Here is a 56,713-nt window from a genome sequence, read left to right as displayed (position 1 = left end):
GAGGACCTCTTCTACCTGGAGAGCCGCTCCATCGACTCGCGCACGGCGCGGAACATGCTCGTCGAGGGCTTCTTCGTGCCCGTCTTAGAGGAGATCGCGGTCGACGAGTTCCGCGAGGACGTCGAGGAGCTCGTCATCGAGCGGCTCCAGTAGCGCGGTCGATCGCGGCGGTCCGGTCCGTTTTTTCCGCCAGGTGATCACGCCGTTTCGTACCCCTCCTCGTCGGCGACGCGGTTCACGGACGAGACGACGGCCTCGCCGATCGTCTCGATCGCGTCGTCGCCGACCGTGAGCGGCGGCGCGAGCATGAGGTGATCGCCGGCCTGCCCGTCGACGCTCCCGCCGCCGGGATACGTGTACACGCCGTTCTCGAGGGCGTCCTCGTAGATCCGGTCGGCGACCGCCGCGCCGGGATCGAACGGTGCCTTCGTCTCCCGGTCGGCGACGAACTCGACGCCGACCTGGAGGCCCACCCGTCGGACCTCGCCGACGATCGGGCTCTCGGCGAGCGGTTCCAGGGTCGACTCGAGCCGCCCCCCGCGCCGGCGAACCGCCGCGAACAGGTCCTCGGTGTAGCGGTCGAGGACGCGGTCGGCCACCGCCGTGGATATCGGATTCCCGCCGTAGGTGTGGCCGTGCTGGAAGGAGTGGTCGTGTTCCTCGAGCGTCTCGACGACTCGGTCGGCGACCATCGTCGCGCTTATCGGGGCGTAGCCGGCGGAGAGTCCCTTCCCGAGCGCCATGAGGTCCGGGGTGACTCCGAGCCCCTCACAGGCGAACGGCTCCCCGGTTCGACCGAACCCGACCATCACCTCGTCGGCGATGAAGAGGAGACCGTACTCCGAACAGATCCGCCGTATCTCGCGGTAGTAGGCGGGGTGTGGACGCGTCGCGGGGATGCTCGACCCGCCGACGGGCTCGGCGATGAACGCCGCGACCGTCTCGGGGCCGCGCCGTCGGACGAGCCGTTCGAGCTCTCGAGCGGCCGCGATCGCCTGCTCCTCGGGGGACCCCTCGTGGTCCCAGCGGTACGGGTAGGCGGGGCCGATCTTCGGCCAGTCACGAAGCGAGGGGACGTACGTCGTTCGGCGACCGGTGTTGCCCGAGGCGGCGAGCGCGCCGAGCGTCGAGCCGTGGTACGACGCCCACCGACCGATCACCGCCTCCCGGGTCGGCTCGCCGCGGGCGACGTGGTAGTCGCGGGCGAGCTTGATCGCCGACTCGACCGCCTCGCTGCCGGAATCGACGAAGAAGGCGGCGTTCAGCGAGCCCGGCGTCATCGACGCGAGCTTTTCACCCACCGACTCGACCGACGGGGTCGTGAAGTGCGACGTGGAGACGTAGCCGACCCGCTCGGCCTGTTCGGCCATGGCGTCGGCGACGCCCGGCGGCGAGTGACCGAGGTTGACCACCGCCGCGCCCGCGGCCGCGTCGAGTATCTCCTCGCCCTCGGCGGTCACGAGCGTCGAGTCGTACGCGTCGACGATCTCGGGATGGCCCGGATCCCGGCCCGCGCCCCACTTGTAGAACACGCCCATGGGAAGCCCCCTCGCGGGTCGGCGTGATAAATCGATCCCCGGAGAACCCGATCCCCGAGGGAACCGCTTAAGTCGGGCAGGCCCCGACGTGACACGTATGCGAACGGGCGTATCGAACGGCGACGGGTCGAGCGGTCACGGGTGGTCGAGGTGAGCGTCAGCCAGCGGATCACCTCCGACGACCAGCTCGCCAGGCTGTTACAGATCGGGATCGTGTTGGAGGAGGTCGTCGAGGCGCGCGCTCACCACCACTACGAGAGCCTCGACGCGGAGCTCGACGAGGAGGTCGAGACGCTGCTCTCGGACGCCGCCGAGGAGTCCGCCGAACACCGCTCGCGGCTGGAGGGGCTCATCGAGGGGCTCGGCGTCGACAGCGTCCCGTTCGACGAGATCGAGTCGCTCGTCGACGCGCGGTACGGGCGGACGCAGCCGAACGACTTCGACGGCGTGTTGTACGACCAGCTGTGTAACGAGGAGACCGCCTACAAGTTCTACGACGACCTCATCGAGGCGATAGAGGGGTCGGACGCCGAGTTCTCGCTGGACCGCGCCGAACTGCTCGACACCCTGGAGTCGATCCGCGAGGAGGAAGCCGAGGGGGTAAGCGAGGTCACGGAGGTCATGGAACGACGATGAGCCGGCGGACCGAACCGACAAGCGAGAGGGCCGAACCGACGGGCCGACCGATGGGGACGACGACCACCGACGGAGGCGAACCGTGAACACCGCAGACCAGTACCTCAAGACGATCTACGTCGTACAGAAACAGGAGGACGGCCCCGCCTCGACGGGGTCGATCGCCGACGCGCTCGGCGTCAGCCCGGCGAGCGCCAACGAGATGATCGGCAAGCTCGAGGAGCGCGGGCTCGCCGAACACGAGAAGTACAAGGGGGTTCGACTCACCGACGACGGGATCGTGAAGGCGCGGGACGCCCTCCAGACCTACTGTATCATCGAACGCTTCCTCGCGAACGTGCTCGCCGTCGAGGAGTTCCGCGAGGAGGCCCACGAGCTGGAGGCGGTGATCGACGACACCGTCGCCGACCGGCTGGACACGATCATCGACCGGCAGCCCGAGTGTCCGGACTGTTTCGACCCCGAGACGGACGCCTGCGCGTGTCTGGAGGTCGCGGCGGTGCCGGCGGAGCCGGAGCAGTAGGACGGCGAGAAGGGGAGGCGTTTCGGTTTTATACGCCCGTCGAGTACCGGAGAATGCCCGCGATGCCGCCGAAGGCGTCGAGCAGCTGTTCGCCCTTCTCGAAGTCGGTGGAGATGAACTTGGTGTCCGTGCCGCGCTGTTCGGCGATCGCCATCAGGTGTTCGATGGCGTCCTCGCGCTCCTCGACCGCGGCGTCCTCGCCGCACTCGGAACACTCGTGATCGGGGGTGGAGTGTCGCGAATCGACCACCTCGAACTCCTCGTGGCCGTTCGGACACTCGTAGACGATCACGTCCGACCGGAGGTCCTCGGAGATGAGCAGCCGGTCGACGGAACCCATGATCAGGTTGCGTCGGGTCTGCTCGAAGCCGTAGGTCGCCTCCTCGCCGGTGTGGAGGTTCTCGAAGAACTCCTCCATGTGGCGTTTGTCCTCGACGATCTCTTGATCGGAGAGCGCCTCGCTGGCGGCGTCGACGAGGTCCTTCAGCCCGGACTCGTCGGTGTAGGCCACGTCGAACTTGCCGAGCACCTTGTCCTGTAGCTCGTGGTGGAGGTAGTCGCCGTCGAGGAACTCGTCCTTCGTCGGCGAGGGGCCGCCGACGAGGATGCCGTCGAGCTCGTGGCGCTCCTCGACGAACAGGTCGTTGGCCATCCCCGCGACCTCCTGATAGAAGTTGTCGATGGCCTCGAGCCGGAGGCGGGCGAACCGCTGGGCGGACTGGCCCCCTTTGCGCTGTTTGCCGGGAACGAGCGAGGAGGCGGACTTGACGGGCTCGACGCGTTTCCCCTTCAGCCAGCCGACGTTGGCCTCGCGGCGGTCGAGGACGATGAGTCCGAAGAGCCCGGAGTCCGCGAGCATGTGCTCGAGCGGCTCCGTGAGAAACGCGGAGTCACAGTGGTAGCGGAACGACTGGACGGGGTTCGGCGGCGACTCGAGCGTCCGGGTGACCATCTCGGTCCGGCCCCCGCCGGAGTCGACCGCGCCCGAGAAGATCACCATGCCCTTTTCGGGCGGGAAGGTGTCGTAGTAGCGGAGGCGGTCCTTGATGCTGGTCAGCGCGTCCTGTACGTTCGTCCGGGTCTGTTTGGACTTGATGTTGGACGCCTCGCTGTGTTCCTGGGTGACGTGGGCGACCACGTCGGATATCTGCTTGTCCTCGGGGATGTAGATGGTGACGAGCTGCGTGCCGGAGCCCTCGAAGTCCTTGAGCTCCTCGATGACCCTGCGGAACTCGTACTTCCGCCGGTCCTCGCTCGCCTGCTGGGCGTCGCTACTCATTGTCTATAATACGGCTTGGCGTGTGTAAGTAAGCTTTGACCTGACCGGCGGCACGACCTGGAGGGCGTTTCACGGACCGCTGTGGACGATATCGCGTCGTGATCGGGGTCGGCGCGCCCGGAAGCGCCCGAACGGGCGCTTCCGGACCGCGAGGGAGGCGGCGGACCGGAGCGGCTCGCCCGCGACGGTCCGTCCGCCGAGGCTGGGGAGGCGTGAGGTGCGGTGCCGGGCGGGGCTTCGGAGGCGTTCTCCACGCGAACGGCGAGATTCCGCACGAACGATGAGATTCCGCACGAACGACGAGGTACGTCGGATCCTCGGATCCTACATCGACTCGGGCGCGTCCACGCCGAGCGCGTCGAGCGCGTTCGCCATCGTGTAGCGCGCGGCCGCGACCACCGCGAGCCGGGCGTCCCGAAGCTCGTCGGTCTCCGCGGTCAACACGGGGCACTCGCGGTAGAAGGCGTTGTACGCGTCGGCGAACTCGCGGGTGAACGTCGCGATCGTGTGCGGCTCCAGGTCGTCCGCGGCCGACTCGATGACGGCCGGGAACCGCGCGACCTCTCGCAGGAGAGCCTCGGCCTCGTCGGTCTCGAGGACGCCGACGTCGACGTCGATCGGTTCGCCCGATTCCGGGACGGGAACGCCCTCGGCGGCGGCCTCGTCGAGGATCCCGCAACACCGCGCGTGGACGTACTGGACGAACGGGGCCGACTGCGCCTCGAAGTCGAGCGCCTCCTCCCACTCGAAGGTGATCGCCTTCGCCGGCTGTTTCGAGACGATGTCGTACCGCACCGCGCCGATCCCGACCTGGTGGGCGATCCGCTCGACGTCCGCCTCGGTCAGGTCGTCGTCACGGATCCGGTCGTCCATCCGGCTCTCGACGGCCTCGCGGGCGCGGTCGATCGCCTCGTCGAGCAGGTCGTCGAGCATGACGCCGGTCCCCTCGCGGGTGGACATCTTTCCGTCCGGGAGGTTGACGTACGAGTAGATGACGTGGCCGAGCACGTCGGTGTCGTTGCCGAGCAGTTCGAGGGCCGCGCCGAGCTGGTCGGCCTGCAGCTTGTGGTCCTCGCCGAGCACCGTCACCGCGCGGTCGTAGTTCGCGAACTTCCACTCGTGGTGGGCCAGATCGCGGGTGGTGTAGAGGCTCGTGCCGTCCGACCGGAGGAAGACGAGGTTCTTGTCGATCCCCCACTCGTCGAGCTCGAGCTGCCAGGCGTCCTCGTCGTAGACCGCGTGTTCGCTCTCCTTGAGCCGCGCCGCGAGGTCGTCCGTCGAGCCGTCGCGCATGAACCGCGTCTCCTTGACGAACTCGTCGAACTCCGCGGGCAGCCGGGCGAGACACGCCTTCATCCCGCCGAGGACGGCATCCACGACCTCGCCGACCCGCTCGTAGGTCTCCTCGTCGCCCTCCTCCAACCCCTGGAGGATGCCCGATATCTCCGCTTCCGCGGCCTCGACCTCGTCGGGATCGGCCTCCTCGAGGTAGGCGTTCCCCCGGCGGTAGTAGCGCACGAGGTCGTACTCGATCCGGTCGCGTGCGGGCTCACCCTCGAGGTCCGACTCGTCGAACGTCTCGTATGCCCACGTGAACACCGCCATCTGGCGGCCCGCGTCGTTCACGTAGTAGTGGCGGTCCACGTCGTAGCCGGCGTACTCGAGGACGTTCGCGACCGCGTCGCCGACGATGGGGTTCCGGGCGCGCCCGACGTGGACCGGGCCGGTCGGGTTCGCGCTCGTGTGCTCGACGACGACCGTCGCGTCGCGGTCCGGGAGGGTCCCGTACGTCTCGTTTCCGGCCGCGGCCGCGAGGGTATCGGCGAGGTAACGCTCGCCGGCGTGGAAGTTGACGTACGGGCCGGCGGTATCGACGGAGACGAGGTACTCGTGGGGCTCGACGTCGACCGCCTCGGCCACGTCGCTCGCGACGTTCGGCGGCGCGTCGCCGACCTCGCCCGCGAGCCGGAAGGCGACGCTGGAGGCGAGCGTTGCGTCCATCTCGTCGGGCGGGCGTTCGATGCCGAGGTCGTCGGTCGGGAGATCGAGGGACTCGAGCGCGTCGAAAAGCGCGGTCTCGACTTCCGACCGGAGCTGCCTGAACATACTCGGCGTTCGGCGGGCGGGCTAAAAGGCCCTTCCGAAGCCGCTTCAGGACGACTATCCCTTCGAAGCCGGTCCGGAAGGACCACGATCCACGACGGGCTCGCTCGGTATCGACCTCGAGGAATTCGACGGATTTCGACTGCTAGCCGAACTGGGATGGGGTAGTTTACCGACCACTCGTTCCATGAATCGGATCCTCACGGCCGGTGATCCGATCGCCTCCGGCTACTCGTCCGTGACTCCCCAGGCGTCGGGCATTTCGATGACGTATCGGCCGTCCTCCTGTAGCGAGATGATGTACTCCTGGCGGTCGTACAGCTCCATGAGGTTGAGCTCGTACTGTCCGGGACTGACGATCCGAATGCTCTCGAACTGCTCGTTGAGCTCGTCGCGGAGTTCGTCGACGCCCGGCTGTGAGGCCGGCGGTTCGACCGATTCGGAGTCCACTCCCGTCGATCCGGTCTCCCGAGCCGCACGGTCGAGCTCGTCCGGCGTGACGACGTCGGATCGGGCGCTCGCCTGTGCGGTGTCCTCGGCACCCTCGTCGTCGATCCGCTCGGCGTCTCCCTCGACCGGGTCCGTCGTATCCGACTCCATCGTATCCGATGAGACCGTCCGTTCGGAGGGTCGATCGGCGGGATCGGGATCCGACTGGTCGGCCGGGTCAGTCGAACCGGCTGGGTCAGTCGAACCGGCTGGGTCAGTCGAATCGGTTGGACCAGCCGAGCCCGCCGGAGCGGTTTCGGAGCGGGCTTCCGAGCTCGAGTCGAAATCGGGGGCTGGTTCGGAACCCGCGGTCGGCTCGGGGTCGGCCGACGAAGCGGAGTTCGAGGGGTCCGACGCACCGCTGGGTTTGAACTGGAACTTGTTGCCTCCACAGTCGGGGCAGCCGGAGAGCATCTCCTTCGAGCCGTCGGGGAACGTCCGACCACACTCGATACACTGGTGGGGCATTATTTCCTGGAGACGAGGGTGCTAATGAGGTTCTCGTCCTTGTGGAGGGTCTCGATCCGGTTGGCCGGGCCGATGACGGTGAGTTTCTGTGTGGACTCGCGTCCCATCAGCTTATCGAGGAAGCTCTGGTTTCCCGACTCCGGTTTCGGGTACGTTTCGATCTCGATCCCGGTGAAGTCGTCCGGGCTGATCTCCGTCATCGTCACCTCGATGAGTTTGGATTCCTCGTCGGGCGAGAGCCCCTCCTCCAAGATGACGATGTTGCCGTCGCGGACTCCATCGAGGATGAGTCGGATCTTCTCCATGCTCGTGAGCCCCTCCATCCGAGCTCCGCTTATCATGTCGATGCGGACGCCGTCGTCGACCGGGTCGTCGTTCCCGTCGACGTCTGGGGTAGCACCCGGCATTATCCGAAGTACTCCGCGATCTTCGTGTACACTTCGTCCATGTTCTCACCTTCCAAAGCCGAGAGGGGTATCGTCTCGTGTTGGGGGAACGCGTTGGCGATCTGTTGGACGTCCGACTCGGGGAGGTCCGTCTTGTTCGCGAGGATGAGCGCCGGGAGGTCCTGCGACTCGATGATCCCGATGAGCATCGTGTTCACCTGCGTGAACGGGTCCGTCGTGGAATCGAGCACGTAGATGACGCCGTCGACGTCCTCACGGAGCCAGTGCATGGCTTCCGCGACGCCCTCGGTCGCCTCCCGAGACCGGCGAACCGCGTCCTCCTTGTCCATGTCGTGATCGAGGAACTCCTTGTAGTCGACCTTCGTCGTCACCCCCGGCGTGTCGACGATGTCGATGGTGACCTTCCGGCCGTTCCGTTCGATCTCGACGTTCTCCTTCCGGCGAGCCCGCCTCGTTTCGTGTGGAATGTGGCTCTCGGGCCCGACGGCGTCGCCGGTCCAGTCACGTGCGATACGGTTCGCGAGGGTCGTTTTCCCGGCGTTCGGCGGTCCGTAGATCCCGATCCGCTTGGGCTCGTCGGCCGCGAACAGCCCGTCCGTGACCCGCGATATGCTGTCTCTGAGATTCGTTAACAGTCCCATCCTGACCTCCACTTAGTGTGGTGCTTTCCCAGACGGCCCGTGCGTCGCATCGTGTGTTTCCAGGCGCGTGCGGGTATGACGTGGAATCCACGCCCCTTTCACTTAACAACTGCGTCAGACGGGTCAACTCGACTAAAGAAGACGATCAGGAGGGAAGAACACTGACGAGATGAACGGGACTTATCACGGTTCGAGTTACCATGATGACGTTCCTCATGGAGGATGTCATCGAGGTGGACATCAACACGGTTCGTCCCGAGACGGTTGGCCCCCCACCCCTTCGTTTCGAGTGGAGACGGGGAGACTCGGGATGGGTTGTGTGGGAATCAGTGGTCGGTCGGCATCTACTCGGGTAGAACACACTTAATCAAACAACCTATATTCTGAAAATAGGAATGGAGGATTGTCGAGGGTCCTGTTGTACGTTATATGTGATAAAACCACCCATCATAAATGCCACCTCTCACCACCCCCACTCCGATTCCCGGTTCCACCCGAAACAAAGGGGTGGGGGGGTGTGAGTAAGGGTCTACAGCCACCACCGTCTTACGGTCGACCCCGTCCCGTTCCACTCGAAGTCATCCGATTCCCGTTCGAACCTTCTCATCGACCGACTGCCGACCGAGCCATCGATCGAACACCGACTGAATACCGATCGTTCAGCAACTGAACGCCGACGGGAACGTCAATGATCGAGAAAAACGAACGCTACCGAGACAGGAGCGATCCGGGATCCTTTCCGCACGAACATCGAACAGTTCCCGTCGAGGTCTAGTTCGGAGAGGAACACTTTTGTAGCACGTCTTCATCTGGTTCGACTGCATCAATTGGACACACTCGCACGTCGAGACGTCCCCTGATCGGGCCGTTTCGGACGTATCCGGCATCTCTCTACTCGTGCGGGTGCTGTCTCCACCTGAAACATAGGGGTACAAATGGACAACGAGGAACACACGTCGCACACGAGCGATCCGGAGAAGGGGGAGGGACCAGGAGCCGATGGACACGACGTCGGTGACGGACACGAGACCGGTGACGAACACGGGACCGGAAAACGAGACACCGACGACGGCGATTCCGGTACCGATAACGCTGATTCCGGTACCGACGACGCCGATTCGGACCCTCCTCCAAGCGACACGGCCACAGACGCGCTCTCCTCCGTTCGAAATTCCGACGAGGATCTCGGCGAAATCGCCTCGAACGAGCCCGACCGAGACGGCGATTTCGACGCCGGAAGCCGCGATCGGTCGTCCACCGACGTCGACCTGGACGGCGTCGTCCTCGACGACGATGACGACAACCAGGGACTCTTCGACGACCTCCTCTCCGGCGAGCCGATCTTCGAGAACAAGGAGGTCCTCCGTCCCTCGTATACCCCACACGAACTCCCTCACCGCAACGATCAGATCAACCGAATGGCGACGATCCTCGTCTCCGCGCTCCGCGGGGAGACCCCCTCCAACATCCTCATCTACGGGAAGACGGGAACCGGAAAGACCGCCTCCGCGAAGTTCGTCTCTCAGGAACTCGAGTCCACCTCCCAGAAGTACGACGTTCCCTGCGAGGTCGAGTACATCAACTGCGAGGTGACGGACACCCAGTACCGGGTGCTCGCACAGCTCGCGAACACCTTCATCGAGAAGAACCAGCGGATAATCTCCGATCGCCTCGAACGGTACCGCGAACTCGAGGAGGCCGCCGCCGACGACCCGACCGCACTCGAATCGACCGAGTTCTCCAGCCGGGAATCGATCCGAGCCCGGATCGACCGCTTACGGGAGGACGCCGAGGAGATGGAGGAGGTCCCGATGACCGGATGGCCGACCGACCGCGTGTACACGACCTTCTTCGACGCGGTCGACTACCACGAGCGCGTGGTCGTCATCATGCTCGACGAGATCGACAAGCTCGTCGAGAAGTCCGGCGACGACACCCTGTATAACCTCTCGCGGATGAACTCCGAGCTCGACAACTCCCGTATCTCGATCATGGGGATCTCGAACGACCTGAAGTTCACCGACTTCCTCGACCCGCGGGTCAAATCCAGCCTCGGCGAGGAGGAGATCGTCTTCCCGCCGTACGACGCCAACCAGCTCCGGGACATCCTCCAGCACCGCGCCGACATCGCGTTCAAGGTCGACGCGCTCACCGACGACGTGATCCCGCTGTGTGCGGCCTTCGCCGCCCAGGAACACGGGGACGCGCGTCGCGCGCTCGACCTCCTCCGGACCGCGGGCGAGCTCGCCGAGCGTTCGCAAGCCGAGATCGTCGCGGAGAAGCACGTTCGACAGGCCCAGGACAAGATCGAGCTCGACCGCGTCGTCGAGGTAGTCCGAACGCTCCCGACACAGAGCAAGATCGTCCTGTTCGCCGTGATCCTCCTCGAGAAGAACGGCGTCCACAACATCAACACCGGCGAGGTGTTCAACATCTACAAGCGGCTCTGTGAGGAGATCGACGCCGACGTGCTCACCCAGCGCCGCGTCACCGACCTCATCAGCGAACTCGACATGCTGGGGATCGTCAACGCGGTCGTCGTCTCGAAGGGACGCTACGGTCGGACCAAGGAGATGGGACTCTCCGTGCCCGTCGAGGAGACCGAGGCGGTCCTCCTGTCCGACTCGCGGCTCGGCGACATCGAGAACGCACAGCCGTTCGTCCAGGCCCGCTTCGACAACTGAGACCGTCGATCTCCCCGCGGCCTAACTCTCCACCCGCGGCCTACGTGGCGCGAGTCGCCGACGTCACGCCCGGCGTTCGACCCTCCACACTCGGCGTTCGACTCTCCACGCCCGGCGTTCGACCCTCGTCGACCCCGGATCTACTCTCGAGTTTGCCCCCGGATCCGATCGCCGACGACACGACGACGGTCCCGAGCACGTCGCTCACCTCCGCCTGTCCGGTCGTGATCAGCCGGACGTAGCCGAGGTACGGCACCCGGATCCTGGCGACGCCGGTCACCCACTCGGCGGCGACTGGCTCGGCGAGGCCGTTGGCCTGGTCGTACTGCTGGTTGTTGTCGCCGAGCGTGACGAACCCGGCGTGTGGCGCGGGACAGTTCCGGAGCTCCGCACAGCCGTCGGCGTTGTGGTACCGGTCATCGGCCCGGTCGTACCAGTTCTCGCCCTCCTCGACGTGAAACATCGCCCGGTGGATGATCGGCGACGCCTGTCGTCCGGGCGGTTGATAGATCACGACCGATCCGTGGTCGCCGAACGTTCGGTACCCGTTCTCCTCGCCCGCCTCGTGGGTCACGACGCCGATATCGTTGTCGGAGACGTCGGGCGCGAGTCGTCCGGGTTCGGTGACGAACACGAGATCCCCGGTGTTCATGTTGGGCTCCATGCTCGGCGATTCGACCGCGACCATCGGCGGCCACACCCCGCTGACGGCGAACAGGATCAACCCGATCAACAGCACGACCGCGACGCTGGAGAGCATCTCACGGAGCCACATGAGCGGCCCATTCATGTCGTGACGGAATCGGTAGAGTAGTCCCGGATCCTCCTCACCGCTCCCGCTCTCTCCGATCGGCATGGCGTCGGCCGGATCGTCGACATCCGGGTCGCCACCGACCGGATCGTCGCCGTCCGGATCGACATCGAGGTCACCATCGAACGGATCGTCGGTATCCGATCCGTCACCGGCCGGACCGTCGACGGTCGGGTCGTCCCCGCTCGACGCCGGCCGATCTTCGGGGTCCATCATGCCGGCTTTGGCGGCTTCCAGTCATAAGTTTCCGGGTCGGCGGCCGACGGGCCGCCGACCCGTCGCTCGACCGTGACTGGAAACAACTGTCGTTCGACCGCACTCGAAACGAACGTGATGACGTCGAATCAGCCACGGCGAAAACTCGACCGGAGACTGACGCTCCGGTCACGAGGTCAGTCTCTGATCACGAGTTCCGACGGGTCTCAGTCGTCGTCGACGATCACTTCGACCGGGCCAGCGTCGTCGCTCTCGGATTCACTCGATGTCGATCCGGCCGTGGACGCCTCCGAACCCTTCTGTTGCCAGTAGAGTCCGCCGGCGACCGCGAGAACGACCCAGGAACGCCAGTTCGCGAGGTTCAGCGTGTAGCCGATCCCGAACGGCTTCTCGACCAACATTCCCTCTTCGGGCTGCCAGTACGACGAGAGGAGCCGACCGAGGCTCGGTCGATCGAAGTTGTACGGGATCCCGAGTATCTCTCCCGACGACGGTTTGTCTCCCATACCCGTACCTCACGCTCCGGGCATAAAAATCGTGTCGACGGGGGCCACTCAGCGATATCGCCCTCGACGCCGCACCTCGCGGAGCCGATCGAGGACCACCTCGTCGCCCTCCTCCCGATATCCGTCCTCGAACGCGTCGACGAGCCGATCGGAGTCCGTCGCCGTCGCGGTCACCGACCCCTCGAAGACGTGGAGATCCATCGCGTGGTCCTCCACGTGTCCGGTGTGATACCCCAGTCCGAAGTCGATGAGGTACGTCGGATCGGGGGCCGGATCGCCGCCCCGATCCCCTTCGGAGCCGGATCTCCCGCTCCCGACCCTGACGTTTCGCGTCGTAGGGTCGCCGTGAACGAATCCCGCACGGTGGAGCCGTGCGAGGTGTCGACCCACGGAGCGGACCGCCCGAAGCGTCCGGTCCGATCGGCCCTCGTCACTCCCGTCGCTCCCGCCGCTCTCACTGCTCTCACTGCTCTCACCGCCTCGATGGAGGATCGCCGCGAGGTCGCGATCCCCGACGTACTGGAGGGTCAGCGTCGCTTCCGGCACGTCGACGTCGTACACGAGCGGCGTCGGCACGCCGGCCCGCCGTGCCTCGCTCGTCAACCGGGCCTCGGCGACCGTCCGATCCCGCCGAATCGAACGGTCCAACGCCGGATGCCGATACTCCTTGAGGATCCGACGCTTCCGAACGATCGGACCCTCGACCGTCTTTCCGATGAGATCGCCGGTAGAACCGGCATCGACGACGTCGACGACCGCCTCGGCTCCTCGGTGATCGCGGTCTCTCGCGCGATCACGATCGCCTTCGCGGTCGTGGTGGCTTTCCCGGTCGTGGTCGCCCCCGCCTCCGTTTCCGACCCGAGCGACGGACGACTCCTCGTCCCGCCACGTCACCGGCACCTGGTCCGGCCGGAAGTTCGGGTCGATCCGCGATTCGCGGATCTCGAGGGTGTCGCCCGCCGCCGCCATCCTCGCGCCGAGCACCGCGATCATCCCGGCGTTGTCGCGGAGGTATCGCGGATCGGGCGCGTGGAACGACGCGCCGCGGGCCGAACACATCTCCGCGAGCATCTCGCGGAGCCGGTCGTTCTGGCCCACGCCGCCGCCCAACACGAGTTCGTCGGCCCCGGTCAGCGAGAGCGCGCGCTCGGAGACCTCCGTGAGCATGGCGAAGACGTGCTCTTGAAGCGAAAAACAGATCCTCTCGAGCGGCTCGCCGTCGTCGTACGCGTCGTTCGCGGCCGAGCTGATCCCCGAAAACGAGAAGTCCATCCCCTTGACGACGTACGGCAGCTCCAGCAGGTCGGCGGCTTCGGATCCCCGGCCGGCTCCCGAGACCTCCGCGGCGGCAGCCTCCACCTTCGGCCCGCCGGGGTGATTCCACCCGACGTGTCGCGTGAACTTGTCGATCGCGTTGCCGACGCCGGCGTCCATGGTCTCGCCGAGGACCCGATATCGCCCGTCGTGATAGCCGAGCAGGTGGGCGTTCGCGCCCGAGGCGTTCAGACACACCGGGTTCGAGAATCCCGACTCGTGGCGGCCGATCTCGAGGTGTGCGACCATGTGGTTGACGCCCACGAGCGGCACGTCGAGCGCTCCGGCGAGCGAGCGCGCGGCGGTCCCGACCGTCCGGAGACACGGGCCGAGGCCGGGGCCTCGCGAGAAGGCGACGGCGTCTATCGCGTCCGGGCCGTACTCCGCTTCGGCGGCGTCCAGCACCGTCCCGACGACTTCGGGAATCGCCTCGGACATGTGCTCCGCGGCCTCGCGCGGGTGAATGCCGCCGCTATCGGGTTCGTAGGGATCGGATTCGATGAAGGTCGAGTCGGTCTCGGCGTCGTGGAGGGCGGCGCTCGCACACCACGCCGTCCCTTCGATACCGAGAACCCGCATTCGATCGGCGGTTCAGGCCTCTTCGCCGTCGTCGCCCTCGGCACCGATCTTGTTCCGCTCGAGCATGTAGTCCTGTTCGACGTCGAGCGCGTCCGCGGCGGAGTCGTACACCTTCGCGTAGCCGACCGTCTTGCGCATGCCGAACTTCGTGTCGAGTTCGTGAACGACGACCTCCTCGGAGGCCTTGTCGAGCTTGGCGGCGAGCGAGTCGCGGACCGAGAGCCGGGAGGGGGTGGCCTCGTCGTGGACCGTCTCGAATCGGATGTCCGTCCGGTGCAACATGGGGTTTTCTTCCTCGGAGATGATGTCGACGTCCATGGTTCAGTTACGTGTACTACCCCCCGAACGCTGTAAAAGGATTTCGAAGCGTGTGGAGGGCCGTCCGGAGGGTTCTCCCGGAAGCGGCGTTCCCATCCGGTCGGTCGCTTCCCCCGGTCGGTCGCGCCCGGTCGTTCGTTCCCGCTCGGTCGGTTCACGTCCGTTCTCTCGAACCCCTGCTCTTCCACTGGAACTCTCGGCGTCAACGCCGTGAAACCCGCTCCGGTACGGTGATCCTCGGTCCGATACGGAACCTCTCGATCGGGTACGAACACTTCCGCTCCGGACCGAATCCGTGACGTGAACCGCCGTCGGGGATCGTCGCCACCATACTCCTCATCGAGGATCCGTCGCCCGCATCGAGGACCCGTCGTCGCTATCGGGGTTCCTCCTCCGTCGAGTCGGACCCGGAACTCGCTCCGAGCGCGTCGAACGCGCCGTCGACGTCGCCGTCGAGCCCCTCGAAGAGTTCGCGGGCCCGCTCCCGGCTCTCCGGCGAGACTTCGACCCGAACCATCCCCTCGCCGGGCTGGCCGTACACGACGCTCGCGCCGTCGGGAGACGCGAGGATGGCCGGCAGCGCGGCGAGGTCCTCCTCGCCGTCGACCTCGATCGTGACGGGATCGGGGTCCGCGAGCGCATCGGCGAGCGCCTCGAGAAGCGCGACCGTGAGCGTCGCCGCTGGATTCTCGACGGTCACGCGTTTCTCCCTCCCGGCGGCGAGCGCCTCCGATACCTCCGTCCGGACGGCTTCCCGCTCGGTCTTCCCGTCGACGAGCGCGATGTCCGGAACGCGGCCCGCCTCCCGGAGGTGATACGTGACGACGTCGCCGACGGCGACGACCGGCGCGTCGGGTCTGCCGTACTCCTCGCGGGTTTCGGCCGCGGCCGCGAGCAGCGTGTCGGCGTCGGTCGTCACCGGACCCATCGGCTCTTTGAACGCGTCACGAAGCGAGTCGGGAAGGGTGAGGATCGGGTTCGGCATACCGACCCGTACGGCGTCGTCGTATGAAGAATCGTGTGATCGTGCGCCAGCCGTGGCGTGGCACGCGGAGGACTCCGCGAACTCGGCAGAGCGGATCCGGACGGTTTCGGCGGCGACGTGGCGTCGCGGCGACTACCGGATCTTCGGTGACTACGGAACCTTCGGTGACTACCGGACCTTCAGCGCGTACGAGCCCGGCTTCGAGACGTTCATCTCCTCCGCGATCTGGCTCTCCTCGGGGTTCGTGACGATGACGTATCCGGCCCAGTCCTCCGTCAGCGAGGAGGAGCCGCAGAGCTCGCAGGTCTGTGCGTCCGGGTCGTTGACGTAGTGGCACTCGCGGCACGCGAGCCGATCCTCCGCCATCAGTCGTCCTCCCCGGTCGTGCCCGCCTCGGCTCGCCGCCGGCGGTCGCTCTCGAGCCAGTCGTGTTTACCGAGCCCCGGCTGCTTGGCGGTGAGCCCGATCTTCGAGTCGCGGGGGTTCCGCTCGTCGACGCTCTTCGTGACGACCCGCACCCGGACCGCGTCGTCGACGCCGAGGCTCTTATCCGAGTCCGAGGAGGCCAGCTGCTGGTTCGCCCCGTCGAAGGTGAGGTACTCGTCGGTGATCTGCGAGACGTGGAGCAGCCCGTCCACCGGCCCGATCCCGACGAACGCGCCGAACTCGACCGTCTCGACGACGGTCCCGTCGACGACCTCCTGCATGTCGGGGTCGAAGGTGAGCGCGTCGAACTCGGCCTCGTAGTAGACGCCGGGACGGTTGTGGAGGACCGCGCCCTCGCCGATGTCGTGGACCTCGATGACGCTCACGACGCTGCCGACGTCCTCGTCCATTCGTCCTTCCAGCTTGTCCTGAAGCAGGGCCTTCACCCGTTCGTCGGTGACGTCCGCCAGATGCTCCGGCGGGACCTCGACCGTGTCCTTGAGTCGAACTCGTTTGTACATGTGCGTGGGGTTTGTGTGATCGCGTGTGTCCGCGTGTCGCGTCCGTCGTCCGCTCGCGCGTTCTCGTCCGTCGTTTCTCCGCCGGTGCCTTTCCGATCGCGGGCGGTCGCCGACCCGATCGGCCGCCGATGCCCGTCTTCCCGTCTCCGCTACGGGTCCGTTACCGTGAGTGTGTTCCGCCCCCGTAAACAGATTACCGGTGTGTCCGCGTCCAGTACCCGTTCCACGAGGGGTCTATCGAGCGTTACCACGTACCCGGCCCGGCCCGCTCGAGCGAGATCGACGAGCGCGTCGTCCGCGTACGCCCCGTCGACCTCGACCGTCCGGGCCCGGTCCGCGAGGTCCGCGCCGACGCTCGCCGCGGTCGCCGCCTTCCCCGCGCCCGATCCGATCCCGTCGAGTTCCTCGACGACCGACGAGGGCACGACCGGATCGTAGCTCCCGAGGAGCCGGTCGAGCTCCTCGAACAGCCGGACGTTCGCCTCGACCGGGGCCATCAGCGCGCTCGCGTCGAGCGCGACGACGGGGCGCGTCTCGCCCTCGGGGTTCTCGTCGGACACGTTACGACAGCGTCCCGACGCCGATCAGCCGCCATCGCGCGCCGACGCGGCGGTTGATCGCGATCTGTGCGCCCTCCTCGGCGCATACCGGTCGCTTGAGGCTGACCTCACACTCGTCGTCGCGCGCGCTCGTCACGGCTCCGACGGTGGTCGCGGTGCCGACGGTCAACATGAGTGGTTCGCCCGTCGAGATCTCCTCGATGTCGCTCTCGCCGCTCTCGTCGTCCTCCTTGCCGACGACGCGGTCGAGGAGGTCGACCTGCATCTCGAACTCGTGTCGGGTCGGCGGGAGCGTTCCGGGCTCGCCGGCGACCTGCCCGGCGAGCGCGTCGCCCTTCGTCAGGCTCGGGTCGAGTCCAGTTCCGACGCCGAGCAGGCCGCCCGGACGGGCGCTCTCGACGTCGTTGCTGCCCGCCTGAAGCGACCGGATCGAGGTCTCGAGGGATCGCCACTCGGTCTGCCCCTCCTCCTCGACCTCGCGGCCGGGGCGGATCTCGAGGCCGTCGCCGACCGACAGCTCGCCCTGAACGAGCGAGCCGCCGACGACGCCGCCTTTCAGCTCGTCCGCGGTCGCGCCCGGACGGTTGATGTCGAACGAGCGGGCCGCGAACATCCGGGCGTCCTCGTCGGGGTCGCGCTCGGGCGTCGGGATCTCCGATTCGATCGCCTGGATGAGCAGGTCGAGGTTGACCTCCTGTCCCGCCGAGACGGGGACGATGGGCGCGCCCTCCGCGACGGTCCCCTCGACGAACTCCTGGATCTGCTCGTAGTTGTCGACGGCACGGTCGCGGTCGACGAGGTCCACCTTGTTCTGGGCGATGACGATGTTCTCGATCCCGATGAGGTCGAGCGCCATCAGGTGTTCCTCGGTCTGTGCCTGCGGGACGTCCTCCGTCGCGCTCACGACGAGGACGGCCCCGTCCATGATCGACGCGCCCGAGAGCATCGTCGCCATCAGCGTCTCGTGGCCGGGCGCGTCCACGAACGAGACGGTCCGCAGCGGCTCGCTCTCGGAACCGTCGGGACACTCCTCCTCGGTCGTGTAACACTCGGGCTCGTCGACGCCGGGACAGCGGCGGAACGTCGCGTCCGCGTACCCGAGCCGGATCGAGATCCCGCGTTTCATCTCCTCGCTGTGCTGGTCGGTCCACGAGCCGGACAACGCCTGTACGAGCGTCGTCTTCCCGTGGTCGACGTGACCGACGAGACCGATGTTCACCTCCGGTTGTGTGTTGGCTTGGGTCACTGTGTTTCCTCCTAACGGAGCAGTCTTACCCGGATTTTCGCCCCGTGCGAGTGATAAAGTTGCTGTTATGGTGGCGTCAGGACCCCCATCCCCCCGATCCGGGTCGCCCCGTGTCCGTCCGAGCGGGCGACGCCCTTCCGACGCCGATTTACCGCTCACGCCCGTATCCGGCGACACGAATGGGATACGCGTGTCCGGTGTGTGCGACCCCGCAGCGCGACGGCGAGCACTTGGCGCACCACCTCGCGTTCACGGCGATGCTCCACGGCGACGACCACGAGGCGTGGCTCGACGACCACGCCCCCGACTGGCGGACGGCCGACCCCGCGGGGCTCGCGGAGGAGGTCGTCGGCCACGCCGAGCCCGCCGAGTACCACGAGGTGTTCGAGGACACGACCGACCGCGGCCGGCCGGCGGTGGACGCCGGGATCGGTGGTCACGATGGTCACGAGGGTCACGCGCACGGGCACGGTTCCGCCCACGAGCACGGCGGCGGTCACGGCGGCGGTTCCGGCGGGATGGACCCCGAGACGGCCGCCGCCGTCGAGGAGGCGCGCGAACTGACGCGCCGGATGTACGAGGGGGACGACGGCGGGGACGCTGCTGACGACGAGGACGATGCTGACGACGGAAGTCACGCCGAGGGCGGGGACGGCGACGGCGACTGAGTTCGACTCCGTTCGTCCGCCGGGTGGTGATTCCTACCGGATGTCTCACCCCGTGAGTCGGCGATCCTACTGCTCGATCGAGCGTGCTAGTGGTACGGACGTTTCGATGGAGATCGGGGTGATGAATGGGAGACGGTTGCCGGCGCGGTGAACACGTCCAAAGCCCCAGCCGCGACGGCTCGGGGGCCTCGTTGTCGTTCGAAAGGTGCTTTGCGCCTTTCGTGATGTCGTCAGAACGCGTCGCGTTCTGACTGCTCGCCAGAAATCTCCGATTTCTGGCGATGACGAGAGAGCTTCGCTCGCTGCGGTGCTTACTTCGGCCGCCGTCGCCCTCGCGACAGCGAGGCGCTCCGCGCCTCTGGCAGCCGGCGGCGAAGCCGCCGGCGACTGCCCCTTTGATTCCCACCCCGCACAGCGCCGCACCCGCACCTCACACCTCCCCAGCCTCGTTGCTCGCGCTTTTCAAGCGCTCGCAACTCCCTCACGGGCTCCTCGCCCCCTTCGGGCGCTCGGAGGCGTGCCACCGCTCAGGAGATCGGTCGTTACCCGACGACAAAAGGCGGTATACTGACCGACGTGGTACGTTTTGGCGGGCTCAGTCGATCCACTCGACCGCCGGGGAGAGGTCCAGCGGCACCGACCCCTTCCGGTAGGCCTCGATCCGGCCGCTCGGCCGGGCGCGGAGGACGACCGCGGGCCGGTGGCGGACGTCCGGCTGCGCCGCGCGGACCGCCGCCCAGTCGTCGTCGGGGAACGACGAGCAGTCGACGAAGAGGGTCGCACCGCCGCCGTGTGCCTCCAGCTGGCCGCTGGTCTTCGTCTCGACCGTGTCGCGGACGGCGGCGACCGGACCGCTCGCCGCCCGGGTCGCGACCGGCTGCGGGCGGGTCACCTCGACGAGCGAGGCGGTTCCCGTGTCCGGGTCGGTCGCGCGGAAGTCGAGCGAGTGGCCGGTCGTCACCTCGATCTCGGGAACGATCGCGTACCCCGCGTCCGAGAGGAGCTTCGCGGCCGTGAACTCCGCGACGGTCGCGCTCATCCGCACGAGGTCCATCGACGTCGACGTGCCGAGCTTGCCCGCCATCGTCTCGCGGTACTCGTCGAGGGTCCCGGGGTGAAGGAGCCGCTCGACGTAGCCGGTTCCCTCCTCGCGGGTCGCGTCGGGGAAGCCGGCGGCGTGGTCGCGGAAGAACGCCCGGGTCGTCTCCGCGCCGTCCTTCGAGCAGAACACCGGCAGGAAGAACCACGAGACGTGCGGGTAGTCGGCGAGCCAGGGCTCGTCGTCGTGAAGCCCCGCGAGCAGTTCGCGCTGGGCCCATCTGGAGACGGGATAGGCGACCTCATCGAAGCCGTACTTCTCCGTTCGCCAGAGGTCGCTCGGCGTCTCCGTGTTGCCGAGCCAGTAGCCGGCGGGGCCGCCGCTCGCGTCCGCCGGCGGGTCGGGGTCGTCGTCGGTCCAACAGAACAGCGCCCACGAGCCGTCGTCCATGTCGAAGCGCCGGGCGTCGAACCGCGACGGCGGCTTGTACCACGGATCGCTCGCGGTCGCGCCGAGGTTCTCGTCGAGCGGGCGTTCGATCCGCGAGCGGACCCGGTTCGCGTCCCACCGGCCGGGCGCGCGCCTGAATCGGAGCGGTTGTGCCACGCGTTCGCTACCGCACGCCTCGGCTAAGGGTTTCCGGTGGATCGGTCGACACGTCGACGGTCGACCGTTGAAATATCATGAATGAGAAACGTACGCGAATTCGCCGACAGGTATATGTACGAGAGTTGCTAAGTGAGGGCGTACCATGTCAATGGGTGCCTATGACGAAGCGGAACACGAGCGTCGTGAGCAGAAGACGAGTGCCGTCGACGCAGATTTCGACGCCGAGCGACCGGAGTATTCGGGTTCCCTCACGTACGACTCCGGCGACTCCGCGGAGGCACTCCTCGACAAGTTCCAGGAGATGAAAGGCGACTGAGACGCCCCGGCCTTTTCCGAAGTTCGTTCGAGAGTCACCCGCGGGTGAGGATGATCGCCGCCGAACAGACGACCGCGACGGCGAGCACGTGCCCGACGACCGCGCCGAGCAGGATCGGCTCCTCGAGGAGGAACGGAACCAGTCCCAGCTGTATCGCCGAGAACGCGACGTTCTCCGCGTCGAGACGCCGAGCGATCGCGGCCTCGTTCGGGGATAAGTCGACGTGGACCGCTCGCCAGAGCGCGACGACCGCGCTCCACCAGGAGGTCCCGATCCGGTAGGTGAGGTCCCAGAGGACGAGCAGAGTCACGTACACGACGGGCGCGGGCGGACGCGCGCCGAACAGCCGCCCGAGCAGCGCCCCGTCCCAGACGAAGAGGTACGTCACGAGCGCGATGAACGCGAGCACGCCCAACACGATCTCGATGCTCGACCCGAACAGCAGCCGCTTGTGCTCCGGCGGCGTCGATAACAGCCGGTTCTTCTCGCCGAGCCGGTGCATCTCGACGCTGCCGACCGCGGCCACGAGCACCGCGACCGTCCCCGCGAGCACCGCGTTCCACAGCCCGTAGTACCAGCCGAGGACGAGGACTGCCGCCTCGAAGAGGGCGAACTGGATCGCGACGGCGACCCGTCGCGAGATCGCCAGCCCGGGGATCCCGCCGACGAGACTCTCGTATACCCACGTCTCCCCGTATCTCCGGCTCACGAGGTCGCCTCCCCCCCGACGGCGGACGCCTCGGTCGAGTCGTCGGCGTCGAGCGCGCGGGCCACCGCGAGGTCGAACGAGGTCGGCTCGACGGGAACGAGCTCGCGGATCCGGTCGTCGTCGACGACGACCGTGTTGCGGAGCCCCTCCACGAGCGAGCGAGCCAGATACGGATCGACGTCGGTGACGAGCCGGAGCCACCGCGCGGACAGTCCCGGACTCAACACGGGCACGCGGACGATCCGGAGGCTGCGACCGAACTGCCGGCGGGTCCGCCGGAGGATCTCCGCGTACGTCAACACCTCTGGACCGCCGATCTCGTAGGTCTCGCCGGCGGTTTCTGGGACCTCGAGCGTCCCGGCGAGGTAGGCGACCACGTCGTCGATCGCGATCGGCTGACACGGCGTGTCGACCCACTTGGGCGTGACCATCACCGGGAGCCGGCTCGCGAGCCCGCGGATCACCTCGAAGCTGGCGCTGCCCGCGCCGATCACGATCGCGGCACGCAGCGTCGTCAGCGCGTAGGATCCCTCCGCGAGGACGCGTTCGACCTCGCGGCGCGACCGGAGGTGTTCGGAGAGGCCGTCGCGGTCCTCGCCGAGTCCGCCGAGGTAGACGACCCGGGAGAGACCGGCCGCGCTCGCGGCCGCCGCGAAGTTGCGCGCGCAGTTCCGATCCCGTTCCTCGTAGCCGGGGCCGCCGTCCATCGAGTGGACGAGGTAGTAGGCGGCGTCGACGGGTTCGCCGTCGAATCGAAACGCCGGCGGGAGGCTCTCCGGCTCCAACAGGTCGCCCTCGACGACGCGGACGCCGGGCGACGGAGCGTAATCGGTCGCGTCGCGGACGAGCGTGACGACCTCGTGACCGCGGTCGAGAAGCGCCGGGACGAGCCGGCGTCCGACGAACCCGGTCGCGCCGGTGACGAGAACGCGCATACCCGTGAGAGGGCCGGCGCGACCATAAGCCCCCGCACGAACCGTCCGGAGGACATCGGAGGCGATCGACGGGAGCGGGAACCACCGACCGATCCGTAAAAGTCCCTGGGCGTCGGCGGGCCCGTATGAACGCTGGCGAGTTCGAGCCGGTGCGCGGGGTGCCGGACCTGTACGTCCACGACACGGGGATGTTCGACACCGACGAGTACGGGTCGGTGTACGTGTACGACGCCGAGCGTCCCGCCGTGATCGACACCGGGACCGGCGCGAACCGGGAGACGCTGTTCGAGACGATCGAGGAGGTCGGGATCGGACCCGACGAGCTCGCGTGGATCGTCCCGACGCACGCCCACCTCGACCACGCCGGCGGCGCGGGCCACCTGGCGGCGCGGTACCCGAACGCCGAGGTCGCCGTCCCCGAGCGAGGGGTACGACACCTCGTCGATCCGGACAGGCTCGTCGCCGGGACGAAATCGGCGGTCCGCGAGCAGTGGGAGTACTACGACGACCCCGAACCCGTCCCCGAAGAGCGGATCACGGGGCTCGCCGACGGCGACCGGATCGATCTGGGCGACCGCGAGCTCGTCGTCCACGACGCGCCGGGACACGCTCCCCACCACGCGGTGTATCACGACCCGGAGGTCGGCGTCGTCTTCACCGCGGACGCCGCCGGGATCTACGTCCCCGCGGTCGACGTGGTCCGCCAGACGACCCCGCCGCCGCAGTTCGACCTCGACCGATGTCTTCGCGACCTCGGGTCGATCGCCGACTTGGAGCCCGAGTACCTCTGTTTCGGCCACTTCGGCCCGCGCGAGTACGACCCTGACCTGATCGAGGAGGCGAAGCGGGCGTACGTCGAATGGGTGGAGGCGGTCCGGGCGAAACGCGAGGAACTGGGCGACGACGAGGCGGTCGTCGAGCACTTCGAGGAGGCGAGCAGCGACATCGAGTTCTGGAACCCCGAGCGCGCCCGCGCCGAGGCGAGCCTGAACGCCCGCGGCGTCTTGGGGTTCCTCGACCGGGGAGAAACGCCCTAAACCCCCCGTCGCCTAGGGGAACCCAACCGATGGGCATCTTCGATACGATCCGCGCCGTGTTCGGGACGAGCGCCGAGACGGACGCGACCCGCGAGGCCGACCCCGAGGACCTCTTCGGGATGTCGACGGCGTACGTGACGATGGAGGCGGACCTCGGCTACGACCACGCCGGCGAGGCCGCGCTCTGTTTCTCCGGGGTCGACAGCACCCGCTTCGACGACGCGGTCTCGATGGTCGAGGAGATCCTCGCGGCCGGCGAGATCGAGACCGGGACGGGCTTTCACCGCCACGAGGACGACCACGGCTACCACTGGTTCGTCCTCGAGGACGACGACCCCGAGGATCTCGTGACGAGCGTCCACTTCGCTGCCGACCAGTTCATCGAGGAAGGGTTCGGCTCGCGGCTCCTCGCGGCCGTCTTCGGCTTCGAGAACGACGACGGCCGTGCCTACTGGATCTACTCGTTCCGCCGCGGAGCGTACTACCCGTTCGCGCCCGACGGAACGAGCGACCGGAACCAGCGCGCCGAGTTCAAGCTCCAGTCGGTCCTCGACGGGGAGCTCGGACTCGAGGACGACGAGTCCTACTGGTACCCGCTGTGGCCCGACGCTCCCGGGCGGCATCCCTGGGAGTGATCGGATGGCAGGAGACGGAATCCGGACGGACGGATCCGGTTCGAGGAGCAGCGGCCGGAAGCGCGCGTTCCGGCTCGTGGCCGTCCAAGCGGCGACGGTGAGCGCGGCGACCCACCTGCTGTGGGCGTGGCCGCGGCTGGTCGAACCGGCTGCTTCCGCCGACCCTCGGCCGTACGTCTTCGTCCTCGCGGCCGCCTTCACCGCCGTCGTCGCGGCCGCGACGCTGCGAGCCGACGAGTACCGACGGCTGTACGCGCTCGGCGCGGGGACGCTCGCCGCCTACCTCGTCGGCTACGTGGCCTGGCACGGCGGGGGGACAGCCGCGGCGCTCTCGGCCGATCCGCTGGCGATCGTCGGGAAGACGGCCGAGGTCGTCGGCGTGGCCGCGTTCCTGGCGCTCTACCGGCTCGCGCCGCCGACGAGCGTCGTCGTGGCTCGTCGAGCGGGCGACGAGTCCGAGGGGAGCAAGCCGGACGGCGGCGAGTCGGAGGACGGCTGACCGACACGACTTATTACTCGAGCCCCGGATCGACGGACAGTGAGCGACACCTACCGCACGGTCGCGGGGCGCGCGACGGCGACGTTCGAGGTCCGCGGCTCGGAGTTCCTCGGTCACGTCGCGCCGGCCGACACCGTCGAGGAGGCCGAGGCGTTCATCGAGGCCGTCAGGGCCGAGTACGCGGACGCGACGCACAACGTCCCGGCCTACCGGGTGCCCGCGGGCGAGGCCTCCGAACGGACGCCCGGATCGGAGGTCATGCTCCGCGAGTACGGCGACGACGACGGCGAGCCGAGCGGCTCGGCGGGGAAGCCGGCGTTGAACGTCCTCGAGAAGCGGGACCTCCGGAACGTCGCCAGCGTGGTCACGCGGTACTACGGCGGGACGAACCTCGGGGTGGGCGGGCTCGCCCGCGCGTACTCGCGGGCCGTCAAGGACGCGGTCGACGAGGCGGGCGTCGTCGAGGAACGACCGCACCGCCGGCTGGTCGTGCGGACCGACTACGACGACTCCGGGACGGTTCGCGGCGTGATCGAGTCGACGGGCGTCGAGTTCGACGCCGACTACGACGAGCGGGTCCGGTTCGACCTTCGGATGCCGGTGGGCGACGTCGACGAGCTGGTCGAGCGGCTCAACGACGCGACGAGCGGGCGGGTCGAGATAGACCGGTGAGCGTCGGCTGGGCCGGATCGGTGAACGTCGTTCGGGGAGTGATGGCGAACAGGCGACGCGGGGCGTCACGTGGTCCCGCGGCGGGGCGTCGCGCTCCCGTCCAGTGCGCCGCGGGCGACGATCAGGTCACGCCGGCTCTGGCTTCGGTTTCGGGGATAAACGTGCGGACGCCGATGCGGACCGCGACCGCGCGGGCGACGCGGATCCTCAGGTGAACTTCCGGACCGTCATCTCCAGCGTGTCGAGGTCGAGGATCGGCGCGTAACCCGCGTCGGGGTCGATGTTGACGGACTTCTGGAAGTCGGTCTGTGACTGCCAGCAGCCGGAGTTGACCGCGAGCACGTCGTGGTACTTCCCCCAGCCGAGCTTGTGGACGTGGCCGGTGTGGAACACGTCCGGCACGTCCTCGATCACGAGGTAGTCGCGTTCCTCGGGGGCCACGCGGGTGTGTCCGCCGAACTGCGGGGCGACGTGGCGCTTCTTGAGGAGTTGGTACATCGCCTTATGTGGCTCGTCGTAGCTGGCCTTCTCCTCCGGTAGCTCGGCGATGACCTCGTCGAGCGAGACGCCGTGGTACATCAACACCTCGACGCCCTCGACGGAGACCGTCGCGGGGTTCGAGACGATCCGCGCGTCGTGGACGTCCATGATCTCGCGGATCTCGTCGTTGAACCCGGGCTGCGGCTCCGCGAGCCGGACGGCGTCGTGGTTGCCGGGGATCATCACGATCTCGGTGTCGGCGGGGACCTCCTTGAGGTACTCCGCGAACAGCTCGTACTGCTCGTAGATGTCGACGACGTCCAGCTCCTCGTCCTGGTCGGGGTAGACGCCGACGCCCTCGACCATGTCGCCGGCGATGAGCAGGTACTCGACGGGCGCGGCCTCCGGCGTGTGGAGCCAGTCGGTGAACCGGCTCCAGGCGTCGGCGACGAACTCCTCGCTGCCGACGTGGATATCGGAGATCAGCGCGGCCTGGACGTGGCGGTCGGCCCCGCCGGTGACGCGGGTGCGCGGGACGTCGGGGAAGTGGAGCGAGTCCGCGAAGAGGATCCCCGAGTCGTCCGCGAGCGTCCCCTCGACCGCGAGACACTCGTCCATGAGGATCTCGTCGACGACGTCGGCGAGCCCCTTGTCCTTCATCACGAGGGCGGGGAACGTCCCGGTGGTGTCCTCGAGCTCGATCAGCCAGTGGCCCGACTTGGTGGAGCGTACGTCGTTGACCAAGCCGATCATCGCGGCGTCACTGCCGCCGGGCATGTCCGCGATCGCCTCGGCCGGCCGGTGGTTGACGCGGCCGCGCAGGAGGCCGGAGAGCCGCTCGTAGCGGTCGCGGAACGTCCGGACGAAGTCGGCGTACTCGCCGGTCCCCGTGCTGTGGCCGGTCATGTCGTTGCCGACCGCGAGCTCGCGGCGGGACGGGTCACGGTCGTGGTCGGCGTCGCGGTGGCCGTCGTGGTTGGCGTCGCGGTGGCCGTCGTGGTTGGCGTCGCGGTGGCCGTCGCGGTCCTCCCGGACTCCGGGTCGCTCGTCGGCGCCGACGCCCGCGGTCGGCTCCGTCTCGTCCGCGACCCCTGACCCCTTCGTTTCAACTGGAGATCCGTCGTCGTTGGCGGGCGTAGCGGGGGGTTGCCCGGACGGAACACCGTCCGAGTCGTCGTTCGAGACGGGTCCGTGATCGTCGAGGGCGGCGCGGACGTGGTCGGTCGTGATCCGGAGCGCGTCGTCGGGTGCGGCCTCGACGGCGGCCTCGAGCGCCGCGGCGGCGTCGTCGGCACCGGCCAGGAGGGTCACGGCCTCGCGTTCGGCGTTGTAGCCGCGGCTGGCGAGTTCGCCCACGATCCGCGCGTTCGACTCCAGCGGCACGGACCGACGGAGGGGAGAGCGAGCCAAAACGGTTCCGGCTACCGGTCCCGCTCGAACCCGGCGGCGAACGTCGCCTCGTCCACCGTGAGCACCGTCGGCCGGCCGTGCGGGCACGCGAAGGGGCGCTCGCACTCGTCGAGCCGGTCGAGCAGCGCGCGGATCGCGGTCCGGTCGATCGCGTCACCCCGTTTCAGCGACGGGTGACACGCCAGGTCGGCCAGAAGCCGCTCGCGAGCGTCGCGCGGCGACTCCCCCTCCGAGAGTGCCGCGAGGGCGTCGCGCAGCGAGTCCGGGTCGGCGGTCCGTCCGAACGGGGCGGGGACCGTCCGCACCCGGATCGTCCCGCCGCCGAAGGGCTCGGTCTCGAACCCGAGCGCGTCGAGCGTCTCGGCGTGCGCCTCCGCGGCCGCGGCCTCCCCGGCCGACAGCGACAGCGTCGCCGGCGGGTCGACGGCGGCGGTCGGGACGGCCTCGTCCTCGAACGCGCGGGCGAGCCGCTCGTAGTTCACGCGCTCGTGGGCGGCGTGGGAGTCGATCACGAGCAGCTCGTCGCCCGACTCGACGAGCGCGTAGAGGTCGCGGAACGTCCCGATCGGCTCCGTGTCCGCGAACGCCGCCGACCGGGAGCCGTCGTCCTCGCCGACCGGCTCGAGCGCGGTCTCGAGGTCGGTGTCGACGGTCGCCTTCCGCCGGAGGTCCGCGCCGGTGAGCGCGTCAGAGACGACGGACTCGACCGCCTCGGCGACCGCGTCGGCGTCCTGGAGCCCCACCTCGCGTTTCGCCGGGTGGACGTTCGGGTCGACGCGCTCGGGCGGGACCGCGACGTCGACGGCGGCCACCGGCTCTCGGCCGTCCGGCAGCAGTCGACCGTACCCCGCCCGCACCGCGCCCGCGAGCCGATCGTCGCGCACGGGTCGGCCGTTCACGGAGACTCGGAGGTGATCCCTCGCGGCGCGGGTGACCGAGGGGTACGCGAGCGCGCCGGAGACGTCGACGGTGATCCCTCCCTTCTCGATCCCGACGCTCGCCGACACCTCCGTCGACTGGCTCGCGGTCTCCCGGTCGTAGACGCCGAACAGCGCGTCGACGACCCCGGTTCCGGGCGTCGACAGCGTCGTCGACCCGTCGTGTTCGAGCGTGAACGCGACTTCCGGGTTCGCGAGCGCGTAGTCGGCGACGAGCGCGGAGATCCGCGCGAACTCGGCGCGAGCGCCGGCGAGCGACTCCCGTCTGGCCGGCCGAGTGGAAAAGAGGTCGCGGACGACCACGGTCGTTCCGCGGGCGCGCCCGGCGTCTGACACGTCGGGCGCGTCGTCCCCGTCCCCGTCGCTCCGCGGGCCAACGACGACCCGCGTCCCGACCGCGTCGGCGACGTCGCCCCCGCCGCCGTCGTCCGTCGTCACCTCGAGGCGGGCGGCGTCGGCGATGGCCGCGAGCGCCTCCCCGCGGAACCCGAGCGAGCCGACGCCGACGGGGTCCGCGTCGGGCGCGAGCTTGCTCGTCGCGTGTCGCTCGACGGCGAGTCGGGCGTCCGCGCGGTCCATGCCGCGACCGTCGTCGGCGACCCGGATCCGGTCCGTGCCGTCGCCGTCGACCGTGATCTCGACGCGCGAGGCCCCCGCGTCGAGCGCGTTGTCGACCAGTTCGGCGACGACCCGCGCGGGCCGGGTGATCACCTCGCCGGCGGCGATCCGGTCGACGGTGGCGGGGTCGAGCCGGCGGACGCGGTCGGGAGCCTCGTCCCCCGTGTCGCCTTCGGAGTCGCTCCCTCCCCCTTCCCGTTTCCGTTCAGTCGTCATCGCTCTCGAGCCGGGTTTGGAGGTCGTGAAGCGCGTTCAACGCCTCGATCGGGGTCGTGCGCGCGAGGTCCAGATCGCGGAGCCTCGCGGCGACCGACGGCGGGAGGTCGTCCGTCGCGTCCTCGGCCGTATCGGCGACGGTCGAATCGTCGACCGTGTCGGCCGGCTCGTCGGCGGCGGGGTTCGCGTCGCGATCGGCGGAATGGTTCGCGTCGCGGTCGGCGGCGGGGTCGGCATCCGGATCGGGTGCGGGATCGTCGGCCGCCGGATCGTCGGCTATCGGATCGTCGGCCGACTCGATCGCCGGGAGGTCGTCGACCTCCTCCTCCGCGAGGAACTCGCGAAGCGAGACGTCCTCCGCGTCGGGGTCGGTCTCGGTTCCGGTATCGGATCCGATGGGGGAGTCGGTCTCGTGGGCGGAGTCGGTCTCGCGGGCGGAGTCGGTCTCGGCGACGAGGTCGCGCGAGCGCTCGACGACCGCGGCCGGCACGCCCGCGAGCTCGGCCACCTCGACGCCGTACGACGAGGAGGACGCGCCGGGGACGACTCGGTGGAGGAACGTCACCTCGCCGTCCTCGCGGGTGGCGGTGAAGTGGAGGTTGAACGCGCGCTCGCGCTCCGCGGCGAGGTCCGTGAGGTCGTGGTAATGGGTGGCAAACAGCGCCGTCGCGCCGAGTTCGTCGTGGACGAACTCCGCGGCCGCCCGGGCGATCGCCCGGCCGTCGGTGGTGGCGGTGCCGCGGCCGACCTCGTCGAGGAGGACGAGCGAGTCCGGCCCGGCGTCGTGGAGGATCTCGGTGAGTTCGCTCATCTCGCGCATGAACGTCGACTGCCCGCCGGCGATGTCGTCGGAGGCACCGACCCGGGTGAAAAGCCGGGAGAAGACGGGGAGCCGGGCGGTCTGTGCGGGGGCGAACGAGCCGGTCTGGGCGAGCACCACGGCGAGCGCCACCGCCCGCATGTACGTCGACTTGCCGCTCATGTTCGGCCCCGTTATCACCGCGATCGACCCCCGCGGGAGGTCCGCGTCGTTGGGGACGAACGACTCCTCGGCGCGCTCGACGACCGGATGGCGGCCCCCCTCGATCTCGATGCCCGCGTCGGGGTCGTCGACGACCTCGGGTCGAACGTAGTCGTTCTCGACGGCGACCGCCGCGAGCGACGCCAGCGCGTCCAGCTCGGCGAGCGCGTCCGCGAGCGCCTGGACCCGTTCGGTCTCCTCGGCGACCCGATCGCGGACCTCGGCGAACAGCTCGTACTCCAGGGCGTCCGCGCGCTCCGTGGCCCCGACGATCTCCTCCTCCCGCTCCTTCAACGCCGGCGTGTAGTACCGCTCGCTGTTCTTCAACGTCTGCCGGCGGCGGTAGTCGTCGGGGACCCGATCGAGGTTGGCGTCGGTCACCTCGATGTAGTAGCCGTGGACCTGGTTGTGCCCGACCGACAGCGAGTCGATCCCGGTGCGCTCGCGCTCGCGCGCCTCCAGGTCGGCGATCCACTCGCGGCCCTCGCGCTCGGTCGCGCGGAGGTCGTCGAGGTCGTCGTCGAACCCTCCCGCGATCACGCCGCCCTCGGTGATCTCCTGGGGCGGATCCGACGCGATCGCCGAGTCGATCAGGTCGCGGACCTCCGCCAACTCGTCGAGGCGGTCGCGGAGGGCACGGAGGTGGTCGGTTCGGGGGAGCTCCTCGGGGCCCACTTCACCCTCTCCCTCGTTCAGCGTCGCCCTCAACTCGGGGACGACCGCGAGCGTGGCGTGAAGCGACCGGAGGTCTCGGGCGTCGGCGCGGCCGCGGGAGACCCGCCCCACCAGCCGTTCGAGGTCGTAGGCGGTCGCGAGCGCGTCGGCGATCCCCTCGCGAACGAGCGTCCGGTCCGCGAGCTCGCCGACCGCGTCGTGTCGCGACCGGATCGCCTCGGCGTCGACGAGCGGGCGGCGGAGCCACCGCTCGAGACACCGGCGGCCGAGCGCGCAGTTCGTCGAATCGAGGACGTCGAACAGCGTGTCGCTCGCGCCGAGCCCGCGGTTCTCGAAGAGTTCGAGGCTCCGCTGGGCCGCCGCGTCGAGCCGCAGCCGGTCGCGGGGGTCGTACCGCCGGACCCGCGAGACGTACTCGAGGGGGCCGTCGTCGCCCTGGGTGTACTCCGCGTACGCCAACACCGCGCCCGCGGCGCGCAGCTCCGCGTCCCCGCCGAACCGACGTTCGGGCGCGGAGACGTACGGTTCCAGCCGATCGATCGCGGCCCGACGCTCGAAGGCGGCGGGGTCGTGGCCGTGGACCGTCCGGTCCGGGTCGCCGGCGGCGGGGTCGAACCCGTCGAGGTCGCCGGCGGCTGTGCGACCGTCGGCGATACGTCCGTCGCCGCGATCCGGACCGGCCACACCCGGCCCCACGATCACCTCCGCGGGCGCGATCCGGTCGAGTTCCTCGGCGACGGTTCCGGGGTCGCCAGCGGTGACGAGACACTCGCCGGTGGCGACGTCGACGGCGGCGAGCCCGAGGGTCGGACCCAGCTCGCGGTCGGTCTCGGCCGGGTCACCCTCCTCGCGCGTCACCGCGGCGACGTAGTTGGTCGTTCCCGACTCCAGCAGGTCGTCCTCGACGACGGTTCCCGGCGTGATCACCTCCGTCACGGCGCGGTCGACGAGCCCGGAGGCCGCCTCGGCGTCCTCGACCTGGTCGCCGATCGCGACGCGGTAGCCGGCGTCGAGCAGCGCCTCGAGGTAGGAGGCGGCGTTGTCGATGGGGATCCCGGCCATCGGGTAGTCGCCGGTCGAGTCCGAGCGCTCGGTGAGCGTCACCTCGCACACGCGCGCGACGGCCTCGGCGGCCTCGCAGAACGCCTCGTAGAAGTCGCCGACCTGAAAGAGGACGAGGGCGTCCTCGTGGGCGGCACACAGCTCCGCGTACTGTGAGAGCATCGGCGTGAGCTCCTCGCGGGCCGCCGCGATCCCGGGCGGAACCCCCGTGACCGTCTCCCGATCCGCGGTTGACATACCCGCAAGCGGGTCGCCCGCGGGCATAAACGACACGGACCCACGGGTAGGCGGCGCGGGCAGGTGGCGCGGGCAGGTGGCGCGGGTCGGCACGGTGCGGGGTTCGACGCCTCGATCCCCGGGACCCTTACGGTTCTGGAACCCCCAGTGGGACCGTGACGAACCGCACCGTCGTCGTCGGGCTGGCGGCGACGTTCGTCGGGCTGACGGCCCTGCTCGTCGTCGCCGGCGTCGTCGTCAACCCCCTGTTGTTGGCCGTCGCCGTCCCGTTCGGGGCCGCGGCGTACCTCATGTGGTTCCACGCCAGCGGTCGGCTCCGCGAGCGGGTGCGCCGCGAGGCCGACCGACTCGGCCCGACGGAGCGCGAACGCGCCGAACAGCGCGCCCGAGCCGCCGAGAACCGACGGGACACGTACCGGACCGCCGGGGTGAGCGGGTCGCGGTCGGCGTCCGGGACGACGGGCGCGCGAGGCGGGACTCGCGGGCGGAACCGGACGGCCGCCGGCGACGCCCGCGACCGAGCGCCCTCGACGCACGGGATGTCGGAACGGGAGGCCTACGCGACGCTGGATCTCGACCCGAGCGCCGACGGCGAGACCGTCCGGTCGACGTATCGCGAGCGGGCAAAGCGACTCCACCCCGACGGGGAGGACGGCGACGAGGAGGCGTTCAAGGAGCTGAACCGGGCATACGAGGTCCTGACGGACTGAGCGGACGGTGTCGCCGCGAACGGGAGGCTCAGACGTGTTCCGCCAGGCGCGCCTCCGCCGCCTCGAACTCCTCGCGCGTGTTGACGTTCGTGAAGGTGTGCTCCGTCGTCCGCTCGCGGATGGTCGAGTCGTCGACGCGGACGACCGACAGTTCCTCGACGGCCGCGAGGATCTTCCCGTCGCCGCGGGCGAGCGCGCGGTCGCAGGCGGCCGCCGTCGCGTCGGCGCGGTAGACCGCCTGCGTCGTCTGGAACCAGCGGTCGTCGAGCCGCGGGATCGCCGCGTCGGCCCCGGCGTCGGCCGCGTCCGAGAGGAGCGTCTCGGCGAACGTCGGGTCGACGAACGGGACGTCACAGGCGACGACGAGGGCGTACTCGCCGGGAGCGGCCCGGCACGCGTTGCGGATCCCCGCGAGCGGCCCGCGGTCCGGCTCGTCGTCGAGCGCCCACCGAACCGGGAGCGGATACCCCTCCAGCGCCTCGGCGATGGCCTCGCGCTGGTCCGGTCGGCAGTTCACCACGAGGTCGTCGACGACCGGGTCGCCGCCGGCGGCCCGCGCCGCGCCCGGCGGGACCGGATCGTCGGCGCCCGCGAGCCGGTCGGCGACCCGGCGGATCATGGGGACTCCCGCGAGCTCGGCGACCGACTTGTCGGCGTCGCCGAAGCGCGTCGACCGCCCGCCCGCGATGATGGCACCGGTCGGCATACCGGAGTCCTCGCGGCCGACGGCCTTCGTGTTTGCGGTGGCCGGGTCGTCCTCGGACGTCGTGACGGGGGACGAAGGGGGGAGAACGGGGCCGAAAACGGGGCGTCGACGGCCGCCAGTCCGCCGAAAGCGACCCGTTAAGTGGCGCGCGGTCGTACCGGCGGACATGCCCGAGGCGACCGATCTGGAGGAGCTGAAGCGAGGGACCGAACTCGTCAAGCGCGGCTTCGCGCGGATGCAGAAGGGCGGCGTCATCATGGACGTCGTCACCCGCGAGCAGGCCCGCATCGCGGAGGACGCCGGCGCAGTCGCGGTGATGGCGCTCGAGGCGGTCCCGGCCGACATCCGCAAGCGCGGCGGCGTCGCCCGGATGCCCGATCCCGCGAACGTGACGGAGATCATCGACGAGGTCTCCATCCCGGTGATGGGCAAATCGCGGATCGGCCACCGCAAGGAGGCGGAGATCCTCGAGTCGCTCGGCGTCGACATGATCGACGAGAGCGAGGTGCTCACGCCCGCCGACGACGAGTACCACACCGACAAGCGCGACTTCACCTCGCCGTTCGTCTGCGGCGCGCGCAACCTTCCCGAGGCGCTCCGTCGGATCCGCGAGGGTGCGGCCATGATCCGCACGAAGGGCGAGGCCGGTACCGGCGACGTCAACCAGGCGGTCAAACACCAGCGCACCATCAAGAACCAGATCCGCACGCTCTCGGGGCTCAACCACGAGGAGCGCGAGAAGTGGGCCCGCGAGCACGGCGCGCCCCGCGATCTGGTCCACGAGACCGCCGACCTCGGCCGGCTCCCGGTCGTCAACTTCGCGGCGGGCGGGATCGCGACGCCCGCGGACGCCGCGTTGATGATGTACCACGGCTGTGACGGCATCTTCGTCGGCTCCGGCATCTTCGGCGCGGAGGACCCCGTCGAGATGGGCAACGCCATCGTCGAGGCCGTCAACAACTGGGACGACCCCGACGAGCTCGCCGACATCGCGAGCGGGATCGGCAAGGGGATGAAGGGCCAGTCGAACGAGTCGCTGCCCGAGGAAGAGCGGCTCCAGGGCCGCGGCGTCTAGATCGGGGGCCGGCGGTATCGGAGAGTTGGTGGGTACTTCACGCGGGTTTTCTTCGTTATCGAGCCGGTGATTCGATCGCTATGTTTCGATTGCTTGTAGGACGGATGTTTCGATGGGGATCGGGATGAGTGAAAGAGGATCGTTGCTGGCGCGGTGACTGTTTTCAAAGCCCCAGCCACGGGGACTCACGGCTTCGTCGCCGGCGGCGGAGCCGCCGGCTGCCAGAGGCGCGGAGCGCCTCGCTGCCGTTCGCCACCCGAGGGCTCCCTTCGGTCGCCCTCGCACGACTCGCGTAACTCGCTGTGCGCTTCAGTCGCTCGCGCCGCTCGCTCCTTCCAGTGCTTGCGCCGTCAGGCTTCGTCCTTCCGAGAGACTTCGTCTCTCGACTTCCCGCTCGCTGTGCTCGCGGGAATCGCGACTGCCCCTTTGAGTCCCACCCCACAGCACAGCCCCGCACCTCACACCTCCCCAGCCTCGCGGGCTCCTCGTGCCCTGTCGGGCACTCGGAGGCGCGCCACTACATGGATCGATCGCTGCTTGGTCTGTATTGAACTGGAGATAGAGTGGCTCACCGACGGAGCCGTCGAAGACGGCGGAGTCGGCTTTTTCCCTCCAGGTTTTCGAGGAGCGGTTCCCGAAGCGAACGCAGTGAGCGAGGGCACCCGACGAGAAAAAGGTGGTGTATTGACCGACCGATCCCGATCCGTTTATTCCTCCGAGTTCGGTACGTGACACCGTCCCATGCCGAAGCCGACCGTCGAGGCCGAGTACGACACGTTGCGCGCGGTGCGAGTCCACGAGCCGGGTATCGAGGCGGCCATCGGGGCCATGGACCCCGGACCGAACCACTTCGCCCGGCCGTTCTCCGTGCGCGAGGCGAAACGCGAGCACCGCCGGATGGTCGAGGTGCTCGAGAACGCGGGCGTCGAGGTCCGCCACATCCACGAGGACCTCGCCGACGGCGACCTGCTCGAGGAGTTCCTGGAGGCGGCGATCGAGGTCGACGAGGCCGGGGCGTCCCCGTCGTCACGGGAGGAACTCGCGGGGAACCTCCGCGACGCGTCGGCCTACGAGCGGCTCCAGGCCGTCCTCCTCGGACCGACCGTCGGACGGACCGGCGGGAGCGACGACGACTCCGGGGACGCCGGATCGCTCGACACGAGCGTCCGGGTCGACCGGGCGATCACGAACCTCTACTTCCAGCGGGACTGCCAGCTCGTCGGGGACCGCGGCCCGATCCTGCCGCGGCTCGGGACGGTCACGCGGCGGCGGGAGCAGCCGTTGATCGAGGCGGCGTGGCGCGCCCGCGGGGCGGAGTTCGCCCACCGGACGAGCGCGACGGAGACCCTCGAGGGCGGCGACTTCCTCCCCCTCGGCGACTTCGCGCTCGTCGGCGTCTCGGCGCTCGAGGAGGGCGAGGAGACCGTCTTCCGGACCACCTACGACGGCGGGCTGGAGCTGCTCGAGGCGGGCGCGGTCGGCTACGACGAGGTCGGACTGGTCCGCCCGCCGCTCGCGGCCGACGAGCGGCTCGCCGCCGAACACGGCACCTCCTCGCGACTCCTCCACCTCGATGGGTGGCTCAACGTCGCCGCGGAGGGGCTCGCGGTCGCGCGCGAGCCGCTGATCGAGGCGGCGACCGTCGAGGTGTTCGAGCGGGCCGGGGAGGGGTACGAGCGCCGCGGCGAGGAGACGGTCGCGGGGCTCCTCGACCGCCACGGCTACGAAACCATCGACGCGCCGTACCCGGAACGGTGGGCGACGAACTTCCTCACGGTCTCGGACGGGGTCGTCCTCCCCATCTACGAGACCGACGACGGGACGTACGACCCGGAGGAGAACCGGACCATCGAGCGGCTGAAAGCCGAGGGCGTCGAGGTCTTACCGGACGGGGAGGGCCTCGACCCGGACCAGCTCACGAACGGCGGCGGCGGGATCCACTGTATGACCTCGCCGATCCGGCGGGCGTAGAACGCCTCACTCCTCCAGCACCGTCGCGCCCCTGCCGATCCGCGTCTGGTAGGCGCGGGCGTCGATGTCGGCCTCGGCGAAGGCGTCGAGCATGGCGGCCGCGATCGCCTGCCGGCTCCCCTCGCGACAGGCGGCGACGACCGCGGGACCGGCCCCGCTCACCGTGACGCCGGTCGCACCGGCCGCGAGGGCGGCGTCGTGGACCGCGTCGTAGCCGGTGATGAGCCGGGCGCGCTCGGGCGTGACGATCGGATCGCTCATCCCCGCGCCGACGAGCGTCGGGTCCGAGCGACACATCCCGACCGCGAGCGTGGCGGCGTTGCCGACGGTCTCGACGAGGTCGTCCATCGAGGCGGTCTCGGGGACGACCCGGCGGGCGTCCCGCGTCGACACCGCCACGTCCGGGAGACACACCACGAGCGGGACCCGGGCGTCGACGCTGTGGGTGCCGTCGGTCGTGGTGACGGTGAAGCCGCCGAGAAGCGAGGGGGCGACGTTGTCGGAGTGGGCGACGCCGGAGACGACCGCCTCGCCCTCGGCAGCGATCGGGACGAGCTCCTCGCGGGAGTAGCCACGGTCGTACAGCCGGTTGAGCGCGACCGCCGCGCCCGCGGCGCTGGCCGCCGAGGAGCCGAGCCCGGACGCCGGGCGGACGCCCTTGTCGATGTGGATGTGCGCGGGCGCGTCGAGCGCCTCGACGACCGCCCCGACGGTGTTGCCCTCGGGGTCCTCCGGGATGTATTGGGCCCCGACGCCGGTCACCTCGATGGTGGTCCGGTCGGCCCGCTCGACCGTGACGACGTCCGCGGGCCGCGAGAGCGCCGCCCCGAAGACGTCGAAGCCGCTCCCGAGGTTCGCGCTGGTCGCGGGTGCCCGTACCGTTACCATGCGGAGGCGTTACTCCGGGGCGTCAAAAAGGAGCGGGATCGCAGCCGACACGGGAACGCGAAACTGAGAGGCGATAGAGCGGGGAACACGGAGCGGAGGAGGGGGGTGGAAGGGGACCTACGAATCCGCCGTCGTCCACAGGAGCGGCCCGACGATCACCAGGCCGATCCCGAAGAGGATGTACGTCGCCGGCATGGTCGTGGACGGGGAGATCGTGAAGATCAGCCCGAAGGTGACGATCACTGCGGCGATCACCTTCCGTGACTTCAGCGGAAGCGCCCCGAGCAGCGAGGCGACGAACGCGAGCAACAGGACGTGCCCGAGGTGATAATCGAGCAGGAACGTGTCGATGAACAGCGGCGAGAGCATCTCGTCGGGAAATGGGAGCGATTCTCGCATTAAAGTTCCGTTTCTGCCGACGCGTCGACCCCTCGTTATAAGCCTCGCCCGGGAGAGCACGGATCGTGCGACTCGTACAGGTCATGATCCCGGCGGGAAAGCGCGCGGCGGTCGTCCGCGCGCTCGAAGAGGAGGGGGTCGACTACGTCGTCACGGACGAGACGAGCAACCGCGAGTACACGGGCGTGGCGACGTTTCCGCTGCCGAAGGCGGCCGTCGAGCCCGTCCTCGAGCGGCTGCGCGAGGCCGGGATCGACGAGCGGACCTACACGGTCATCGTCGCGGCCGAGACGGTCATCTCCCGACGGTTCGAGGAGTTGGAGACGAAGTACGCCGAGGACTCCGAGCGGGACGAAGACCGGATATCGAGACAGGAGCTCCAGGCGAAGGCGGACGACCTCGCCTCGGGGCTCCGGACCTACGTCCTGATGACGGTGATCTCGGCGGTGATCGCCACGGCTGGCCTGCTCCTGGACTCGCCGGCGACCGTCGTCGGATCGATGGTGATCGCGCCGCTCATCGGGCCCGCGATGTCGGCGGCCATCGGCACCGTCGTCGACGACGAGGAGATGTTCCGGCGGGGCGTGCGGATGCAGGTGATCGGCGTTGCCGTCGCGGTCGCGGCCGCGACGCTGTTCGCCGTCGGATTCCGGTCGCTGGGGTTGGTCCCCCCCGGCCTCGACCCGCTCGAACTCGCCGAGGTCGCGGAGCGGATCGCCCCGAACGTGCTCGTGCTCGCGGTGGCGATCGGGGCCGGCGTCGCGGGGATCGTCTCGCTCATGACGGGCGTCTCCGCCACGCTCGTCGGCGTGATGATCGCGGTCGCGTTGATCCCGCCGGCGGCCGCCGTGGGCATCGGTATCGCCTTCGGGATCCCGCGACTCGTGATCGGCGCGGGCGTGATCGTCGCGGTGAACGTGCTCTCGATCAACCTCGCGGCGCTCGTGATGCTGTGGTACGAGGGGTATCGCCCTCAGCGCTGGTTCCGCGAGGACGACACGCGGGCGACGGTCGTGAAACGCGTCGTCGTCCTCGTCGCCGCGATCGCGGTGTTGAGCGTGTTCCTCGGCGGCGTCACCTACGACAGCTACGTCGCGTCCACCACGGAGGCCGACATCCGGAACGCGGTGGGCGACGAGTTGACGACACTCGATCCGGCGGCCGAGCTCCTCGAGTTGGAGATCGAACGTACCGGGACGATCCCGCCGCGGGAGACCGACCGCGTGATCGTCACCGTCGGCGCCCCGCCCGGCGTCCCGATCGACGGGGTGGCGACGACGCTCGAGCAGCGGATCGAGCGGATGAGCGGGGACGATCCCGACGTGGAGGTCCGGCTGGTGACGGTCGACCGGTCGTGACTCGTTTCGGGGTCGGGTCCGAGGCGACCGCGTGAAACCGGGAGTCGGCGGGAAGAGCAACTACTTTTTATCGGCGCCACTCTGTGTAGGGCAGTGACAGACCCCACGGGACCGGACGACGATTCGATGCGGGAGGTGGTCGAGCGTTCGCGCAGCGGCGCGCCCGCCGTCGGCGAGGCGGTCCGGGACCGCTTCTCCTCGGACGAGGTGTTCCAGCGGATCATCGCCGCCGCCGACGAGGAGGTGACCTCCGGGAGCCGCGAGCTCTTCTTCAGCGGCGTCGCCGCGGGGTTGGCGATCACGATCACCTTCCTGTTGTACGTCTCGCTGACCGCCGCGACCGACGGCCACCCGATCCTGAGCGTCCTCCTGTACCCGCTGGGGTTCATCTACATCATCATCGGCGGCTACCAGCTGTACACCGAGAACACGCTGCCGCCGGTGGCGCTGACCCTGGAGCGGCTCGCCAGCCTCCCGACGCTTCTGCGTCACTGGGGGATCGTGCTCGCGGGGAACTTCACCGGCGGCGCGTTCGGCGCGATCGTCCTCTCGTACGGCGGGGTCTTCTCCGGCGACACGGTCGAGTCCGCGATCTACGTCTCCAGCGGGGGGCTCGAGGTCGGCTTCTGGCCGCTCTTCTTCAAGGCCGCGATGGCGGGGTTGATCGTCGCGGGCGTCGTCTGGGTCGGGTTCGCCTCCACCGACTCCGTGACCCGGCTGCTCGTCGTCTACCTCGCGTTCCTCGCGATCCCGCTCGGGAACCTCTACCACGTCGTCGTCTCCTTCACCGAGGTGTTGTACCTGCTCTTCGCCGGGACCCTCGGGCTCTACGACGGCGGGCTCACCCTCTACGGCGGGCTGGTCGGGTTCGTGCTCCCCGTCCTGCTGGGCAACACGATCGGCGGCGTGGTGCTCGTCACGCTGGTGAACTACTTCCAGACCAGCGAGGAGCGCCTCGAGGAGGCGCGCTTCGAGGGGATGACCCGTCGGCTCACGGTGCCCGAGTGGGTGCTCGGCCGGGCGGCCGGGCGGTCGTACGTCCCGATCCTTGACGCCACGGAGGCGACGCTGTTCGCCAACGAGGGCCACCGGATCATGGTCCCCATCTCGAACCCGCGGACCGACGGCCCGATCGTCGAACTCGCGAGCCGGCTCGCCAGCGACCACGAGGACGGCCTCGTCCACATCGTCCACGTCGTTCAGGCACCGGAGCGCATGTCGCTGTCGGCGGGCGCGGGCCGGATCGCCGACGTCTCCGAGGAGGGGATGACGGGGCTCCGCGAGACCGCCGAGGGGTACGACGTCGACGTCTCCACCTCGACGGTGGTCTCACACCGCTCCTTCGAGGAGGTGTTCAACATGGCCCGCCGGACCCGCCCCGAAGCCGTATTGATGGGGTGGGGCGAGGACCAGCTCTGGAACGCCGCCCGCGCGGAGCGGCCGGTCGACGAACTCACCAACCAGCTCCCCTGTGACTTCCTCATCCTGAGCGAGAGCGACCTGGACACTTCACGGGTCCTGTTGCCCACCTCCGGAGGGCCGGACTCGCAACTGGGCGCGGAGGTGGCGAGCGTGCTCTCGCGGACCGCCGACGCCGAGGTGACGCTGCTCCACGTCGTCGACGGCCCCGGGAATCGGGACGAGGGCGAGCGGTTCCTCGAGGCGTGGGCCGCGGAGAACGGGATCGGCGACGCCGAGCGGGTCGTCGACGACTCCGGCGACGTCGAGGCGGCCATCGTGCGGGAGGCCGAGGAGAGCACGCTCGTGATCATCGGCGCGACGGAGAAGGGGCTGCTCTCGCGGCTCGTCTCGAACTCGCTCCACCTCGACGTGATCCACGACGTCGACTGCTCGGTACTGCTCGCCGAGCGTCCAAGCCGCCGTTCGATCCGCGACCGGCTGTTCGGCTCCGGGAGGCGGGAGACGGGGCCGCCGAACGGGGCGGTCGAGCGCGACCCGGACGGGTCGAGCGGGACGGACGTTCGCCGGACGGACGAGCCGAACGACTCGGAGCCGTCGGCGACGGATCCCGACGGCGGAGACGACGACGGCGGAGACGACGACGGCGACGAGCCGGAGCCGGCGGTCGTCACCGACCACGACGACGCCGAGGGCCTCGCTCCCGAGCGAGCGGTGATAACGGATCACGACGATCCCGACGAGGAGGGCGAGGAAGGTGAGGGCGAGAACGACGAGGATGGTAGGGACGACGAGAGCGACGGTGACGAAAACGACGACGAAAACGACGGCGAGAGCGACGACGAGGACGACGAAACGGACTCGAAGTGATCGAGGTCGACCCCGCGGGGCCTGTCCGGGAGGCGACTACTCCTCGGGGTCGCGGGTCGGGAGGTCCGGTTCGAAGGCGGCCGCCTCGACGGCCATGTCGAGGACTCGTTCGACGTTCTCCTCGGCGGTGACGCTCATGGTGGCGTCGACGGACTCGGCGCGAACTGCGTCGAAGCGGTCGTGTTTGTTCGCGACGGTGAGCATCGGGATCGACTCGTCGAAGAGCGCCCGGACCTCCTCGCGGAGCTCGAGTTGTACGTCGAGGGGGTACCCGCAGTCGCCGGAGGGATCGAGCACGAAGAGGACGACGTCGGCGAGGTGTTCGAGCGCGCTGACCGCCTGCCGCTCGATGTCGTTGCGCTCGTCCTCCGGCCGGTCGAGCAGCCCGGGCGTGTCGACGATCTGGTAGCGGACGTGGTCGCGCTCGAAGTGGCCGACCTGAACGCCGCGGGTCGTGAAGGGGTACTCCGCGATCTCGTTCGAGGCGCGGGTGACCCGGTTGACGAACGAGGACTTGCCGACGTTTGGGTAGCCGGCGACGACGATCGCGGGCTCGTCGGGCCGGATGTCGGGCAGGTCACGGAGGTCGTCGCGGGAGTCGCCGATGTACCGGAGGTCGTCTTCGATCTGGTCCATGACGTCCGCCATGCGGGCGAACGCCTGCTTTCGGTGTTTCCGGGCGGTGTCGACGTCGGAGTTGCGGACCTTCGTCGTGTACTCGTCGCGCAGCGACTCGATCTGCCGGCTCGCCCACATCACCTGTGCGAGCGCCTGCCGGAGGCGGTCGACGTCGACGATGGCGTCGGCGAGCTCGTAGTAGAACGGGTCGACGTCGAAGCCGAAGTCGGGCCAGGAGACGACCACGTTCTCGAGGTTGTCCGAGAGCACGTTGCCGGCCGTCCGCAGCATCGACTCCTGGGCCTCGTGGCCGCGCTTCGCGCGACCGGCGCGGGCCGCCCGCGAGAACGCCTTGTCGACGAGCTCCTCCGAACGGGGGGTCGTCGGGAGGCCCTCGAATATCATGCCCCGGTATACCCCGCCGAGGCGTATAAGCGCGTCCGTTTCGGGACTCCACGACACCGCGGGACACGGAACAAGCCGCCTCGGCGGCGGCGAGTGACCCCGTCGCGAGGGCGATACGGTCGGCCCCGCCATCGACTCGATTAACCGATATTGGTTTCCTCAAGCAGGTTCTGCCGGAGTATCCACAGCGAGTGTCAGGCGTTTTCGCGACATTCAACGGACCTACCGTTGGTTCACCGCGAAACCGGATCACCCGTGTTTGGCGGTCGAGTGTCGGATTCCGGTTTCGTCGCGACCACAACCTATTTCGGGGTCGCCGCCATCGATGTTTCCATGACGATACAACGGCGGGAGCTGCTCACGGCGTTGGGCACGGGGGCGCTCGCCGGGCTCGCGGGCTGCTCGGGGGTCACGGGTGATAGCGATGAGGGAGGCGCGGCGGTCGCGGGCGAGACGCTCACGCTGACCACGACGACGAGCACCTACGACACCGGGTTGCTCGATTCGATCCACGGCGACTTCGAGGCGCTGTACGGCGTGACCGTCGACGCGGTCGCACAGGGGACCGGCGCGGCCCTCGAGTCTGCCCGCAACGGCAACGCCGACGCCGTGATGGTCCACGCCCGCGGCCTCGAGGACGAGTTCATGCGCAACGGCTACGGGGTCAACCGGCGCGACCTCATGTTCAACGACTTCGTGATCGTCGGCCCCGAGGACGACCCGGCCGGGATCGGGGGGACGGGGTCGGCGACCGAGGCGCTCACGACCATCGCCGACGCGGGGGCGACGTTCGTCTCGCGCGGTGACGGCTCCGGGACCCACACCAAGGAGCTGAACCTCTGGGAGGCAGCCGGCGCCGAGCCGGGCGGCGACTGGTACCAGGAGACCGGGACCGGGATGGGCGAGGCGTTGAACGTCGCCGACCAGCAGGGCGCGTACACGCTCTCGGACCGGGGAACGTTCATCTCGCAACGCTCGGAGGTCGACCTCACCGTCCTGGTCCAGGGTCCGATCGAGGACGGCCCGGAGGTCCTCTCGAACCCCTACGGGATCATGGCGGCCAATCCCGGCGTCCACGAGAACGTCAACTACGACCTCGCGATGGCGTACATCGGCTGGATCACGAGTCCCGGAACCCAGGAGGCCATCTCGAGTTACGAGATGAACGGGGAACAGCTGTTCTTCCCCGAGGCCGTCTCGGAGGACCCTGACTTCCAGCAGTACGTACCGGAAGGCTGGAGTGGCGACTCCCCGGACGCGTGAGCATGCCGATCGATCCGGTCGTACCGCTGCTGCCGGTCGTCGTCGACTCGTCGTCGACTCTCTTCGACCTCCCGTTCAGGGAGGGGTACGTCTCGAGCATCGTCTACGTCTCGCTGTACGTGAGCCTCGTGGCGGTGGCGTTGAGCACGCTGTTCAGCGTCCCGGTGGCGGTCCTGCTCGGTCTCGCCGAGTTCCCCGGAAAGCGGTTCGTGAAGTCGGTCATCAACACGGGGATGGGCTTTCCGAGCGTGGTCGTGGGGCTGGTGGTGCTCTTCGCGGTCTCCAACCAGGGGCCGCTCGGGTCGCTGGAGTTGGTGTTCACGAGGGAGGCGATGATCATGTCGCAGTTCGTGCTCGCGACGCCGCCGATCACGGCGATCAGCCTCGCGGCGATCACGGGCGTGGACGGGAACGTCCGCGACGCCGCGCGCGTCCTCGGCGGGACGCGTCTCGACGCCGCGCTGGTCGTGCTCAAGGAGGCGCGGTACGGGATCGCGACGGCGGTCCTGGCGGGGTTCGGCCGCGCCATCAGCGAGGTCGGCTCCGTGCTCATCGTCGGCGGGAACATCACGGGTGCGGACGGCATCTCGAAGACGCGGACGCTGACGACCGCCATCCAGCTCGAGGCCCGACAGGGCCAGTACGAGACCGCGATGCTGCTCGGGGCGGTCCTGGTCGCGCTCGTGTTGACGGTCAACGCCGTGGTCGTCCGCCTCGGCGATAGGGGGGGACGGCGCTGATGCTCCACGTGAGTGACGTCACTCGATCGCACGGGGACGAACGCGTGTTCGAGGACCTCTCGCTCGACATCGAGACCGGGGAGGTCGTCTCGGTCATCGGGCCGTCGGGCGTCGGGAAGACGACGCTGCTCCGAACCCTCGCGCTCTCACGGGAGCCGGACGAGGGGTCCGTGACGTTCGACGGAACGGACGCGTGGGCCGTCGACGAGGCGGAACGGCTCTCGTTGCGGCGGCGGGTCGGGATGGTGTTTCAGGAGGCGAGCCTCTTCGACGCGCCGGTCTCCCGCAACGTCGAGTACGGGCTGCGGGTCCGGCGGTCGTGGTCGGAACGGCTCCGGGACGAACTCCGGTCGATCGCGGGGTCGAACGGGACCGCCGCCGCCGTCAGCGACGCGCTCGACGTCGTCGGGATGGCGGGCAAGGCGGACCAGCACGCGGAGTCGCTCTCGGGCGGCGAGGCCCAGCGGGTCTCGTTCGCGCGCGCGATCGCCTACGACCCGGACGTCCTGCTGCTGGACGAACCCACGTCGGATCTCGACCCGCGGAACACCGCGGTCATCGAGGACGCGATCGACGAGGCGCGGGACCGGGGGATCGGCGTCGTCGTCGCGACCCACGACATGCACCAGGCCGAGCGGGTCGCGGACCGCGTCGCGGTGCTTCTCGACGGGGGGATCTCGGAGGTCGGCCCGACCGATCGGGTGTTCGAGGACCCGCGGGATCCGCGGACTCGACGGTTCATCGACGGCGAGCTGGTGTACTGAGGGGGCCGGTCGCGACGTCCGACACGAGCCACGGATACACCGATCCGGTCTGAAAATTTCACCGGAATTCTCACAAAAGCATTACTCGTGTCGGAGGCGTTGTGATGTTATGGGTGACTCAGATATCGGCGGTGAACGGCCGACCGTGTTGGTCGTCGACGACGACCCGGAGATGGCCGACCTCTACGCGGAGCTGTTGGCCGAGGAGTACACGACCCGCACGGCATACTCGGGCGAGGAGGCGCTCGATCCGGACCACTTGGGCGCGGACGTCTCGGTCGTACTGCTCGACCGTCGGATGGAGGGGACCTCCGGAGACGAGGTATTGCGGACGATCCGGGCGCGTGGCATCGGCTGTCGCGTCGTCATGGTCACGGCGATCAAACCCGACACGGACGTCCTTGATCTCCCCTTCGACGACTACCTCGTCAAACCGGTCACGGGTGAGATACTCCGCGACGCCGTCTCGCGGATGATCGTCCGGAACTCGTGTGACGAGACGATCCGCGGGATCGTCGCGCTCGCCTCCAAGATGGCGACGCTCGAGGCCAAGATGACCCTCGAGGAACTGGAGTCGAGCGGCGTGTACGCCGCCCTCGATCGGGAGTTCCGCGACCTCCGGCGAGGCGTCGACATGGGTGACCCGAACGACGACGTGTACACGGAGTTCACCGCCAAGAAGGTCCAAACGCTCTTCGAGTGAGCCGCGGTCGTCGGCCACGGCCACGAACGGGCCCCGCCTTCGCGGGTCCGTCGTCGATCCGCACCCACCGGTCCGTCCGAGGAACTAACCGCCAGCCACGAGTAGCGTTCGCCGATGGACGAAGCGACCGGCCGGGGGCGTGCGACGCTCGTCGAGGGCGACGTCGAGTTCGACGGACGGGACGCCGCCCTGCTCCGCACGATCGCTCGAACCGGATCCGTCGCGCGGGCGTCCGCCGACCTCGGTCGCTCCCGCGCGCGAGCGCTCTCGCGGATCGACGCGTTGGAGGCCGCCTTCGGCGACCTCGTGGAGCGCCACCGGGGCGGGAGCGGCGGCGGCGGAAGCCGACTGACCGATCGCGGAAGCCGGATACTCGGCCGCTACGACCGGCTGTCGGCGGCGCTCGAGGCGACGGCCGGCGTGCCAGAGACCGTCCTCGCGGGAACGGTCGAGGCGGTCGACGGCGAGCTGGCGGCGGTGGAGACGGCCCTCGGGGCGGTGTGGGGGCTCCACGAGGGGCTCGCGGTCGGCGACCGCGTCCAAGTGCGGATCGGCGCGGACGCCGTGACGGTCCGCGCGGCGGGGGACGACGGGGAGCCGACCGCGACGAGCGAGCGGAACCGCCGTCGCGGCCGGGTCGAGGGCGTCGACCGCGGGGAGACGGTCCACGCGGTCCGGATCCGCGTCGAGAACGTCGACCGTGACGAGACGGTCCACACGGTCCGGGCGCTCGTCACCGACGGGAGCGCCGAACGGCTCGGGATCCGGTCGGGGACGGACGTGTGGATCTCGTGGAAGGCGACCGCGACGCGGCTGGTCGGTGGGGTCGAGCGCGGCGAGTGAGCCGACCCGGTACGTTTACGCCCGTCGCCGGCCGCGGGTTGGACATGAGCCTCGAAGCCACCGTCGCGGCCCCGTTCAAGCGACACGCCGCGGAGCGGCTGGGCGAGGGCGAGTTCGTCGTCGCCCTCTCGCTGGAACGCGAGTGGTTCTCGCCGGACCAGGCGAAGCGGCTCGTCGACGTGGCCGTGGGACGCGGGCTCGTCGACGAGGAGGACGGCGAGTTGGTCGCGCGCTTCGACCCCGACGACGTCGTCGTCCCCGAGGACTTCCGGCCCGACGAGGACGTGTTGCGCGAGCAGTCCACCTTCGAGACCGCCCTCGACGCGATCGTCTCCGCGGGCGTCGAGAAGCAACGGGCGGTCGCCGGGATCAACGAGCGCCAGCGCGCGCTCGCGGTGACCATCGAGGCGGCCGCCGTCCTCTACGCGAAAGAACAGGGCGCGCGCGTCGACCACCTCGTCGAGGACGTCCGTGCCGAACTCGCGGGGGGCGAGTGATGGTCGAGGACCGACTGACCGACGGAGTCCGGATCGGCCAGCTTCTCGCCTCCGAGGTGACCGGCGACCGCGGACGGCTTCGGGGCCTCGACGTGACCGACGCCGACCCCGACGTGGAGCCGACCGCCGACGGCGCGTTGGCGTTTCGGCTGGTCGAGGTTGCCGGCGGCGGGGACGGTGATGATCTCGACGACGACGACAGCGACTGCGACAGTGACGGCGACGGCGACTGCGACAGTGACGGCGACGGCGACTGCGACAGTGATGCCGACGGCGACCCCGACGAAGCGAACGGGGCGGACGCCGTCGCGGACGTGTACGTCCAGCCGGACCGCGTCCGGATCGAGTTCCGCCGCGCGCCGGAGGCGGTCGCCGAGGCGGCCGGCGACGCGGGATTACGCGTCAGGCCGAAGGCGGTCCGCCCGCCGCGGACGCTCGTGTTCCTCGAGGACGGGGCGGACGTGAAGCGGGTACTGCCGGCGGTGGAGAGGGTCGTCGGGAGCGGATCGGAACCGTAGCGGGCTCGTCCGTCGGTCGATCGTTCCCACCGTCACTCCGTCCCGCCGTCGCCCATCGCGACCGAGCGAGTTCCCGGCGTCGGCTGCCGGTCGTCGGTCGTCGACTCCGCGGCGACCTCGAACTTCCGGAGGAGCCGGCGGAGCCGCCCGGCGCGGTCGGCGAGCGATCCGGCCTCCGCGGCGGCAGTCGTCATCGCGGAGAGCTGTTTGTCGGCCGCGGCGGAGGCGTCGTCCGTCTCGTCGGCGGTCGCCCGACTGATCTCCGCGACCTCCTCGACCATCGCCACCGCTTCCTCGGTGCTCGCCGCCTGGTCGTCGGTCGCCTCGCCGATCTCGGAGATCCCGTCGTCGGTCTCCTCCGCGTTCTCGGCCACCCGCGCGAACGCGTCGGCGGCGTCCCGAACGGCCTCCGCTCCCGTCTCCATGTGGACCTCCGCCGTCCGGACCTCGTCGACGGCCGCCTCGGTCCGAGCCTGCGTCCCGGCGATGAGCTCCTCGATGTCGCCCGCGGCCTCCTTCGTCTCCTCCGCCAGCTGTTTGACCTCGTCGGCGACGACGGCGAAGCCGTCGCTCGACCCGGTACCGGAGCCGCTCGCTCCGCCGCCCGCGCGAGCGGCCTCGATGTTGGCGTTGAGCGCGAGCAGGTTCGTCTGGTCGGCGATGTCGCCGATCAGGTCGACGATCTCGCCGATGTCCGCCATCCGTTCGTCGAGGTCCCTGACCGTCTCCGCGGTCGAGTCGAGCGCCTCCTGCGACTCCCGAACGCTCCCCATCGCCTCGTCGGCGGTCGCCTCCCCGTCGTCGGCGATCGACGCCGTCCGCCGGGCCGCGTCGGCGACCGTCTCGGTCGACGCGGCGACCTCCTCGATCGCCGCCGAGAGGTCGTTCATCTCGCCGGAGACCTCCTCGAGCATCTCGCGCTGTTCGTCCGCTCCCGACGCGATCTCCTCGATCGACCGGCCGACGTCCTCGCTCAACCCCTCGGCCGCGTCGACGCCGGCCGTCGTCTCCTCGCTCGCCTCCGACACCTCCTCCGCGAACGACTGGACCTCCCGCACGGTGGACTCGAGGTCGTCTATCATCCCGTTGAAGGCGACCGCGATCCGCTCCATCGGCTCGCTCTCGCTCCCGGCGTCGAGCCGGACCGTGAGGTCGCCGTCGGCCGCCTCGGCCATGGTCGCGCGGTAGTCGTCCGCCTTCGTCTCGAGGTGACGGTTCAGCCGCTCGACCTCCTCGCGGCGCTTCTCGGCCTCGGCTTTGGCCGCCTCGACGTCCTCGATCTCCGCCTTCTGTTCCGCGACCTGATCGAGCCGTCGTTGCGCCTCCTCGCGGGACTTCTCGATGGAGTACCAGTTGACCACGAGCGCGCCCGCGAGCGCCGTGATGAATACCGCGTGGATCCCGCCCCAGACGACGGGGTTCGCGATCGCGGCGGGGTGGTTGTACACCAGGCTCGCGTCGATCAGGCCGAACAGTCCGTGTCCGGCGGCGACGTACGCCATCCCGAGCCCGAAGGGGAGCCAGTCCTCGTACACCGCGACCACCGCGATGAACACGAAGAAGTGGAAGTGCGCCTCGATGTACCCGCCCGACAGCTTCACGAGCGCCATCGAGACGGTGAGCCCGCTGAACGTCGCGAGCACGGTCCGCGTCCGGCGATCGAACCCCGACCACGTCGCGAGCGATCCGGTCACGACGACGATCGCGAGTACCCCGCCGAGCATCCACGCCGGCGTGTTCGGGATCCGCGCCCCGGTGAACGGCTCGGTGCCCGAGTACACGCCCAACGCGATCAAAAGCGGGATCTGCGCCGCGATGGCGATCAGGATGTTGCGGTGACGCGGCCGCCACATCTCCTCGGGCATCGACGTGCCGTCCGGGACGTACCCGAGGACCTCCCGGATCGCGTCGAACGCCCCAGCGGCCCCCTCGCCCGTCCCGCTCGACGGATCGCGGTCCCCCGCCGTCGATCCGACCGTTGGTTCTGTCATGTCCGTCGATCGTCGTACCGGGTGAAATACTCCCGGCTCCGAATATTATCGCTGATACTCACGTATCGGGGGCGAGGGTTCTCGTACCGACAGTCGTCAGGAAACACGCCAATACCGTGCCCGGCGGTTAATTTCGCTGGTTTATCGACGAAGATCGAACGCGATCGGGTTCGGCTCCGACGGGACCACGCGGGCGACGCCTTTTATACGGATCCGGTCACAGTACGCCCGTGACCCTCGATCCGATCCACGTCGAGAACATCGCGCGGCTCGCGTACGGGATCGCGGGCGACGTGGACACGACGGACCACGAGGACCTCGCGGGGCGGGTGTGGAACGACTGGCTCACCGGGCTCCGGCGGGACGGCCGGGTCGTGGTCGAGCCCGTCGCCGACCACGAGCGCCGGCGGACCGCCATCGACGACGTGGCGCTCGCGGAGCGCCCCTTCGGGACGGTCCACGGGCTCGACTCCGGAACGATCAACCCGACGACGTTCAAGAACGGGCTCGTCGTCGACGTGGCGCACGCGGCGATGGCCGCGGAGCCGACCGACCTCGACCTCCACCGCGACCGGACGATCGTCGCGACGGTCCACGCGGGCGACTCGACCGCCGACTTCGACGGGGCGTGGACGAGACGCGACGACGGCCACACCCGCCAGCGCGTGCTCCACGCGCCGCGGGTGAACCGGTACGCCGAGGGGGTCGTCCACGCGCTCGCGCTCTACCTCGCCGAGGGGACCCACGCGCTCGACCACGCCGACCGGGTCGAGGAGCTGCTCGTCCTCGACGGCCCGATCTACCCCAAGGAGCTGTTCACCTGGGGGGACCGCGACCCGGAGCTCGGCGAGCTCGCCCGGGAGGCGAAACCCCAGGCGGTCGTCGAGAAGTACATCCGGCTCGTCGAGCGGTTCGTCGAGCGCGACGTCCCGCTCGCCGGCTTCGTGAAGAACCCCTCGAGCCGGACGGTCGTGCGGACGCTCTCCCGCAAGGGGTTCGAGTCGCCCTGGCCCGACGACACCGCGCTCTTCACCCGACTCTTGGAACGGCGGGAGGGGGACATCGGTAGCGGCGGAGACGGCAGTGGAAGCGGCGGCAACGTCGGTCGTGGCGGAAACGACGGCGGTCGCGGGACAGACGCCCGCCTCGACGACGACCTCACGTTCACCACGTGGTTTCACAGCCGCGGCGGCGCGGACGGGACGATGGCGGCCGACGCCGACGCGCTCGGGATCGACCGCGAACTCGAACCCGAACTGTACGAGCCGACGTTCATGGTGTTGTACGACCCGCGGACCGACGTGACCTACAAGCTCGAGGCCCCCTACGCGTTCACCCGCGACGCGGAGACGCGCGACCGGCTGACTCGACAGGTGCTCGCGGACGTGGCGACGACGCGGGGGCCGCCCGCGGCGGTCGGGAAGGCGGACGCGCTCGCGCGGATCGACGCCACGGAGAAGGCCGCCCTGCGCCGGAAGTTCGAGGAGCGGTTCGACAGCGACCAGCAGGCGACCTACGACGACCACCGCTGGGGGAAGGACCGGTACTGAATCGCTGATCGAGGCGGTGGCGCGTGCCTGCGAGGCTGGGGAGGCGTGAGGTGCGGGGCTGTGCGGTGTGGGGTGGGATTCAAAGGGGCAGTCGCGAGGACGGCGCAGGCGACGCGAGCACCGAAACGAAGGAGTGAGCGAAGTGAGCGACTGAGTGAGGAGCGCGGCGAGCGTGCGCCGTCCTCGTGGCTGGGGCTTTGGCGGTGTTCACCGCAGCCAATATCATCACGTCATATCGTCGACCGACTGGCTCTCTGGCAGTGTTCTCCATGTCGCGAGCGACAGAAACATCAACACACGCACAGATATCTGACCGAATGCTCGAATCGCCCTCCATCGTACAGGTGACGACCTACGAGATCCTTCCGGGCGTCGTCGTGGCCCGTGACGAACTCTGGCTACTCCTCGCGTTGCTGGTCCTCTGGGCCACCCTCGGACGGTGGCTCTACAGGGACGCCACCTCGCATGGGAGCGAGTGGGCCTGGCAGTGGGGGTTCGGGACCCCGCTCGCGGTGATCGCGGGCCTCGACGTGATGCTGCTCGTCGTCGTCATCTACCTCCTGCTTCGGGACTCGGAGTGAGCGCGGAGAACGTCTCCGAAGCCCCAGTCGGTCGATACTACGCAGTTGATTCCTCTACTGGGAGTATCCACGAAGCCCCAGTCGGTCGGCCGTACGTCGTTGTTAGCGCGGAGAACACCGCCAAAGCCCCAGTCACGAGGACTCGATGGCCTCGTTGCGCTCCTCACTCGCTCCGCTCGCTGTGGTGTCGCCGGCGGCTCCGCCGCCGGCTGCCCGTGGCGCGTAGCGCCACGCTGCTTACGTCGGCCGCCATCGCCCTCGCGACTGCCCCTTTGAGTCCCACCCCGCAACAGCACCGCGACCGCACCTCACGCCTCCCCAGCCTCGCGGCTCACGACTCGCGGTTTCACCGCTCGCGCTCGCCGCGTCCCTCGCGGGCTCCTCGTGCCCATCCGGAGCACTCGGAGGCGCGCCGACCGCGGAGAACACATCGGGATGGATCGACTCTCAGGTCACGTCGACCCCGATCTCAGAGCACGTTCGCGAGCAACACCGCGTAGATCGCGGCGTTGTACACGCCGTGGGCGAGCCCGGGGACCAACACGTTCTCCGTTCGTTCGTACAGGAGGCCGAGCACGCAGCCCAACAGGACCACGACCCCGACGTACGCCCACCGCTCGGCGAAGGTCCCCTGGATCCCCGAGAGGTGGACCAGCCCGAAGAGGGCGCTCGCGATCAGGATCGCCGGGGCGGCGTCGAACGCCCGCCGGAGCCCGCCCTGGACGACGCCGCGGAACAGGACCTCCTCGACCGGCCCGACGACGAGAAGCGAGACGGCGACCATCGCGAGGTAGTAGCCGACCGGGTCGCCGGCGGGGACGACCGCCTGGTTCTGCCCGGTGGAGAGCCCGACCTGCTGGAGGGCGAGAAGCGAGCCGTACTGGAGCGCCAAGAGGGCGACCCCCGCGCCGACGACGATCCCGACCTCCCGGAGCGACGGCCGCGCGATCCGGAGGAGGTCCCGCTGGTCGGTGAACACGAGATAGCCGCCAACGGCGGCGAGGAAGCCCGCGAACTGGCCGAGCGTCCGGAGCAACTGCCACCCGTTTCCGCCGTCGGCGACGAGCCCGGCCCGGACCGCGAGGTCCGCGACCGGCGCGGCGATCGCGCTCGCGACGACGAGCGCGAACACGATCGCGAAGGCCGCGCTCGCGACGCGGACGGCCCGGTCAAGCGCCGGGGGGAGGTTCTCCGTCATCGCCGGAGGTACGCGACCCGCGGTGTTAGTCGATCCGGAACTCGCGTTTGTCGGCCACCGCCTCGGCCTCGGGGAAGTCGCCGCCGCCGAGCAGCCCGCGGGCCGCCTTCTTGCCCCACTCGACGGCCGGCTGGGTGAACGTCGAGACGCTCGCGAGCTCGCCGTAGAGCACGCAGGCGGCCTCCATCCCGTACAGCAGCTCGCCGAGCGCACGCTCGTCCACCCGGTCGATCTCGACCCGGACGTTTGGCACGTCGGCGGCCGCGAGGCTCGCCTCCGTCGCCGCGAACTCCGCGTCGAGCAGGTCGCCGAGCGAGGAGCCGCCGAGGTAGGAGAGCCCCTCCAGGTCGGTCTCGGGGATCCGCGAGTCGGCGCGCTCTCTCGGGCGAACCAGCGTGACGAGCTTGTCCGCCGGGCCGGCGCGGTAGAGCTGGAGCTGGGAGTGCTGGTCGGTCGCGCCGAGCGCGCGCGCTGGCGTCTGGCCGAGCCCGTCCTTCCCGAGGCTCTCGGCCCAGAGCTGGGCGAACCACTCCGCGAACGTCTCCAGCGACTCCGAATAGGGCATGAACGCGTTGGTGAGCGCGCCGCGCTCCGCGAGCGCGTAGGTCGTCGCGCCGTAGGCGTACGCCGGCGACTCGCGGAGCGACCCCGCGAGCGACGCCATCCCGTCTCTCCCGCCAGCCAACACTGCCTCGACGTCGTGGCCCTGGAGCGCGGCGACCGCCAGCCCGACCGTCGAGAGGACCGAGAAGCGGCCGGGAACCCCCTCGGGCACGTCGAGCGCGGGGAGGTCGTGCGTCTCCGCGAGCCGCCGGAGGTTCCCCGATTCGCCGGTCGTGACGAGCGTGCGCTCGGTCCAGTCGACGCCCGCGTCGGCCATCGCCTCGCGGACGACGAGGAAGTTCGCGAGCGTCTCGGCGGTCGTCCCCGACCGCGAGACCACGTTGACGACGACCTCCTCGAGCGGGAGGGAGGCGAGCAGCGCGTCGACGGCGTCGGGGTCGACGTTGTCGAGGAAGTACGCGTCCACGTCGCTCTCGAGCGCGTCCGCGAGCGTCGCCGCGCCGAGCGCGCTCCCGCCGATCCCGACGGTGAGGACCGCCTCGGGCTCGTCGAAGGGCTCGACCGCGGCGCGGATCGCCGCCGGGTCCGCCGTCTCGGGCAGGTTCAACGAGGCGTAGCCGAACTCGTCGTCGGCCATCCCGCGGGCGATCCGGTCGTCGGCGTCCGCGACGCGGTCGTCGAGGCGGTCGAGCGTTTCCTCCGTGAGCCCCGGCTGGGTGCCGAGGGCGTTGCCGATGTCGACTTCCATGTCGGGGAGACGGCCCAGCGGGTCATAAGCGTGGGTCGTTGGCGGACGGTCGACTCGGGGTCGGTGGAGCGGGATCGGTGAAGTCGGATCGGTGGAGCGGGGTCGACGTACCGGCCTCAGTCAGCCGGAATCACGGACTCCCCCTCGTCGAGGGCGGGACGCCCGAACCACCGGTCGAAGGAGAGCGGACCCGACCCGAGCGTGAAGACGGCGGAGGCCAGCCCGAACAGCGCGACGTGGGCCAGTACGGGGTCGTCGGGGAGCCCGAACAGCGTGGTCGTGAAGAGGACGAACGAGACCGCGGCCGCGCCGCGGGTGAAGAAGCCCGCGATCAGCGCCAGTCCCACGGCGATCTCGGTCAGGCCCGCGCCCACGACCCAGAGGCCGGGGTCGACGGGGACGACCGCGGTCAGGTCGTACTTCTCGACGACGAGCAGCCCGCGTGCGGGGTCCGCGAGCTTCTGGATCAGCCCGAGGTAGACGAACGTGACCCCCATGCCGACCCGCAACAGCGTCGGGACGTACTCGCGGAGCGGGGCCATCGAGCCGTCGAGGAACGCCTTCAGGTGGTGGACCGGGTCGATCCGGCCGTAGTAGGTTCCGGGCGTGCTCGCGACCGCCAGCAGCATGTCGTCCGCGCTCGGCCGCCCGCCGCCGAGGACGAACAGCGCGAGCAGGACCGGGACGTACTCCATCGCGATGACGACGCCGGGGTCGACCGCCAGCAGGACCCACGCGAAGGTCAGGAGGCCGATCGCCGAGACGATCCGCGTCGCCAGTCCGAAGAGGACGCAGAAGCCGATCCCGATGAACAGCACGCGGAGCAGCGGGCTCGACGCCGTCTCGAACGTCAGCGTCGGCGCGAAGAGGTATCCCTGAAAGCCGGCTCCGACGAGCGGGAGCCCGATCGAGAGCCGCAGCATCCACGGGACCAGGTCGCCGTAGCCGACGAGCTTCTCGCGGAGGACGACCACGTCGCGGATCGTCGGCCGCACCCACAGATACGCCGCGATCCCGGCGATGACGACGAGCCCGGAGCCGCCGAACACCGCGGCGTTGAACGGGTCCGAGAGCACCTCGACGAGAAACGCGAGGGCGTCAACCGGGTCGCCGGAGTCCTCCGTGACGTAGTCGACGTGGGCGGCGGCCGGGCGGACGGCGACCGCTCCGAAGGACGCGACCGCCGCGAGGAGGGCGATCGCGGTCGATCGGTTGGGCATGGCTCACGTAGGTCCCGCGGGTACCTAACGCTGGTGTCGAGTCGACCCCGAAACGGAGTCGTTCGCTCCTATTCGGCCGGATCGTCGGCGACCGCGTCGTCGGAGCCGTCACCGTCGTCGGAGCCGCCACCCCCCGCGAAGACGTCGCGATACACCCGACCGAACGCGTTGCGTCGGAGGGTGCTCGCGGCCGCGTCCGGCCCGTCCTGGAACGTGGTCGCGATCACGGCGTCGGCGAAGGGGACGGGGTGCCACGCGACCCGGTCGACGTGCTCGGAGCCGAGTTCGATCAGGTCGTCGGGGTCGAACCCGCTCTCCGCGAGCCACGCGTCGAACTCGTCGCGGTCCGCGAGGTGGACGACGAGCAGTTCGGCGAACGTCGCGTCGCGGGCGGTCTCGACCACGCCCGACGTGACGCGCTCGTCGTACTCGTCGGCGTCGAACTCCATCGCCTTGGCCGTCTCCCGGACGATCACCCGCGCGGCCGGGCCGACGGCCTCGTAGCGGTCGATCGCCTCCTCGCGGGTCGTCGGCGCGAACACCCCCTTCGTTTCCATACGAGGTCGTTGCCGGCGGGAGAAAAAGGACGTTCGGTTACCGGTCGCTCACCGATCGCTCGCTGATCGTTCGTCGGTCGTTCATCGACCGTTCACCGACCGTTCATCGACCGTTCACCGACCGTTCATCGACCGTTCACCGACCGTTCACCGACCGTTCACCGACCGTTCACTCCGGTCGAAACACCGGCAGACCGCGGTGGCGCGCGCCCGTGAGCGGCCGCCGGCCGCGAACGGCCCGCGCGAGGGAGGTCGAGGCGGCCCGCCGGCGGCTCCGGCGGGTCGCCGAGGCCGAGGCTGGGGAGGCGTGAGGTGCGGAGTCGTGTGGGGTCGTGCGAGGACGTGGCGGGACGAAACGTGACGAAACGTGACGAAACGGGACGGTCGACGGCGACGTTGCCGCCGGCTGCCGGCGGCGCGGAGCGTTCGAGGTCGGGCCTTCGGACGCGTTCCCCGTGATCGTGTCCACCGCGCCAGCAACGACCCCCTCTCGACCGCGCGAGTCGTACCGCCGTGGCTCGCCGGGAAGCT

The 56,713-nt window shown here is 69.4% G+C and carries 54 protein-coding genes (1 of these 54 cut by a window edge); 24 read left to right on the top strand and 30 right to left on the bottom strand.

Annotated features, from left to right (window positions below; genetic code table 11):
• Positions 1–153, top strand: partial view of a Fe-S cluster assembly protein SufD gene (gene sufD / locus F3H10_RS13540; RefSeq protein WP_149785286.1) — the 3' portion only. It extends 1,080 nt beyond the left edge of the window; only the last 153 of its 1,233 coding nucleotides appear in the window; its start codon lies off the left edge, out of view; it ends in the stop codon at positions 151–153.
• Positions 154–197: 44 nt separating this feature from the next.
• On the opposite strand, the gene F3H10_RS13535 is transcribed toward sufD, so the two are convergent.
• Positions 198–1,538, bottom strand: coding sequence for an aminotransferase family protein (locus tag F3H10_RS13535; protein WP_149785285.1), 1,341 nt, complete (start codon positions 1,536–1,538; stop codon positions 198–200).
• A 150-nt stretch (positions 1,539–1,688) separates the two neighbouring features.
• On the opposite strand from F3H10_RS13535, the gene F3H10_RS13530 reads away from it, so the two are divergent.
• Complete coding sequence (locus tag F3H10_RS13530; RefSeq protein WP_149785284.1) at positions 1,689–2,174, top strand: ferritin-like domain-containing protein; 486 nt, start codon at positions 1,689–1,691, stop codon at positions 2,172–2,174.
• An 82-nt stretch (positions 2,175–2,256) separates the two neighbouring features.
• A complete protein-coding gene (locus F3H10_RS13525; protein WP_066412510.1) occupies positions 2,257–2,697 on the top strand; it encodes a metal-dependent transcriptional regulator in 441 nt (146 codons plus the stop codon).
• A 28-nt stretch (positions 2,698–2,725) separates the two neighbouring features.
• Here the strand turns inward: F3H10_RS13525 and prf1 are convergent, their stop codons facing one another.
• The 5 genes from prf1 to F3H10_RS13500 form a co-directional block, all read right to left on the bottom strand.
• Positions 2,726–3,976 (bottom strand): peptide chain release factor aRF-1, encoded by a 1,251-nt coding sequence (gene prf1, locus F3H10_RS13520; protein WP_149785283.1) that lies wholly within the window; start codon positions 3,974–3,976, stop codon positions 2,726–2,728.
• 324 nt (positions 3,977–4,300) lie between these two features.
• Positions 4,301–6,082: an arginine--tRNA ligase gene (gene argS, locus F3H10_RS13515; protein WP_149785282.1), complete on the bottom strand. Its 1,782-nt coding sequence runs from the start codon at positions 6,080–6,082 to the stop codon at positions 4,301–4,303.
• Positions 6,083–6,307: 225 nt separating this feature from the next.
• Positions 6,308–7,036, bottom strand: coding sequence for an OapC/ArvC family zinc-ribbon domain-containing protein (locus F3H10_RS13510; RefSeq protein ID WP_149785281.1), 729 nt, complete (start codon positions 7,034–7,036; stop codon positions 6,308–6,310).
• Entirely contained in the window at positions 7,036–7,443 is a 408-nt protein-coding gene (locus F3H10_RS13505; RefSeq protein WP_149785280.1) for a DUF2073 domain-containing protein, read from the bottom strand. Before F3H10_RS13505 ends, F3H10_RS13510 begins: the two co-directional genes overlap by 1 nt.
• Positions 7,443–8,084: an Era-like GTP-binding protein gene (locus F3H10_RS13500; protein ID WP_149785279.1), complete on the bottom strand. Its 642-nt coding sequence runs from the start codon at positions 8,082–8,084 to the stop codon at positions 7,443–7,445. The genes F3H10_RS13505 and F3H10_RS13500 overlap by 1 nt, the downstream gene beginning before the upstream one ends.
• A 935-nt stretch (positions 8,085–9,019) precedes the next feature.
• On the opposite strand from F3H10_RS13500, the gene F3H10_RS13495 reads away from it, so the two are divergent.
• Positions 9,020–10,768, top strand: coding sequence for a Cdc6/Cdc18 family protein (locus tag F3H10_RS13495; RefSeq protein ID WP_223174317.1), 1,749 nt, complete (start codon positions 9,020–9,022; stop codon positions 10,766–10,768).
• Between the two features lie 40 nt (positions 10,769–10,808).
• Here the strand turns inward: F3H10_RS13495 and F3H10_RS13490 are convergent, their stop codons facing one another.
• The 9 genes from F3H10_RS13490 to F3H10_RS13450 all read right to left on the bottom strand — a co-directional run bounded on the left by F3H10_RS13490 (position 10,809) and on the right by F3H10_RS13450 (position 18,250).
• Positions 10,809–11,792, bottom strand: coding sequence for a S24/S26 family peptidase (locus F3H10_RS13490; RefSeq protein WP_394349715.1), 984 nt, complete (start codon positions 11,790–11,792; stop codon positions 10,809–10,811).
• A gap of 209 nt (positions 11,793–12,001) precedes the next feature.
• Positions 12,002–12,301 carry a DUF5808 domain-containing protein gene (locus F3H10_RS13485; RefSeq protein WP_149785278.1) on the bottom strand — a complete coding sequence of 100 codons (300 nt, stop codon included), beginning with the start codon at positions 12,299–12,301 and terminating at the stop codon, positions 12,002–12,004.
• 48 nt (positions 12,302–12,349) lie between these two features.
• Positions 12,350–14,194, bottom strand: coding sequence for a bifunctional N(6)-L-threonylcarbamoyladenine synthase/serine/threonine protein kinase (locus F3H10_RS13480; RefSeq protein WP_149785277.1), 1,845 nt, complete (start codon positions 14,192–14,194; stop codon positions 12,350–12,352).
• 12 nt (positions 14,195–14,206) lie between these two features.
• A complete protein-coding gene (locus F3H10_RS13475) occupies positions 14,207–14,512 on the bottom strand; it encodes a 30S ribosomal protein S24e (RefSeq protein ID WP_149785276.1) in 306 nt (101 codons plus the stop codon).
• Positions 14,513–14,888: 376 nt separating this feature from the next.
• Complete coding sequence (locus F3H10_RS13470) at positions 14,889–15,485, bottom strand: GTP-dependent dephospho-CoA kinase family protein (protein WP_149785294.1); 597 nt, start codon at positions 15,483–15,485, stop codon at positions 14,889–14,891.
• 180 nt (positions 15,486–15,665) lie between these two features.
• Complete coding sequence (gene spt4 / locus F3H10_RS13465) at positions 15,666–15,863, bottom strand: transcription elongation factor subunit Spt4 (RefSeq protein WP_066412722.1); 198 nt, start codon at positions 15,861–15,863, stop codon at positions 15,666–15,668.
• Positions 15,863–16,444, bottom strand: a complete 582-nt coding sequence (locus F3H10_RS13460) for a DNA-directed RNA polymerase (protein WP_122105530.1) — start codon at positions 16,442–16,444, stop codon at positions 15,863–15,865. Before F3H10_RS13460 ends, spt4 begins: the two co-directional genes overlap by 1 nt.
• Before the next feature lie 149 nt (positions 16,445–16,593).
• Positions 16,594–17,004, bottom strand: coding sequence for a twitching motility protein PilT (locus F3H10_RS13455; protein WP_149785275.1), 411 nt, complete (start codon positions 17,002–17,004; stop codon positions 16,594–16,596).
• 1 nt (position 17,005) lies between these two features.
• Positions 17,006–18,250 carry a translation initiation factor IF-2 subunit gamma gene (locus F3H10_RS13450; protein WP_149785274.1) on the bottom strand — a complete coding sequence of 415 codons (1,245 nt, stop codon included), beginning with the start codon at positions 18,248–18,250 and terminating at the stop codon, positions 17,006–17,008.
• Between the two features lie 179 nt (positions 18,251–18,429).
• Between F3H10_RS13450 and F3H10_RS13445 the strand changes: the two genes are divergently transcribed.
• Positions 18,430–18,918 (top strand): DUF5810 domain-containing protein, encoded by a 489-nt coding sequence (locus F3H10_RS13445; protein WP_149785273.1) that lies wholly within the window; start codon positions 18,430–18,432, stop codon positions 18,916–18,918.
• Positions 18,919–19,513: 595 nt separating this feature from the next.
• Here F3H10_RS13445 and F3H10_RS13440 read toward each other — a convergent pair.
• Positions 19,514–20,563 carry a DUF5784 family protein gene (locus F3H10_RS13440; RefSeq protein WP_149785272.1) on the bottom strand — a complete coding sequence of 350 codons (1,050 nt, stop codon included), beginning with the start codon at positions 20,561–20,563 and terminating at the stop codon, positions 19,514–19,516.
• A 151-nt stretch (positions 20,564–20,714) separates the two neighbouring features.
• On the opposite strand from F3H10_RS13440, the gene F3H10_RS16130 reads away from it, so the two are divergent.
• The gene (locus F3H10_RS16130; RefSeq protein ID WP_223174319.1) at positions 20,715–20,882 is read left to right on the top strand and encodes a DUF5786 family protein; all 168 of its coding nucleotides are present in this window, start codon (positions 20,715–20,717) and stop codon (positions 20,880–20,882) included.
• Between the two features lie 34 nt (positions 20,883–20,916).
• On the opposite strand, the gene F3H10_RS13435 is transcribed toward F3H10_RS16130, so the two are convergent.
• Both F3H10_RS13435 and F3H10_RS13430 read right to left on the bottom strand, forming a co-directional pair.
• Positions 20,917–21,591, bottom strand: coding sequence for a DUF7530 family protein (locus F3H10_RS13435; RefSeq protein ID WP_149785271.1), 675 nt, complete (start codon positions 21,589–21,591; stop codon positions 20,917–20,919).
• On the bottom strand, positions 21,588–22,526 hold the full coding sequence (locus F3H10_RS13430; RefSeq protein WP_149785270.1) for an NAD(P)H-binding protein: 939 nt from the start codon (positions 22,524–22,526) through the stop codon (positions 21,588–21,590). The genes F3H10_RS13435 and F3H10_RS13430 overlap by 4 nt, the downstream gene beginning before the upstream one ends.
• A 125-nt stretch (positions 22,527–22,651) precedes the next feature.
• On the opposite strand from F3H10_RS13430, the gene F3H10_RS13425 reads away from it, so the two are divergent.
• The 4 genes from F3H10_RS13425 to F3H10_RS13410 are packed head-to-tail and all read left to right on the top strand — an operon-like array spanning position 22,652 to position 25,369.
• Entirely contained in the window at positions 22,652–23,563 is a 912-nt protein-coding gene (locus F3H10_RS13425) for an MBL fold metallo-hydrolase (protein ID WP_149785269.1), read from the top strand.
• A 29-nt stretch (positions 23,564–23,592) separates the two neighbouring features.
• Positions 23,593–24,198: a PspA-associated protein PspAB gene (gene pspAB / locus F3H10_RS13420; RefSeq protein ID WP_149785268.1), complete on the top strand. Its 606-nt coding sequence runs from the start codon at positions 23,593–23,595 to the stop codon at positions 24,196–24,198.
• 4 nt (positions 24,199–24,202) lie between these two features.
• Positions 24,203–24,697 (top strand): hypothetical protein, encoded by a 495-nt coding sequence (locus tag F3H10_RS13415; RefSeq protein WP_149785267.1) that lies wholly within the window; start codon positions 24,203–24,205, stop codon positions 24,695–24,697.
• A gap of 39 nt (positions 24,698–24,736) precedes the next feature.
• Positions 24,737–25,369 (top strand): IMPACT family protein, encoded by a 633-nt coding sequence (locus F3H10_RS13410; protein WP_142473259.1) that lies wholly within the window; start codon positions 24,737–24,739, stop codon positions 25,367–25,369.
• Between the two features lie 207 nt (positions 25,370–25,576).
• Here F3H10_RS13410 and F3H10_RS13405 read toward each other — a convergent pair whose 3' ends face one another.
• Genes F3H10_RS13405 through mutS form a run of 3 tightly spaced genes read right to left on the bottom strand, consistent with a single transcriptional unit; the run spans position 25,577 to position 32,026 of the window.
• Positions 25,577–27,232 (bottom strand): DNA-directed DNA polymerase II small subunit, encoded by a 1,656-nt coding sequence (locus tag F3H10_RS13405; RefSeq protein WP_149785266.1) that lies wholly within the window; start codon positions 27,230–27,232, stop codon positions 25,577–25,579.
• 38 nt (positions 27,233–27,270) lie between these two features.
• Positions 27,271–29,031, bottom strand: coding sequence for a DNA mismatch repair endonuclease MutL (mutL, locus tag F3H10_RS13400; RefSeq protein ID WP_149785265.1), 1,761 nt, complete (start codon positions 29,029–29,031; stop codon positions 27,271–27,273).
• Positions 29,021–32,026, bottom strand: coding sequence for a DNA mismatch repair protein MutS (gene mutS / locus F3H10_RS13395; RefSeq protein ID WP_149785264.1), 3,006 nt, complete (start codon positions 32,024–32,026; stop codon positions 29,021–29,023). Before mutS ends, mutL begins: the two co-directional genes overlap by 11 nt.
• 155 nt (positions 32,027–32,181) lie before the next feature.
• Between mutS and F3H10_RS13390 the strand changes: the two genes are divergently transcribed.
• Positions 32,182–32,736, top strand: coding sequence for a J domain-containing protein (locus tag F3H10_RS13390; protein WP_149785263.1), 555 nt, complete (start codon positions 32,182–32,184; stop codon positions 32,734–32,736).
• A 28-nt stretch (positions 32,737–32,764) separates the two neighbouring features.
• Here F3H10_RS13390 and mobA read toward each other — a convergent pair whose 3' ends face one another.
• Positions 32,765–33,442: a molybdenum cofactor guanylyltransferase gene (gene mobA, locus F3H10_RS13385; protein WP_149785262.1), complete on the bottom strand. Its 678-nt coding sequence runs from the start codon at positions 33,440–33,442 to the stop codon at positions 32,765–32,767.
• A 166-nt stretch (positions 33,443–33,608) separates the two neighbouring features.
• Here mobA and pdxS point away from each other — a divergent pair, with 166 nt between their 5' ends.
• Both pdxS and F3H10_RS13375 read left to right on the top strand, forming a co-directional pair.
• The gene (gene pdxS, locus F3H10_RS13380) at positions 33,609–34,517 is read left to right on the top strand and encodes a pyridoxal 5'-phosphate synthase lyase subunit PdxS (RefSeq protein ID WP_149785261.1); all 909 of its coding nucleotides are present in this window, start codon (positions 33,609–33,611) and stop codon (positions 34,515–34,517) included.
• Between the two features lie 741 nt (positions 34,518–35,258).
• A complete protein-coding gene (locus F3H10_RS13375) occupies positions 35,259–36,488 on the top strand; it encodes an arginine deiminase family protein (RefSeq protein WP_149785260.1) in 1,230 nt (409 codons plus the stop codon).
• Positions 36,489–36,494: 6 nt separating this feature from the next.
• On the opposite strand, the gene F3H10_RS13370 is transcribed toward F3H10_RS13375, so the two are convergent.
• Together F3H10_RS13370 and F3H10_RS13365 are read right to left on the bottom strand one after the other, a co-directional pair.
• Complete coding sequence (locus tag F3H10_RS13370) at positions 36,495–37,376, bottom strand: homoserine kinase (protein WP_149785259.1); 882 nt, start codon at positions 37,374–37,376, stop codon at positions 36,495–36,497.
• Positions 37,377–37,493: 117 nt separating this feature from the next.
• Entirely contained in the window at positions 37,494–37,745 is a 252-nt protein-coding gene (locus F3H10_RS13365; protein ID WP_149785293.1) for a hypothetical protein, read from the bottom strand.
• Between the two features lie 113 nt (positions 37,746–37,858).
• Between F3H10_RS13365 and F3H10_RS13360 the strand changes: the two genes are divergently transcribed.
• Positions 37,859–39,133: a TIGR00341 family protein gene (locus F3H10_RS13360; RefSeq protein WP_149785292.1), complete on the top strand. Its 1,275-nt coding sequence runs from the start codon at positions 37,859–37,861 to the stop codon at positions 39,131–39,133.
• Between the two features lie 93 nt (positions 39,134–39,226).
• Entirely contained in the window at positions 39,227–41,422 is a 2,196-nt protein-coding gene (locus F3H10_RS13355) for a formate/nitrite transporter family protein (RefSeq protein WP_149785258.1), read from the top strand.
• 36 nt (positions 41,423–41,458) lie between these two features.
• Here the strand turns inward: F3H10_RS13355 and F3H10_RS13350 are convergent, their stop codons facing one another.
• A complete protein-coding gene (locus F3H10_RS13350) occupies positions 41,459–42,445 on the bottom strand; it encodes an NOG1 family protein (protein ID WP_149785257.1) in 987 nt (328 codons plus the stop codon).
• A gap of 333 nt (positions 42,446–42,778) precedes the next feature.
• Between F3H10_RS13350 and F3H10_RS13345 the strand changes: the two genes are divergently transcribed.
• The 7 genes from F3H10_RS13345 to F3H10_RS13315 all read left to right on the top strand — a co-directional run bounded on the left by F3H10_RS13345 (position 42,779) and on the right by F3H10_RS13315 (position 47,773).
• The gene (locus tag F3H10_RS13345; protein WP_149785256.1) at positions 42,779–43,708 is read left to right on the top strand and encodes a substrate-binding domain-containing protein; all 930 of its coding nucleotides are present in this window, start codon (positions 42,779–42,781) and stop codon (positions 43,706–43,708) included.
• A 2-nt stretch (positions 43,709–43,710) separates the two neighbouring features.
• On the top strand, positions 43,711–44,448 hold the full coding sequence (locus F3H10_RS13340) for an ABC transporter permease (RefSeq protein ID WP_149785255.1): 738 nt from the start codon (positions 43,711–43,713) through the stop codon (positions 44,446–44,448).
• Positions 44,448–45,212 carry an amino acid ABC transporter ATP-binding protein gene (locus tag F3H10_RS13335; RefSeq protein ID WP_149785254.1) on the top strand — a complete coding sequence of 255 codons (765 nt, stop codon included), beginning with the start codon at positions 44,448–44,450 and terminating at the stop codon, positions 45,210–45,212. The genes F3H10_RS13340 and F3H10_RS13335 overlap by 1 nt, the downstream gene beginning before the upstream one ends.
• Before the next feature lie 109 nt (positions 45,213–45,321).
• A complete protein-coding gene (locus tag F3H10_RS13330) occupies positions 45,322–45,915 on the top strand; it encodes a response regulator (protein WP_149785253.1) in 594 nt (197 codons plus the stop codon).
• Between the two features lie 114 nt (positions 45,916–46,029).
• Positions 46,030–46,758, top strand: coding sequence for a LysR family transcriptional regulator (locus F3H10_RS13325; protein ID WP_149785252.1), 729 nt, complete (start codon positions 46,030–46,032; stop codon positions 46,756–46,758).
• A 44-nt stretch (positions 46,759–46,802) separates the two neighbouring features.
• Positions 46,803–47,255 (top strand): DUF2240 family protein, encoded by a 453-nt coding sequence (locus F3H10_RS13320; RefSeq protein ID WP_149785251.1) that lies wholly within the window; start codon positions 46,803–46,805, stop codon positions 47,253–47,255.
• Entirely contained in the window at positions 47,255–47,773 is a 519-nt protein-coding gene (locus F3H10_RS13315; protein ID WP_149785250.1) for a hypothetical protein, read from the top strand. Before F3H10_RS13320 ends, F3H10_RS13315 begins: the two co-directional genes overlap by 1 nt.
• A gap of 32 nt (positions 47,774–47,805) precedes the next feature.
• On the opposite strand, the gene F3H10_RS13310 is transcribed toward F3H10_RS13315, so the two are convergent.
• A complete protein-coding gene (locus tag F3H10_RS13310; RefSeq protein ID WP_223174318.1) occupies positions 47,806–49,638 on the bottom strand; it encodes a methyl-accepting chemotaxis protein in 1,833 nt (610 codons plus the stop codon).
• A 356-nt stretch (positions 49,639–49,994) separates the two neighbouring features.
• On the opposite strand from F3H10_RS13310, the gene F3H10_RS13305 reads away from it, so the two are divergent.
• Both F3H10_RS13305 and F3H10_RS13300 read left to right on the top strand, forming a co-directional pair.
• Positions 49,995–51,314 carry a DNA double-strand break repair nuclease NurA gene (locus F3H10_RS13305; protein ID WP_149785248.1) on the top strand — a complete coding sequence of 440 codons (1,320 nt, stop codon included), beginning with the start codon at positions 49,995–49,997 and terminating at the stop codon, positions 51,312–51,314.
• Between the two features lie 317 nt (positions 51,315–51,631).
• Positions 51,632–51,895: a hypothetical protein gene (locus F3H10_RS13300; protein ID WP_149785247.1), complete on the top strand. Its 264-nt coding sequence runs from the start codon at positions 51,632–51,634 to the stop codon at positions 51,893–51,895.
• A 469-nt stretch (positions 51,896–52,364) separates the two neighbouring features.
• On the opposite strand, the gene F3H10_RS13295 is transcribed toward F3H10_RS13300, so the two are convergent.
• The 4 genes from F3H10_RS13295 to F3H10_RS13280 form a co-directional block, all read right to left on the bottom strand.
• On the bottom strand, positions 52,365–53,093 hold the full coding sequence (locus F3H10_RS13295) for a CPBP family intramembrane glutamic endopeptidase (RefSeq protein ID WP_149785246.1): 729 nt from the start codon (positions 53,091–53,093) through the stop codon (positions 52,365–52,367).
• Between the two features lie 25 nt (positions 53,094–53,118).
• Positions 53,119–54,405: a glucose-6-phosphate isomerase gene (locus F3H10_RS13290; RefSeq protein ID WP_149785245.1), complete on the bottom strand. Its 1,287-nt coding sequence runs from the start codon at positions 54,403–54,405 to the stop codon at positions 53,119–53,121.
• 116 nt (positions 54,406–54,521) lie between these two features.
• Complete coding sequence (locus F3H10_RS13285) at positions 54,522–55,625, bottom strand: DoxX family protein (RefSeq protein WP_149785244.1); 1,104 nt, start codon at positions 55,623–55,625, stop codon at positions 54,522–54,524.
• 68 nt (positions 55,626–55,693) lie between these two features.
• Complete coding sequence (locus tag F3H10_RS13280) at positions 55,694–56,182, bottom strand: DUF5809 family protein (protein ID WP_223174316.1); 489 nt, start codon at positions 56,180–56,182, stop codon at positions 55,694–55,696.
• Between the last annotated feature and the right edge of the window lie 531 nt (positions 56,183–56,713).

The organism is Halorubrum aquaticum, assembly GCF_900113615.1.
GTDB lineage: Archaea > Halobacteriota > Halobacteria > Halobacteriales > Haloferacaceae > Halorubrum > Halorubrum aquaticum.
This window is presented reverse-complemented; position numbering and strand designations above follow the sequence as displayed.

Coding starts and splice junctions, on each gene's coding strand:
- F3H10_RS13325 (WP_149785252.1), top strand. CDS start 46,030: ATGGACGAAGCGACCGGCCGGGGGCGTGCGACGCTCGTCGAGGGCGAC.
- F3H10_RS13425 (WP_149785269.1), top strand. CDS start 22,652: ATGAACGCTGGCGAGTTCGAGCCGGTGCGCGGGGTGCCGGACCTGTAC.
- F3H10_RS13500 (WP_149785279.1), bottom strand. CDS start 8,084: ATGGGACTGTTAACGAATCTCAGAGACAGCATATCGCGGGTCACGGAC.
- F3H10_RS13485 (WP_149785278.1), bottom strand. CDS start 12,301: ATGGGAGACAAACCGTCGTCGGGAGAGATACTCGGGATCCCGTACAAC.
- F3H10_RS13375 (WP_149785260.1), top strand. CDS start 35,259: ATGCCGAAGCCGACCGTCGAGGCCGAGTACGACACGTTGCGCGCGGTG.
- F3H10_RS13345 (WP_149785256.1), top strand. CDS start 42,779: ATGACGATACAACGGCGGGAGCTGCTCACGGCGTTGGGCACGGGGGCG.
- F3H10_RS13350 (WP_149785257.1), bottom strand. CDS start 42,445: ATGATATTCGAGGGCCTCCCGACGACCCCCCGTTCGGAGGAGCTCGTC.
- F3H10_RS13330 (WP_149785253.1), top strand. CDS start 45,322: ATGGGTGACTCAGATATCGGCGGTGAACGGCCGACCGTGTTGGTCGTC.
- F3H10_RS13490 (WP_394349715.1), bottom strand. CDS start 11,792: ATGGACCCCGAAGATCGGCCGGCGTCGAGCGGGGACGACCCGACCGTC.
- F3H10_RS13480 (WP_149785277.1), bottom strand. CDS start 14,194: ATGCGGGTTCTCGGTATCGAAGGGACGGCGTGGTGTGCGAGCGCCGCC.
- mobA (WP_149785262.1), bottom strand. CDS start 33,442: ATGCCGACCGGTGCCATCATCGCGGGCGGGCGGTCGACGCGCTTCGGC.
- F3H10_RS13315 (WP_149785250.1), top strand. CDS start 47,255: ATGGTCGAGGACCGACTGACCGACGGAGTCCGGATCGGCCAGCTTCTC.
- F3H10_RS13290 (WP_149785245.1), bottom strand. CDS start 54,405: ATGGAAGTCGACATCGGCAACGCCCTCGGCACCCAGCCGGGGCTCACG.
- F3H10_RS13340 (WP_149785255.1), top strand. CDS start 43,711: ATGCCGATCGATCCGGTCGTACCGCTGCTGCCGGTCGTCGTCGACTCG.
- F3H10_RS13335 (WP_149785254.1), top strand. CDS start 44,448: ATGCTCCACGTGAGTGACGTCACTCGATCGCACGGGGACGAACGCGTG.
- F3H10_RS13415 (WP_149785267.1), top strand. CDS start 24,203: ATGGCAGGAGACGGAATCCGGACGGACGGATCCGGTTCGAGGAGCAGC.
- F3H10_RS13495 (WP_223174317.1), top strand. CDS start 9,020: ATGGACAACGAGGAACACACGTCGCACACGAGCGATCCGGAGAAGGGG.
- F3H10_RS13280 (WP_223174316.1), bottom strand. CDS start 56,182: ATGGAAACGAAGGGGGTGTTCGCGCCGACGACCCGCGAGGAGGCGATC.
- F3H10_RS13300 (WP_149785247.1), top strand. CDS start 51,632: ATGCTCGAATCGCCCTCCATCGTACAGGTGACGACCTACGAGATCCTT.
- F3H10_RS16130 (WP_223174319.1), top strand. CDS start 20,715: ATGGGTGCCTATGACGAAGCGGAACACGAGCGTCGTGAGCAGAAGACG.
- F3H10_RS13430 (WP_149785270.1), bottom strand. CDS start 22,526: ATGCGCGTTCTCGTCACCGGCGCGACCGGGTTCGTCGGACGCCGGCTC.
- prf1 (WP_149785283.1), bottom strand. CDS start 3,976: ATGAGTAGCGACGCCCAGCAGGCGAGCGAGGACCGGCGGAAGTACGAG.
- F3H10_RS13370 (WP_149785259.1), bottom strand. CDS start 37,376: ATGGTAACGGTACGGGCACCCGCGACCAGCGCGAACCTCGGGAGCGGC.
- mutL (WP_149785265.1), bottom strand. CDS start 29,031: ATGACGACTGAACGGAAACGGGAAGGGGGAGGGAGCGACTCCGAAGGC.
- F3H10_RS13445 (WP_149785273.1), top strand. CDS start 18,430: ATGGGATACGCGTGTCCGGTGTGTGCGACCCCGCAGCGCGACGGCGAG.
- F3H10_RS13320 (WP_149785251.1), top strand. CDS start 46,803: ATGAGCCTCGAAGCCACCGTCGCGGCCCCGTTCAAGCGACACGCCGCG.
- mutS (WP_149785264.1), bottom strand. CDS start 32,026: ATGTCAACCGCGGATCGGGAGACGGTCACGGGGGTTCCGCCCGGGATC.
- spt4 (WP_066412722.1), bottom strand. CDS start 15,863: ATGGCGGAGGATCGGCTCGCGTGCCGCGAGTGCCACTACGTCAACGAC.
- F3H10_RS13295 (WP_149785246.1), bottom strand. CDS start 53,093: ATGACGGAGAACCTCCCCCCGGCGCTTGACCGGGCCGTCCGCGTCGCG.
- F3H10_RS13360 (WP_149785292.1), top strand. CDS start 37,859: ATGATCCCGGCGGGAAAGCGCGCGGCGGTCGTCCGCGCGCTCGAAGAG.
- pdxS (WP_149785261.1), top strand. CDS start 33,609: ATGCCCGAGGCGACCGATCTGGAGGAGCTGAAGCGAGGGACCGAACTC.
- pspAB (WP_149785268.1), top strand. CDS start 23,593: ATGGGCATCTTCGATACGATCCGCGCCGTGTTCGGGACGAGCGCCGAG.
- F3H10_RS13310 (WP_223174318.1), bottom strand. CDS start 49,638: ATGCCCGAGGAGATGTGGCGGCCGCGTCACCGCAACATCCTGATCGCC.
- argS (WP_149785282.1), bottom strand. CDS start 6,082: ATGTTCAGGCAGCTCCGGTCGGAAGTCGAGACCGCGCTTTTCGACGCG.
- F3H10_RS13475 (WP_149785276.1), bottom strand. CDS start 14,512: ATGGACGTCGACATCATCTCCGAGGAAGAAAACCCCATGTTGCACCGG.
- F3H10_RS13535 (WP_149785285.1), bottom strand. CDS start 1,538: ATGGGCGTGTTCTACAAGTGGGGCGCGGGCCGGGATCCGGGCCATCCC.
- F3H10_RS13285 (WP_149785244.1), bottom strand. CDS start 55,625: ATGCCCAACCGATCGACCGCGATCGCCCTCCTCGCGGCGGTCGCGTCC.
- F3H10_RS13505 (WP_149785280.1), bottom strand. CDS start 7,443: ATGCCGGGTGCTACCCCAGACGTCGACGGGAACGACGACCCGGTCGAC.
- F3H10_RS13365 (WP_149785293.1), bottom strand. CDS start 37,745: ATGCTCTCGCCGCTGTTCATCGACACGTTCCTGCTCGATTATCACCTC.
- F3H10_RS13510 (WP_149785281.1), bottom strand. CDS start 7,036: ATGCCCCACCAGTGTATCGAGTGTGGTCGGACGTTCCCCGACGGCTCG.
- F3H10_RS13460 (WP_122105530.1), bottom strand. CDS start 16,444: ATGTACAAACGAGTTCGACTCAAGGACACGGTCGAGGTCCCGCCGGAG.